This is a genomic window from Microbacterium sp. KHB019, assembly GCF_037285405.1.
GTDB lineage: Bacteria > Actinomycetota > Actinomycetes > Actinomycetales > Microbacteriaceae > Microbacterium.
Map to the genome: position 1 here is coordinate 281282 of NZ_JBBDHF010000001.1, position 55795 is coordinate 337076.

Annotated in this window: 55 protein-coding genes and 4 tRNA genes (2 of these 59 cut by a window edge); 31 read left to right on the plus strand and 28 right to left on the minus strand. The window is 67.6% G+C overall.

The features are described 5' to 3' along the window. The 3 genes in view from KHB019_RS01405 to ligA are tightly spaced (at most 41 nt apart) and all read left to right on the plus strand, a layout consistent with a single transcriptional unit that may run on beyond the window. Nucleotides 1-986, plus strand: partial view of a cysteine desulfurase family protein gene (locus KHB019_RS01405; RefSeq protein WP_337457944.1) — the 3' portion only. Its footprint begins 199 nt before the window's first position; only the last 986 of its 1185 coding nucleotides appear in the window; its start codon lies beyond the left edge, outside the window; it ends in the stop codon at nucleotides 984-986. A gap of 34 nt (nucleotides 987-1020) precedes the next feature. Further along, entirely contained in the window at nucleotides 1021-2118 is a 1098-nt protein-coding gene (mnmA, locus tag KHB019_RS01410) for a tRNA 2-thiouridine(34) synthase MnmA (protein ID WP_230102834.1), read from the plus strand. 41 nt (nucleotides 2119-2159) lie between these two features. Then, nucleotides 2160-4478, plus strand: coding sequence for an NAD-dependent DNA ligase LigA (gene ligA / locus KHB019_RS01415; protein ID WP_325472113.1), 2319 nt, complete (start codon nucleotides 2160-2162; stop codon nucleotides 4476-4478). A 54-nt stretch (nucleotides 4479-4532) separates the two neighbouring features. Here ligA and KHB019_RS01420 read toward each other — a convergent pair whose 3' ends face one another. From KHB019_RS01420 to KHB019_RS01430, 3 genes are all read right to left on the minus strand, one after another. Beyond that, nucleotides 4533-4853: an acylphosphatase gene (locus tag KHB019_RS01420; protein ID WP_337457945.1), complete on the minus strand. Its 321-nt coding sequence runs from the start codon at nucleotides 4851-4853 to the stop codon at nucleotides 4533-4535. Between the two features lie 103 nt (nucleotides 4854-4956). Next, a complete protein-coding gene (locus KHB019_RS01425; protein ID WP_230102831.1) occupies nucleotides 4957-6762 on the minus strand; it encodes a DEAD/DEAH box helicase in 1806 nt (601 codons plus the stop codon). 49 nt (nucleotides 6763-6811) lie between these two features. Next, the gene (locus KHB019_RS01430) at nucleotides 6812-8512 is read right to left on the minus strand and encodes a long-chain-fatty-acid--CoA ligase (protein WP_337457946.1); all 1701 of its coding nucleotides are present in this window, start codon (nucleotides 8510-8512) and stop codon (nucleotides 6812-6814) included. A 60-nt stretch (nucleotides 8513-8572) separates the two neighbouring features. Here KHB019_RS01430 and gatC point away from each other — a divergent pair, with 60 nt between their 5' ends. The 6 genes from gatC (at nucleotide 8573) to KHB019_RS01460 (ending at nucleotide 14162) form a co-directional block, all read left to right on the plus strand. Then, on the plus strand, nucleotides 8573-8872 hold the full coding sequence (gene gatC / locus KHB019_RS01435) for an Asp-tRNA(Asn)/Glu-tRNA(Gln) amidotransferase subunit GatC (protein ID WP_230102829.1): 300 nt from the start codon (nucleotides 8573-8575) through the stop codon (nucleotides 8870-8872). Continuing rightward, nucleotides 8869-10386, plus strand: coding sequence for an Asp-tRNA(Asn)/Glu-tRNA(Gln) amidotransferase subunit GatA (gene gatA, locus KHB019_RS01440; protein WP_337457947.1), 1518 nt, complete (start codon nucleotides 8869-8871; stop codon nucleotides 10384-10386). The genes gatC and gatA overlap by 4 nt, the downstream gene beginning before the upstream one ends. After that, nucleotides 10386-11915, plus strand: coding sequence for an Asp-tRNA(Asn)/Glu-tRNA(Gln) amidotransferase subunit GatB (gene gatB, locus KHB019_RS01445; protein ID WP_230102827.1), 1530 nt, complete (start codon nucleotides 10386-10388; stop codon nucleotides 11913-11915). The genes gatA and gatB overlap by 1 nt, the downstream gene beginning before the upstream one ends. 35 nt (nucleotides 11916-11950) lie before the next feature. Next, nucleotides 11951-13207, plus strand: coding sequence for a DNA polymerase IV (gene dinB / locus KHB019_RS01450; RefSeq protein ID WP_337457948.1), 1257 nt, complete (start codon nucleotides 11951-11953; stop codon nucleotides 13205-13207). Between the two features lie 69 nt (nucleotides 13208-13276). Next, complete coding sequence (locus KHB019_RS01455) at nucleotides 13277-13597, plus strand: hypothetical protein (protein WP_230102825.1); 321 nt, start codon at nucleotides 13277-13279, stop codon at nucleotides 13595-13597. Continuing rightward, nucleotides 13581-14162 carry a hypothetical protein gene (locus KHB019_RS01460; protein ID WP_325471955.1) on the plus strand — a complete coding sequence of 194 codons (582 nt, stop codon included), beginning with the start codon at nucleotides 13581-13583 and terminating at the stop codon, nucleotides 14160-14162. Before KHB019_RS01455 ends, KHB019_RS01460 begins: the two co-directional genes overlap by 17 nt. On the opposite strand, the gene KHB019_RS01465 is transcribed toward KHB019_RS01460, so the two are convergent. From KHB019_RS01465 to orn, 6 genes are all read right to left on the minus strand, one after another. Then, on the minus strand, nucleotides 14163-14681 hold the full coding sequence (locus KHB019_RS01465; protein WP_337457949.1) for a DUF2017 family protein: 519 nt from the start codon (nucleotides 14679-14681) through the stop codon (nucleotides 14163-14165). Continuing rightward, entirely contained in the window at nucleotides 14678-14974 is a 297-nt protein-coding gene (clpS, locus tag KHB019_RS01470; RefSeq protein ID WP_414684047.1) for an ATP-dependent Clp protease adapter ClpS, read from the minus strand. The genes KHB019_RS01465 and clpS overlap by 4 nt, the downstream gene beginning before the upstream one ends. Continuing rightward, entirely contained in the window at nucleotides 14971-15318 is a 348-nt protein-coding gene (locus KHB019_RS01475) for a metallopeptidase family protein (protein WP_230102822.1), read from the minus strand. Before KHB019_RS01475 ends, clpS begins: the two co-directional genes overlap by 4 nt. A 28-nt stretch (nucleotides 15319-15346) precedes the next feature. Continuing rightward, entirely contained in the window at nucleotides 15347-15973 is a 627-nt protein-coding gene (locus tag KHB019_RS01480) for a LysE family transporter (RefSeq protein ID WP_325471957.1), read from the minus strand. A 61-nt stretch (nucleotides 15974-16034) separates the two neighbouring features. Continuing rightward, a tRNA-His gene (locus tag KHB019_RS01485) sits at nucleotides 16035-16110 on the minus strand. Nucleotides 16111-16145: 35 nt separating this feature from the next. After that, nucleotides 16146-16772 (minus strand): oligoribonuclease, encoded by a 627-nt coding sequence (gene orn, locus KHB019_RS01490; protein WP_230102820.1) that lies wholly within the window; start codon nucleotides 16770-16772, stop codon nucleotides 16146-16148. A 54-nt stretch (nucleotides 16773-16826) separates the two neighbouring features. Between orn and KHB019_RS01495 the strand changes: the two genes are divergently transcribed. Further along, a tRNA-Arg gene (locus tag KHB019_RS01495) sits at nucleotides 16827-16898 on the plus strand. A gap of 2 nt (nucleotides 16899-16900) precedes the next feature. On the opposite strand, the gene KHB019_RS01500 is transcribed toward KHB019_RS01495, so the two are convergent. After that, a complete protein-coding gene (locus tag KHB019_RS01500) occupies nucleotides 16901-17170 on the minus strand; it encodes a hypothetical protein (RefSeq protein ID WP_230102819.1) in 270 nt (89 codons plus the stop codon). A gap of 192 nt (nucleotides 17171-17362) precedes the next feature. On the opposite strand from KHB019_RS01500, the gene KHB019_RS01505 reads away from it, so the two are divergent. From KHB019_RS01505 to KHB019_RS01520, 4 genes are all read left to right on the plus strand, one after another. Then, complete coding sequence (locus KHB019_RS01505) at nucleotides 17363-17857, plus strand: single-stranded DNA-binding protein (RefSeq protein ID WP_337457950.1); 495 nt, start codon at nucleotides 17363-17365, stop codon at nucleotides 17855-17857. A gap of 64 nt (nucleotides 17858-17921) precedes the next feature. After that, nucleotides 17922-18431, plus strand: a complete 510-nt coding sequence (locus KHB019_RS01510) for a DUF6993 domain-containing protein (protein WP_337457951.1) — start codon at nucleotides 17922-17924, stop codon at nucleotides 18429-18431. Between the two features lie 58 nt (nucleotides 18432-18489). Beyond that, the gene (gene ettA / locus KHB019_RS01515; protein WP_337457952.1) at nucleotides 18490-20169 is read left to right on the plus strand and encodes an energy-dependent translational throttle protein EttA; all 1680 of its coding nucleotides are present in this window, start codon (nucleotides 18490-18492) and stop codon (nucleotides 20167-20169) included. Further along, nucleotides 20162-20644, plus strand: a complete 483-nt coding sequence (locus KHB019_RS01520; protein WP_230102815.1) for an acyl-CoA thioesterase — start codon at nucleotides 20162-20164, stop codon at nucleotides 20642-20644. Before ettA ends, KHB019_RS01520 begins: the two co-directional genes overlap by 8 nt. A 13-nt stretch (nucleotides 20645-20657) precedes the next feature. Here KHB019_RS01520 and KHB019_RS01525 read toward each other — a convergent pair whose 3' ends face one another. Then, nucleotides 20658-21545 carry an acyl-CoA thioesterase gene (locus KHB019_RS01525; protein ID WP_230102814.1) on the minus strand — a complete coding sequence of 296 codons (888 nt, stop codon included), beginning with the start codon at nucleotides 21543-21545 and terminating at the stop codon, nucleotides 20658-20660. A gap of 36 nt (nucleotides 21546-21581) precedes the next feature. Here KHB019_RS01525 and KHB019_RS01530 point away from each other — a divergent pair, with 36 nt between their 5' ends. Then, a complete protein-coding gene (locus tag KHB019_RS01530) occupies nucleotides 21582-22247 on the plus strand; it encodes a hypothetical protein (protein WP_337457953.1) in 666 nt (221 codons plus the stop codon). 10 nt (nucleotides 22248-22257) lie between these two features. On the opposite strand, the gene KHB019_RS01535 is transcribed toward KHB019_RS01530, so the two are convergent. Genes KHB019_RS01535 through pepN form a run of 4 tightly spaced genes read right to left on the minus strand, consistent with a single transcriptional unit; the run spans nucleotide 22258 to nucleotide 28059 of the window. Continuing rightward, on the minus strand, nucleotides 22258-23916 hold the full coding sequence (locus tag KHB019_RS01535; protein ID WP_325471960.1) for an FAD-binding dehydrogenase: 1659 nt from the start codon (nucleotides 23914-23916) through the stop codon (nucleotides 22258-22260). Then, the gene (locus KHB019_RS01540) at nucleotides 23913-24359 is read right to left on the minus strand and encodes a globin (RefSeq protein ID WP_337457954.1); all 447 of its coding nucleotides are present in this window, start codon (nucleotides 24357-24359) and stop codon (nucleotides 23913-23915) included. The genes KHB019_RS01535 and KHB019_RS01540 overlap by 4 nt, the downstream gene beginning before the upstream one ends. Beyond that, entirely contained in the window at nucleotides 24359-25453 is a 1095-nt protein-coding gene (locus tag KHB019_RS01545; RefSeq protein ID WP_443193180.1) for a mechanosensitive ion channel family protein, read from the minus strand. The genes KHB019_RS01540 and KHB019_RS01545 overlap by 1 nt, the downstream gene beginning before the upstream one ends. Nucleotides 25454-25491: 38 nt before the next feature. Next, the gene (gene pepN, locus KHB019_RS01550) at nucleotides 25492-28059 is read right to left on the minus strand and encodes an aminopeptidase N (protein WP_230102810.1); all 2568 of its coding nucleotides are present in this window, start codon (nucleotides 28057-28059) and stop codon (nucleotides 25492-25494) included. Between the two features lie 105 nt (nucleotides 28060-28164). On the opposite strand from pepN, the gene KHB019_RS01555 reads away from it, so the two are divergent. The 9 genes from KHB019_RS01555 (at nucleotide 28165) to KHB019_RS01595 (ending at nucleotide 38870) form a co-directional block, all read left to right on the plus strand. Next, the gene (locus tag KHB019_RS01555; RefSeq protein WP_443193181.1) at nucleotides 28165-29394 is read left to right on the plus strand and encodes a ferrochelatase; all 1230 of its coding nucleotides are present in this window, start codon (nucleotides 28165-28167) and stop codon (nucleotides 29392-29394) included. A 31-nt stretch (nucleotides 29395-29425) separates the two neighbouring features. Continuing rightward, nucleotides 29426-29911, plus strand: a complete 486-nt coding sequence (locus tag KHB019_RS01560; protein WP_230102808.1) for a ribose-5-phosphate isomerase — start codon at nucleotides 29426-29428, stop codon at nucleotides 29909-29911. Between the two features lies 1 nt (nucleotide 29912). After that, a complete protein-coding gene (locus tag KHB019_RS01565; protein WP_230102807.1) occupies nucleotides 29913-30911 on the plus strand; it encodes an Fpg/Nei family DNA glycosylase in 999 nt (332 codons plus the stop codon). Between the two features lie 46 nt (nucleotides 30912-30957). Next, nucleotides 30958-32436: an alanine/glycine:cation symporter family protein gene (locus tag KHB019_RS01570; RefSeq protein ID WP_230102806.1), complete on the plus strand. Its 1479-nt coding sequence runs from the start codon at nucleotides 30958-30960 to the stop codon at nucleotides 32434-32436. A 28-nt stretch (nucleotides 32437-32464) separates the two neighbouring features. Next, nucleotides 32465-33121 carry an FMN-binding negative transcriptional regulator gene (locus tag KHB019_RS01575; protein ID WP_230102805.1) on the plus strand — a complete coding sequence of 219 codons (657 nt, stop codon included), beginning with the start codon at nucleotides 32465-32467 and terminating at the stop codon, nucleotides 33119-33121. A gap of 62 nt (nucleotides 33122-33183) precedes the next feature. Continuing rightward, nucleotides 33184-34590, plus strand: coding sequence for an amidohydrolase (locus tag KHB019_RS01580; RefSeq protein ID WP_337458387.1), 1407 nt, complete (start codon nucleotides 33184-33186; stop codon nucleotides 34588-34590). 75 nt (nucleotides 34591-34665) lie between these two features. Continuing rightward, complete coding sequence (locus KHB019_RS01585; protein ID WP_325471965.1) at nucleotides 34666-35991, plus strand: HNH endonuclease signature motif containing protein; 1326 nt, start codon at nucleotides 34666-34668, stop codon at nucleotides 35989-35991. A 65-nt stretch (nucleotides 35992-36056) separates the two neighbouring features. Beyond that, nucleotides 36057-36689: a hypothetical protein gene (locus tag KHB019_RS01590; RefSeq protein WP_337457955.1), complete on the plus strand. Its 633-nt coding sequence runs from the start codon at nucleotides 36057-36059 to the stop codon at nucleotides 36687-36689. 63 nt (nucleotides 36690-36752) lie between these two features. Then, complete coding sequence (locus tag KHB019_RS01595) at nucleotides 36753-38870, plus strand: acyltransferase family protein (protein WP_230102802.1); 2118 nt, start codon at nucleotides 36753-36755, stop codon at nucleotides 38868-38870. 60 nt (nucleotides 38871-38930) lie between these two features. On the opposite strand, the gene KHB019_RS01600 is transcribed toward KHB019_RS01595, so the two are convergent. Continuing rightward, nucleotides 38931-39416, minus strand: coding sequence for a Dps family protein (locus tag KHB019_RS01600; RefSeq protein WP_230102801.1), 486 nt, complete (start codon nucleotides 39414-39416; stop codon nucleotides 38931-38933). Between the two features lie 140 nt (nucleotides 39417-39556). On the opposite strand from KHB019_RS01600, the gene KHB019_RS01605 reads away from it, so the two are divergent. Further along, nucleotides 39557-40096 carry a gamma carbonic anhydrase family protein gene (locus KHB019_RS01605; RefSeq protein ID WP_230102800.1) on the plus strand — a complete coding sequence of 180 codons (540 nt, stop codon included), beginning with the start codon at nucleotides 39557-39559 and terminating at the stop codon, nucleotides 40094-40096. Nucleotides 40097-40110: 14 nt separating this feature from the next. Then, nucleotides 40111-40184: transfer RNA gene (locus KHB019_RS01610), tRNA-Ile, on the plus strand. Nucleotides 40185-40195: 11 nt separating this feature from the next. Here KHB019_RS01610 and KHB019_RS01615 read toward each other — a convergent pair. Together KHB019_RS01615 and KHB019_RS01620 are read right to left on the minus strand one after the other, a co-directional pair. Beyond that, nucleotides 40196-40438, minus strand: coding sequence for a hypothetical protein (locus tag KHB019_RS01615; RefSeq protein ID WP_230102799.1), 243 nt, complete (start codon nucleotides 40436-40438; stop codon nucleotides 40196-40198). Nucleotides 40439-40455: 17 nt separating this feature from the next. After that, nucleotides 40456-42453, minus strand: coding sequence for a DUF262 domain-containing protein (locus KHB019_RS01620; RefSeq protein WP_230102798.1), 1998 nt, complete (start codon nucleotides 42451-42453; stop codon nucleotides 40456-40458). 168 nt (nucleotides 42454-42621) lie between these two features. Here KHB019_RS01620 and KHB019_RS01625 point away from each other — a divergent pair, with 168 nt between their 5' ends. Together KHB019_RS01625 and KHB019_RS01630 are read left to right on the plus strand one after the other, a co-directional pair. Next, nucleotides 42622-43395: a hypothetical protein gene (locus KHB019_RS01625; protein ID WP_325471977.1), complete on the plus strand. Its 774-nt coding sequence runs from the start codon at nucleotides 42622-42624 to the stop codon at nucleotides 43393-43395. 161 nt (nucleotides 43396-43556) lie between these two features. Next, the gene (locus KHB019_RS01630; RefSeq protein ID WP_230102796.1) at nucleotides 43557-44060 is read left to right on the plus strand and encodes a DUF3145 domain-containing protein; all 504 of its coding nucleotides are present in this window, start codon (nucleotides 43557-43559) and stop codon (nucleotides 44058-44060) included. A 146-nt stretch (nucleotides 44061-44206) separates the two neighbouring features. Here KHB019_RS01630 and KHB019_RS01635 read toward each other — a convergent pair whose 3' ends face one another. From KHB019_RS01635 to aceE, 7 genes are all read right to left on the minus strand, one after another. Then, nucleotides 44207-44668, minus strand: coding sequence for an ASCH domain-containing protein (locus tag KHB019_RS01635; RefSeq protein ID WP_337457956.1), 462 nt, complete (start codon nucleotides 44666-44668; stop codon nucleotides 44207-44209). Continuing rightward, nucleotides 44668-45903 carry a beta-ketoacyl-[acyl-carrier-protein] synthase family protein gene (locus tag KHB019_RS01640; protein ID WP_230102794.1) on the minus strand — a complete coding sequence of 412 codons (1236 nt, stop codon included), beginning with the start codon at nucleotides 45901-45903 and terminating at the stop codon, nucleotides 44668-44670. The genes KHB019_RS01635 and KHB019_RS01640 overlap by 1 nt, the downstream gene beginning before the upstream one ends. A gap of 67 nt (nucleotides 45904-45970) precedes the next feature. Further along, nucleotides 45971-46219, minus strand: coding sequence for an acyl carrier protein (locus tag KHB019_RS01645; RefSeq protein ID WP_147038765.1), 249 nt, complete (start codon nucleotides 46217-46219; stop codon nucleotides 45971-45973). A 67-nt stretch (nucleotides 46220-46286) separates the two neighbouring features. Continuing rightward, nucleotides 46287-47288: a beta-ketoacyl-ACP synthase III gene (locus tag KHB019_RS01650; protein ID WP_230102793.1), complete on the minus strand. Its 1002-nt coding sequence runs from the start codon at nucleotides 47286-47288 to the stop codon at nucleotides 46287-46289. Beyond that, nucleotides 47285-48205 (minus strand): ACP S-malonyltransferase, encoded by a 921-nt coding sequence (locus KHB019_RS01655; protein ID WP_230102792.1) that lies wholly within the window; start codon nucleotides 48203-48205, stop codon nucleotides 47285-47287. Before KHB019_RS01655 ends, KHB019_RS01650 begins: the two co-directional genes overlap by 4 nt. Nucleotides 48206-48295: 90 nt before the next feature. Then, nucleotides 48296-49489 carry a PucR family transcriptional regulator gene (locus KHB019_RS01660; RefSeq protein WP_230103119.1) on the minus strand — a complete coding sequence of 398 codons (1194 nt, stop codon included), beginning with the start codon at nucleotides 49487-49489 and terminating at the stop codon, nucleotides 48296-48298. A gap of 31 nt (nucleotides 49490-49520) precedes the next feature. Beyond that, on the minus strand, nucleotides 49521-52247 hold the full coding sequence (gene aceE, locus KHB019_RS01665) for a pyruvate dehydrogenase (acetyl-transferring), homodimeric type (protein WP_337457957.1): 2727 nt from the start codon (nucleotides 52245-52247) through the stop codon (nucleotides 49521-49523). Between the two features lie 154 nt (nucleotides 52248-52401). On the opposite strand from aceE, the gene KHB019_RS01670 reads away from it, so the two are divergent. Continuing rightward, nucleotides 52402-52474, plus strand: a tRNA-Val gene (locus KHB019_RS01670). An 11-nt stretch (nucleotides 52475-52485) separates the two neighbouring features. Here the strand turns inward: KHB019_RS01670 and KHB019_RS01675 are convergent. Beyond that, entirely contained in the window at nucleotides 52486-53514 is a 1029-nt protein-coding gene (locus KHB019_RS01675; RefSeq protein WP_337457958.1) for an NADPH:quinone reductase, read from the minus strand. Nucleotides 53515-53542: 28 nt separating this feature from the next. Next, nucleotides 53543-54037 (minus strand): MarR family winged helix-turn-helix transcriptional regulator, encoded by a 495-nt coding sequence (locus KHB019_RS01680; protein WP_337457959.1) that lies wholly within the window; start codon nucleotides 54035-54037, stop codon nucleotides 53543-53545. Between the two features lie 77 nt (nucleotides 54038-54114). Between KHB019_RS01680 and KHB019_RS01685 the strand changes: the two genes are divergently transcribed. After that, nucleotides 54115-54882 (plus strand): SDR family NAD(P)-dependent oxidoreductase, encoded by a 768-nt coding sequence (locus KHB019_RS01685; protein ID WP_443193182.1) that lies wholly within the window; start codon nucleotides 54115-54117, stop codon nucleotides 54880-54882. Here KHB019_RS01685 and KHB019_RS01690 read toward each other — a convergent pair. After that, nucleotides 54815-55654 (minus strand): aldo/keto reductase, encoded by an 840-nt coding sequence (locus KHB019_RS01690; protein ID WP_337457960.1) that lies wholly within the window; start codon nucleotides 55652-55654, stop codon nucleotides 54815-54817. The two genes, KHB019_RS01685 and KHB019_RS01690, sit on opposite strands and share 68 nt — an antisense overlap. Nucleotides 55655-55700: 46 nt before the next feature. Here KHB019_RS01690 and KHB019_RS01695 point away from each other — a divergent pair, with 46 nt between their 5' ends. Beyond that, nucleotides 55701-55795 carry the start of a YchJ family protein gene (locus KHB019_RS01695; RefSeq protein WP_337457961.1) on the plus strand. Its footprint extends 295 nt past the window's final position, so 95 of the gene's 390 nt are visible here — the first part of the coding sequence; the start codon lies at nucleotides 55701-55703; the stop codon falls past the right edge of the window.

Here is a 55795-nt window from a genome sequence, read left to right on the forward strand (position 1 = left end):
CCGGCGGGACGGAGTCGATCAACACGGCGCTTCACGGCCTCTGGGAATCGCGTTCCCCTGATGCCGGCGCCACGGGGTCCGACACGATCGTGCTCCCGGACGGCGAACACCACGCCACCATGGACACCGTCGCGGCGCTCGCAGCGGCCGGCGCCACCGTTCGGCAGGTACCGCTGACCGAGCTCGGACGCATCGAACCGGGCGCGTTCGCCGCGCAGCTGCCAGGGGGGGCCGTCGCCACCGCGCTGGTCGCGAACAACGAGGTCGGCACCGTGAACGACGCCGCGGCGCTGGCGGCAGCAGCCGCGGACGCCCGCGTGCCGCTGCACCTGGACGCCGTCGCAGCGCTCGGGCATCTGCCCCTGTCATTCCGCAGCCTGCGGGGGGATGCCGCGGCCGGAACAGGCCTCGTCGCGCTGAGCGTCGCGGGTCATAAGATCGGCGCCCCTGTCGGGATCGGCGCGCTCGTGGTCGACCGCACCGCGAAGATCGCTCCGCTCCTGCGCGGGGGAGCCCAGCAGCGGGGGCTTCGCGCCGGGACACAGGACGTACCGGGAGCTGCCGCCTTCGCTGCGGCTCTCGTCGCGGCCGAGCGCGAGCGCGAGGGTGAGGGCGTGCGACTGCGCGGACTCCGTGACCGTCTGATCGACGGCATCCGATCGGCCGTACCTGAGGCGCGCCTGCTCGGCGATCCGATCGAGCGGCTGCCGGGCAACGCGCACTTCCTCTTCCCCGGCGCCGTCGGCGAGAGCCTGCTCTTCCTGCTCGATGTCGCAGGGGTCGCGGCATCCACCGGGTCGGCCTGTCAGGCGGGCGTCGCCGAGCCCTCGCACGTCGTCCTGGCGATGGGCGGCAGCGAGCGCGATGCGCGCAGCGTCCTACGATTCACGCTCGGCCGCACCTCCGCCGACGCCGACGTGGATGCCGTGCTGTCGGCGATCGCCGACGCGTATGCGCGTGCATCCGGGCAGCTGAACGCTCGCTGAGCCTGTCGAAGCGTGCGGATCGTAGACTGGACCCATGCGGATTCTTGCGGCCATGAGCGGTGGCGTGGATTCCGCCGTCGCGGCTGCACGTGCCGTGGAGGCGGGCCACGACGTCACCGGCGTCCACCTCGCCCTCTCCCGGGCCGGCGGAACGCTGCGCACGGGCAGCCGCGGGTGCTGCACGATCGAGGACGCCATGGACGCCCGGCGTGCCTCTGACATGCTCGGAATCCCGTTCTACGTCTGGGACTTCTCCGAGCGGTTCCGCGACGACGTGATCGACGATTTCATCGCCGAGTACCAGGCCGGTCGCACCCCGAACCCGTGCATGCGCTGCAACGAGAAGATCAAGTTCGCCGCCCTCCTGGAGCGCGCGATCGAGCTCGGTTTCGACGCCGTCTGCACCGGCCACTACGCGACGCTCGTGGACGGTGAGGGCGGTCTCGAGCTTCATCGCGCTTCGGACAACGCCAAGGACCAGTCCTACGTGCTCGGCGTCCTGACTGCCGAGCAGCTCGCGCACACGTACTTCCCGCTGGGCGAGACGCCGTCGAAGGCGCTCGTGCGTGCTGAGGCGGCCGAGCGCGGCCTCAGCGTCGCGCAGAAGCCCGACAGCCACGACATCTGCTTCATCCCCGACGGCGACACCCGCGGGTGGCTGGCCGAGAAGGTCGGTGCCGAGCAGGGCGAGATCCTCGATCGGAACGGCGACGTCGTCGGCTCGCACGACGGCGCGCATGCGTTCACCGTCGGACAGCGCCGCGGACTCAAGCTCGGCGTGCCGGCGCCCGACGGCAAACCTCGGTTCGTGCTCGAGGTGCGTCCTGTGTCCAACACGGTCGTCGTCGGCCCCAAGGAGGCACTCGCGATCGGCGAGATCTCGGGGGAGCGGCACTCGTGGGCCGGAGCTGCGCCGACCTCTGACTCATTCGACTGCGAGGTGCAGATCCGCGCGCATTCGGAGCCTGTGCCGGCGCATGCCACGGTCTCGTCCGACGGAGTGACGGTCGTCCCCGACGTGCCGCTGGACGGCGTCGCCCCTGGACAGACCGCCGTTCTCTATGTCGGCACCCGGGTGCTCGGCCAGTTCACGATCGACAAGACGGTGTCAGCGGTGCCGGTACCGGCCTGATCCCCGACTGGGATGTCCATCCCCACTCGTAGACTGTTCGGGTGCCGGAGAACATCTCGCTGGAAGACGCCCGCATCGAGGCCGAAGAGCTGACGACCCGCATCCTCGAAGCGAAGGACGCGTACTACGGGCGCGACACCTCGCTCGTCGACGATGCGACCTACGACGGGTGGATGCACCGGCTCGAAGAGCTCGAGCGCCTGCACCCCGAGCTGGCGGGGCAGGACTCGCCGACGCAGATGGTCGGGGCTGCGCAGGCCACGGGTCTTGCGACGATCGAGCACGCCGAGCGGATGCTGAGCCTCGACAACGTCTTCTCGATCGACGAACTGCGCGAGTGGGCGGCCAAGACGCAGACGTCGGCCGGCCGCGAGGTCGCCTGGCTCACGGAGCTGAAGATCGACGGCCTCGCCATCAACCTGCGCTATGAGAACGGCATCCTCACCTCGGCCGCCACGCGCGGCGACGGGCGGGTCGGCGAGATCGTCACCGAGAATGCCCTGCGGCTGCCGATGATCCCCGAGCGGCTCAGCGGCGAGGGGCATCCGGAGATCGTCGAGGTGCGCGGAGAGGTGTTCATCCCCGTCGCCGCGTTCAAGCGTCTGAACGCGGCTCAGGCCGACTTCCGCGACCGCGCCTACGCGGATGCCCTGGGACGCTGGGAGGCCCGCTCGGGCGCCAAACGGCCGTTCGACGAGGACAAGGCGCGCAGTGCGGCGGCCCGCCGATTCCCGGCGTTCGCGAACCCGCGCAACGCGGCCAGCGGCGGCCTGCGTCAGCAGATCGACAAGAAGGACGGGCTCGAGCTCGAGGCGGGCCTGCTGCGCATCGCGTCGCTCGACCTGTACGTGCACGGCATCGGCGCCTGGCCGAACCCTCCCGTGGCGGCGCAGAGCGAGGTGTACGAGCTCCTGGCCTCGTGGGGCATGCCGACGAGCCCGCACTCGAAGGTGTGCGGCTCGATCGACGAGGTCACGGAGTTCGTGGCGCACTACGGCGAGCACCGGCACGACATCGAGCACGAGCTCGACGGCATCGTCGTCAAGGTGGATGAGCTGGCGCTGCACGACGAGCTGGGCATGACCAGCCGCGCGCCGCGATGGGCGATCGCGTACAAGTACCCGCCCGAGGAGGTGCAGACCACACTGCTCGACATCGTCGTCTCGGTCGGGCGAACCGGTCGTGCCACACCCTTTGCTGTCATGGCGCCCGCCCATGTGGCGGGATCCGTCGTGCGTCAGGCGACCCTGCACAACAAGGACGTCGTCAAGGCCAAGGGCGTGCTGATCGGCGACACCGTCGTGCTGCGCAAGGCCGGCGATGTCATCCCCGAGGTGCTGGGCCCGGTGGTCGAGCGCCGTGACGGCACCGAGCGCGAGTTCGTCATGCCCGAGAACTGCCCGGAGTGCGGCACGCCGCTGCGCCCCATGAAGGAGGGCGACATCGATCTGCGGTGCCCGAATGCGCGCTCGTGTCCTGCGCAGGTGCGCGGCCGCGTCGAGCACATCGGTTCGCGCGGGGCGCTCGACGTCGAGGCGCTCGGCGAGGTGACGGCGGCGGCACTGACACAGCCGAGTTCGCCGGCGGAACCGCCGCTGGATACCGAGGCGGGACTGTTCACGCTGACGCTCGATGAGCTCGTGCCGATCGAGGTCGTCGTGCGGGATGCCGAGACTGGGCTGCCGAAGGAGGACGACGACGGCATCGTCAAGACGCGTGCGCCGTTCCGCCGCAATTCCACCGCGGCCGAGAAGAAGCAGGGCGTCGACGGGCCGCAGCCCTCGTCGCAGGCGACCAAGCTGCTCGCCGAGCTCGAGAAGGCGAAGACCAAGGAGCTGTGGCGTCTCCTGGTGTCCTTGAACATCCGGCACGTCGGGCCGGTGGCCGCGCGGGCACTCGCGCAGTGGTTCGGGTCACTGGAGGCGATCCGTGCGGCGTCGCGGGAGGAGCTCGCCGCCGTCGAGGGCGTCGGCGGCATAATCGCCGACTCGTTGCTGGACTGGTTCGAGGTCGATTGGCACGTCGACATCGTCGAGCAGTGGGCAGCTGCCGGGGTACAGTGGGCGACGCCCGGGCACCCAGGGGCCGGCGCCGCCGTCGCCGAGGGCGGCGTGCTCGAAGGACTCACCGTCGTCGCGACAGGATCCCTGGACGGTTACACCCGCGACGGCGCGCAGGAGGCGATCATCCAGGCCGGCGGCAAAGCTGCCTCGAGCGTCTCGAAGAAGACGGATTTCGTCGCTGCGGGGCCAGGGGCGGGCTCCAAGCTCGGCAAGGCCGAGGAGCTGGGCATTCGCATTCTGGACGCCGCGCAGTTCCACATCCTCGTCACGCAGGGTCCCGACGCGCTCGACTCCTGACCTCGACTGCGAGAATTCCGTTGCACGCTGACAATGACGTCGGCAGCAGCATTCTCAGTGGACAATGCAACTCTCGCGGGGCGATTCTCGCGGGGAGGGGTCAGGCAGTCGCGTGGATCTCGAACGTGTGGCAGAACCGGATGCCGTGCCCGACAGTGCGACCTCGTCGACGTGCGATCCCGCCGGGCCGTGAGCGATCGCCTCGAGGACGTCCTGGACAGCGGCATCCGGCCCGTGCAGCTCAGCCTCGACGGCGCCGTCACGCAGATTGCGCACCCACCCGGTCACGGCGTGAGCGGTCGCAGCATCCCTCACGAACCACCGGAACCCGACGCCCTGCACGCGTCCGCGCACGACGACCCGCACTGACCTCATGCGTCCCAGCATGCCAGCGGCGAAAGCACGAGACGAGGTTTACGGCACGAGACGGGCGTTCAGAACGCTTGTCTCGTGCGGCAAACCTCGTCTCGCGGCGCGTTCAGCCCTTGTGACGGGGCTTGCGGAACGGCTTGTCGTCGCGTGACGGACGGTCGCGTCGCTCGTAGCCGCCGTCGCGCGGGACTCGTGCGCCACCGCCGCGGGGGCCGCGGTCGGCCTTGATCTCGATCGCACGCCCCGAGATGCGCGTGTCGCGCAGCTTCTCGAGCACGGACGAGTCCATGTTCGCCGGCAGCTCGACGATCGAGAAGTCGGGGTTGATCTTGATCGCGCCGAAGTCGTCGCGGCCCAGCCCGCCCTCGTTCGCCAGGGCGCCGACGATCTGACGCGGCTCGACCCGGTGACGACGGCCGACCTCGATGCGGTACGGCGCGTAGTCGCCGCGGCTCCGACGCTCACGGGGGTCTCGTGCCGGCCGATCCCGATCCCGCCCCTCGCGAGGGGGACGGTTGTCGCGCTCGACGGCGGCGGTCAGGGCATCGTTGGCGGGGTCGAGCAGGAGCGGGGTCTCGCCCTGCGCGACCACTGCCAGCGCGGCTGCGACATCGGCCTCCGGCACGTCGTGGTTGCGGACGTAGTGGGCGATGATGTCACGGAACTTCTCGATGCGATCCTGCTCGCCGAGCGCCGTGGTGATGGCGTCGTCGAAGCGGGCGAGGCGCGTGGTGTTCACGTCCTCCATCGTCGGCAGCTGCATCTGCGTCGGCTGCTGACGGGTCGCCTTCTCGATGTGCTTGAGCAGATAGCGCTCACGCGGAGTGATGAAGCTGATCGCGTCGCCGGTGCGGCCGGCGCGACCGGTGCGGCCGATGCGGTGCACGTAGGACTCGGTGTCGGTGGGGATATCGAAGTTGACGACGTGGCTGATGCGCTCCACATCCAGGCCCCGGGCGGCGACGTCGGTCGCGACGAGGATGTCGAGCTTGCCGTCCTTCAGCTGGTTGACGCTGCGCTCGCGCTGCACCTGCGGAACATCGCCGTTGATCGCCGCAGCCGAGTACCCGCGGGCGCGCAGCTTCTCTGCGAGAGTCTCGGTCTCGTTCTTGGTGCGGACGAACACGATCATGCCGTCGAAGTTCTCGACCTCGAGGATCCGGGTCAGAGCGTCGACCTTCTGCTGGTACGAGACGACGAGGTACCGCTGCGTGATGTTCTGGTTCGTCGTGGTCTTCGCGGTGATCGCGACTTCTTCAGGCGTGTTCAGGTACTGCTGCGCGAGGCGGCGGATCGCCGGCGGCATCGTCGCCGAGAACAGGGCGACCTGCTTCTCGGCCGGTGTCTGGGCGAGGATCTGCTCGACATCCTCGGCGAAGCCCATCTTCAGCATCTCGTCGGCCTCATCGAGGACGAGGTACTTCAGCTCCGACAGGTCGAGAGTGCCCTTGGCCTGGTGGTCCATGATGCGACCCGGCGTGCCGACGATGATGTGCACGCCGCGCCGCAGAGCGGACAGCTGCTGCCCGTAGCCCTGCCCGCCGTAGACGGGCAGCACGTGCACGCCCTTCATCTTCGCGGCATAGGACTCGAAGGCCTCGCACACCTGGAGCGCGAGCTCGCGGGTCGGCGCGAGCACGAGCGCCTGCGGCGTCTTCTGCGTGACGTCGAGGTTCTCGAGCACCGGCAGCGCGAAGGCAGCGGTCTTGCCCGTTCCCGTCTGCGCGGTGCCGAGCACGTCGCGCCCCTGAAGCAGGAGCGGAATCGTCGCCGCCTGGATAGGGGAGGGGGTCTCGTACCCGAGGTCGCGGATCGCCTTCAGGACGGGCCCGGTGATGCCGAGCTCCTCGAAACCGGGAGCGGTGGGTGGTTCTTCGGTGGGCGCGGTCAGCGATGCGTCTTCAGGGGTCACTACCTAAAGGTAGCGCCCCGGTGGTCTCGTTGTCTGTGAAGTCGCATCCTCACTCGGAGCCGGTCAGGGCGAGAATCCGCTCCTTGACCTGGCGGCGCAGCACTTTGCCGATGAGAGACTTCGGCAGCTCATCGACGACGAACAACCGTCGGGGGACCTTGTAGGGGGTCAGGATGCCGCGGGCGAAAGCACGGATCGCCTCCTCGTCCAGCTCGGCATCGGCTGCCAGCACGATCGCGGCGACGACCTCTTCGCCCGAGTGATCGCTCGGCATGCCGACGACGGCGACGTCGTCGATCGCCGGATGCTGACGCAGCACGTTCTCGACCTCGGTCGGGGAGACGTTGAAGCCGCCGGTGATGATCAGCTCCTTGATCCGGTCGACGATCCGCACGAACCCGGTGTCGTCGATCGTGACGATGTCGCCCGTGCGGTACCAGCCGTCGACGAACGCCTCCTCCGTCGCCTCCGGCTTGCCGTAGTAGCCCGAGAAGACCTGCGGGCCCCGCACGACCAGTTCGCCGGGGGAGCCGGACTCAACGTCCTTGGTCGGCTCGTCGGGGTCGACCACGCGGCATTCCGTGCCGGGCAGCGGTAGACCGACCGTGCCCGCGACGCGGTTGTCGGCCACCGGGTTCGCCATGAGGACGGGGGAGCATTCGCTCAGTCCGTAGCCCTCGACGAGGTAGCCGCCGCTGGCGGCCTCGAACGGCACGACGAGATCGTGCGGAAGCGCCATCGCGCCCGAGATCGCGACGTCGGTGCCGGCGAGCGAGACGCCCTTCGCCTTCGCGGCAGCGAGCAGCCGGTCGGCGATCGGCGGGACGAGCGGCAGGAACGTCGGCGGATGCTTCTTGACGACGTCGAGCACGAGGTCGGGGTCGAACTTCGGGAACAGCACGAGCCGTGCACCCATCGACATCGCGAAGGTGAGGCACAGGGTCAGTCCGTAGGCGTGGAACATCGGCAGCACCGCGTAGACGACGCACCCGTGGCCGCGCTGGATCGACGGCACCCATGCCCTCGCCTGCGCGGCGTTCGCGAGGAGATTGCGATGCGTGAGCGCGGCGCCCTTCGGAGTGCCCGTCGTACCGGAGGTGTACTGGATGATGGCGAGATCGTCGGTCGCCGGCTTCGGATGCGATGCGGGCAGCGGGTCGGATGCCACCACCTTCTCCCACGGAACGGTTCCGCGCACCTTCTCGCTGAGGGCCGCACGCGACTCGCGCGCCTTCGCGACCGGAAGCGTGAGTGCGACGCGGGTCAGGAACGGCATCGCTCGCGTGACGTCGACGGAGACGAGAGCGTTCACCGCGAGATCGCGGGGGAAGTCCTGGACGGTGCCGACGACCTTGTTCCAGACGATGGCGTGCTTGGCGCCGTGATCCTCGAACTGCTTGCGCAGCTCCCTCGGCGTGTACAGCGGGTTGTGCTCGACGACGACCGCGCCCAGTCGCAGGACCGCATAGAAGGCGACGATGTGCTGCGGGCAGTTCGGCAGAACGATGGCCACAGGGTCGCCGGATCGGACGCCGAGGGCGTGAAGGCCGGCGGCGGCCCGGTCGATCGCGTCCTGCAAGTGCGCGTACGTCGTCTCGCGGCCGAAGAACTCCAGCGCAGGAGCATCCGGATAGTCACGCGCCGACGCCTCGACGATGTCGATGAGCGACCCGGTGACAGCGGCGAGATCTTCTGGAACCCCGTCGGCGTAGCTGGAGATCCAAGGACGAGGGGGAACGTACGTCGTCATGGTGTCCAGCCTATTGCGATCACGGCAGGCCGCCCGCAGAGCGCCAACTAGAATGGACGGGTGTCTGAAATCACCCCTGATCTTGTGCGCCATCTCGGCGTGCTCGCGCGCATCCAGCTGAACGACGACGAGGTGACGCTGCTCACGGGGCAGCTCGACGCCATCGTCGACAACATCGCGAAGGTCTCGCAGGTCGCGACGCCGGACGTGGTGGCCACGAGCCACCCGATCCCGCTCGCGAACGTGTTCCGCCCCGATGAGGTCGGCGAGACGCTCACGCACGAGCAGGTGCTGCAGAACGCGCCGGATGCCGCGGACGGCCGTTTCCGCGTGACTGCGATCCTCGGAGAAGAACAATGAGCGATCTCATCCGACTGACCGCCGCCGAACTCGCCGACAAGCTCTCCGCGGGCGAGATCTCCAGCCGCGAGGCCACACGGGCGCACCTCGACCGCATCGCCGCCGTCGACGGCGACGTCCACGCCTTCCTGCACGTGAACGACGGAGCCCTGGCCGCAGCCGACGCGATCGACAGCGCGCGCGCCGCGGGCGAGCAGCTCCACCCGCTCGCCGGTGTCCCGCTGGCGATCAAGGACGTCCTGGTCACCACCGATCAGCCCACCACCAGTGGCTCGAAGATCCTCGAGGGCTACATGTCGCCCTACGACGCGACCGTCGTCGCGCGCTCGCGCGCTGCCGGGCTCGTGCCGCTCGGCAAGACGAACATGGACGAGTTCGCGATGGGCTCCTCCACCGAGCACTCGGCCTACGGCCCGACCCGCAACCCGTGGGACCTCGACCGCATCCCCGGTGGCTCCGGTGGGGGCTCCGCAGCCGCCGTCGCCGCTTTCGAGGCGCCGCTCGCGCTCGGCTCCGACACCGGCGGCTCGATCCGACAGCCCGCGCACGTCACGGGAACCGTCGGAGTCAAGCCCACATACGGCGGTGTCAGCCGCTACGGCGCGATCGCCCTGGCGTCGAGTCTCGACCAGGTCGGACCCGTCACTCGCACGGTGCTCGACTCCGGGCTTCTGCACGACGTCATCGCCGGGCACGACCCCCGGGACTCGACGTCGCTGACCGACGCATGGCCATCCTTCGCGGATGCCGCCCGTGAGGGCGCCAGCGGGGACGTGCTCAAGGGACTCAGGGTGGGCGTCATCAAGGAGCTGCCCGACTCCGGGTTCCAGCCCGGCGTCGCGGCATCCTTCCGCGCCTCCCTCGAACTGCTCGAGAAGCACGGCGCCGAGGTCGTCGAGATCTCCACGCCGCACTTCGAGTACGGCGTTGCGGCGTACTACCTGATCCTTCCCGCTGAGGCGTCGAGCAACCTGGCGAAGTTCGACTCCGTCCGATTCGGGCTGCGCGTCACGCCCGAGGGCGGCGCGACCGTCGAGGACGTCATGTCGGCGACGCGCGAGGCCGGGTTCGGCGATGAGGTCAAGCGCCGCATCATCCTCGGCACGTACGCGCTGTCGGCCGGGTACTACGACGCCTACTACGGCAGCGCGCAGAAGGTGCGCACGCTGATCCAGCAGGACTTCGACCGCGCGTTCGAGCAGGTCGACGTCATGGCGACGCCGTCGGCTCCGACCACGGCGTTCAAGATCGGCGAACGGATCGATGACCCGCTGCAGATGTACTTGAACGACGTCACGACGATCCCGGCGAACCTCGCCGGCGTCCCCGGCATCTCGATCCCGTCGGGGCTGGCTGATGACGACGGCCTGCCCGTCGGCATCCAGTTCCTGGCGCCCGCGCGTGAGGATGCTCGTCTGTACCGTGTCGGCGCCGCGCTCGAGACGCTACTGGTCGACTCGTGGGGAGCCCCGCTGCTCACCCGCGCACCGCAGCTCGCAGGAGGGAACCGCTGATGGCCGCGGCAAAGCTGATGGACTTCGACAAGGCACTGGAGCTGTTCGAGCCCGTGCTCGGCTTCGAGGTGCACGTCGAACTCAACACGAACACGAAGATGTTCTCCGCGGCGCCCAACCCCGCCAACGAGAAGTACCACGCTGCCGACCCGAACACGCTCATCGCGCCGGTCGATCTCGGTCTGCCCGGTGCGATGCCGGTCGTGAACGAGACGGCGATCCGCTCGTCGATCAGCCTCGGTCTCGCGTTGAACTGCTCGATCGCAGAGTCGAGCCGGTTCGCGCGCAAGAACTACTTCTACCCTGACCTCGGCAAGAACTACCAGATCTCCCAGTACGACGAGCCGATCGCCTACGAGGGCTCCGTCGTCGTCGAGCTCGAGGACGGCACGCTCGTGACCGTGCCGATCGAGCGCGCGCACATGGAGGAGGACGCGGGCAAGCTGACCCACATGGGCGGGGCGACCGGTCGCATCCAGGGCGCGGAGTACTCGCTCGTCGACTACAACCGTGCCGGGGTGCCGCTGGTCGAGATCGTCACCAAGACGATCTTCGGCACGGATCACCGCGCTCCCGAGGTGGCGAAGGCCTACGTCTCCACGATCCGCGACATCGTGCGCAGCCTCGGCATCTCCGAGGCGCGTCTCGAACGCGGAAACCTGCGCTGCGACGCGAACGTGTCGCTGCGTCCGCGCGTCGCCGAGGGCGAGGAGCCGGCTCCGCTCGGCACCCGCACCGAGACGAAGAACGTCAACTCCATGCGATCCGTCGAGCGCGCCGTGCGGTACGAGATCCAGCGTCAGGCGCAGATCCTCCACGATGGTGGAACGATCACGCAGGAGACCCGCCACTGGCACGAGGACACCGGGACGACCTCACCGGGGCGCCCCAAGTCGGACGCCGATGACTACCGGTACTTCCCTGAGCCTGACCTTCTTCCTGTGCAGCCGGCGGCCTCGCTCGTGGAGGAGCTGCGCGCGGCGCTCCCTGAGCAGCCGGTCACCCGTCGCCGTCGCCTCAAGGCCGACTGGGGCTTCACCGACCTGGAGTTCCAGGACGTCCGCAACGGCGGGCTCATCGACGAGGTCGAGGCCACGATCGCCGCTGGTGCTACGCCGGCTGCGGCACGCAAGTGGTGGACGGGCGAGATCTCCCGCCTCGCGAACGCGCAGGACAAGGATGCCGCCGAGCTGATCAGCCCCGAGAACGTCGCCGCGCTGCAGAAGCTCGTCGACGAGGGCACGCTCACCGACAAACTCGCCCGGCAGGTCCTCGAGGGCGTCATCGCCGGTGAGGGAACGCCGCAGGAGGTCGTCGACTCGCGCGGTCTGGCTGTCGTGTCGGACGACGGCGCGCTGATCGCCGCGATCGATGATGCTCTGGCTGCTCAGCCCGACGTCATGGCCAAGATCAAGGACGGCAAGGTGCAGGCGGCCGGTGCGATCATCGGCGCTGTGATGAAGGCCATGAAGGGTCAGGCGGATGCCGCCCGAGTGCGGGAACTCGTTCTGGAGCGTGCCGCGCAGTAGTTCTCGATGTCTGACCCCCAGAGGAGAATGGTCGCATGGGGCGCGGTGACGGACGTGGCCGCATCGTCTCGCCAGACGGTGCGGACGACACGGGTACGCGCATCCTCCACGTCGACATGGACGCGTTCTACGCGGCCGTCGAGGTCATGGATGACCCGTCCCTGCGGGGCCTGCCGCTGATCATCGGTGCGCCGGACGGCCGTTCCGTCGTCTCGAGCGCGTCCTACGAGGCTCGTCGCTACGGGGTGCGGGCTGCCATGCCCGTGGGGCAGGCGATGCGTCTGTGCCCCACGGCGAGGATCGTGATGCCGCATTTCGACCGGTACCAGGCGGTGTCCAAGCAGGTCATGGCGGTGTTCGAGTCGATCACGCCCATGGTCGAACCCCTGTCGGTCGATGAGGCGTTCCTCGATGTGCAGGGCGTTCGGCGATTGTGGGGGAGCCCTGGACAGATCGCGAAGATCGTGCGCGAGCGGGTGCAGGCCGAAGTCGGCATCGCTTGCAGTGTCGGGGTCGCCGCCACCAAGCACGTCGCGAAGATGGCTTCGACCATCTCGAAACCAGACGGTCTGCTCATCGTCGCAGCCGCCGACACCTTGGACTTCCTGGCGCCGCGCTCGGTGCGGGCGATGTGGGGAGTGGGTCCCAAGGCTTCGGAGGCGCTCGAGGCACGCGGCATCCGGACCATCGGCGACATCAGGGACTCACCGCAGGAGATGCTCGATCGTGCGGTCGGCGCTGCACTCGGTGCACGCATCGCCCAGCTCGCTCGAGGCCAGGATGCCAGGGCCGTCGAGACCGAACGGGTCGAGAAGAGTGTGGGCCATGAAGAGACGTTCGAGACCGACGTCATCGACCGGGAGTTCCTGCGCGCCGAACTTCTGCGCCTCGCCGATCGCGTCGCGGTACGGCTCCGTCGCGCGGACTGGGAGTGCGCGACCGTGGCGATCAAGATCCGATTCGACGACTTCACCACTCTCAGTCGATCGCAGACGCTCGCCGAACCCACCTCGGTCGGTCAGCGCATCGGGGAGGCCGCACAGAGCCTGTACGAATCGATCGACCGGAGGGATCCGATTCGCCTCGTCGGAGTGCGCGCGGAGAAGCTCCGCCCTGCCGGCAGCTCGGCGTTCGCGCTCTGGGACGACGATGAGCACTGGCGCAAGGTCGAAGGCGCACTCGACGATGCACGCGCACGATTCGGCAGTGCCACGATCACCCGCGCCCGGCACGTCGGACGCGGAGACGGCCGAGGCGCCGTGCGTCACCCGAAGGACCACGGCGTCGATTGAGCGCGGCGTCGATTGAGCACGGCGACGATTGAGCCCCCGAAGGCGACCGCAGCCCTGTACCGTTGAATCATGCCGAACATCGCACTGGACCTCGGAAAGCAGATCGCCTCCTTCGGCGTCAAGGCCGCCTACGGCGAGCCTCAGGATGTCGACGGTGTGAGCATCACGCCTGTCGCCCTGACCTGGGCCGGTTTCGGCGGTGGCGCCGACCAGGACGAGAACGGCGGCGGGGGCGGCGGAGGCGTGTCCATTCCGCTGGGCGTATACGTTCGACGTGAGGAAGGTCTGCGATTCGAGCCGAACATCGTGGCGCTGCTCGCGGTCGCCATCCCGTTCGTCTGGGTCGCCGGGCGGGCGCTGTCGCGCGTGATCCGTGCCCTCAAGAAGTAACGACCCGCTCGCGCAGGCGCTCCAGCGCGGTGCCGGCCAGGTCATCGAGGCCATCGTCGCGGTCGAAGCATCCAACCCGGTCGTGCTCATCGACGGCAGGGCGGGCGCGGGAAAGACCACGCTGTCGCGCATGGTCGCCGCGAACTGGCCGCTGGCAGGTCGCCCGCAGTTGATCGCGCTCGACTCGCTCTACCCGGGCTGGGACGGCCTGGATGCCGGCACCGAGCGTGCGCTCCACGACATCCTGCGGCCGCACGGGCGCGGGCTGCTCACCACGTGGCGACGCTGGGACTGGGAGCTGGAGGGCGAGGCGGAGGCGTACGCCGTGAACCCGGCGCTCGGCGTCATCCTCGAAGGCTGTGGTGCGATCAATCCGGCGACTGCCCGACTGGCCGATGTGCGCGTGTGGGTGGAGTCACCGGAGGCGTCGCGCAAGCGGCGTGCTCTTGAACGCGACGGCGACGGGTTCCGTCCGCATTGGGATCGCTGGGCCGCGCAGGAGGACCGTCATCTGCGTCGGGACGATCCGAGGGAGCTCGCGTCGGTGACGGTCGCCGTTCCCTGATCAGACGTCGTCAGGGATCTCATCCAGCGCATCGGCGATAGCGATGAGGCTGTCCAACCGGTACGCCAGCCAGTCGTAGACGCCGAAGCGTGCATCGTCGGGATCATGATCGTCATCCGCAGTCGTGATGCCGAGTCGAGTCGCGATGATGAGGCGCAGCGCCGTGAGAGTGCGCAACCAGGCGTCGATCTCCGCGCGCCTGATGGTGATCTCGATCTGGTCCGGCTGGTCCTCGTTCTCGCCCTCGTCATCCTCGCCCGGGTCGACGAACATCTCGAGCGCTCGGCGCACGACGGCGGCGTCTGCCGTGCGCCGATCGAGCAGATCGTCACGGGTCGCCGTCGCGAACTCGGCCGCCGCAGCGGGGTCATCCGGGTACGGCGCCGGGGTCAGCCTGTCGATCGCCGGATCCGGGGCCTCGTCGGCTGCCGCGATCACGAGGGTGAGTTCATCCACGAGCCCCGCCAGGTGGAGGCCTTCGATGAGGGCCATGCGGAACGAGATCTCGTCGACGTTCACAGCGGCGCCTTTCGCACGGTGGCCCACAATCCGTAGTCGTGCATCGCCTGGGCATGCACCTCCATGGTCTCGCGCGGGCCACTGGCGACGATCGCGTGACCGTCGTGGTGGACGGCGAGCATGAGCGTCGTCGCGTGCTCGGCCGAGTAGCCGAAGTAGGTGCGGAACACCCGCACGACGTAGCTCATCAGGTTCACCGGGTCGTTCCAGACGACGACCTGCCACGGCTCCAACGGCGCGGCCTGCAGGTCCGTCGCCTGATCGAGGTCGGGTACGGCGATCGGGATGCTCACGCCCACCCCAGTTCGTGCAGCTGTTCGTCGTCGATTCCGAAGAAGTGCGCGATCTCGTGGACGAGGGTGGTGTGGACCTCATCGCGCAGCTCGTCCTCGTCGCGACAGCGGTCGAGGTGCGGCTCGCGGTAGACGACGATGCGGTCCGGCAGTTCGCCCATGCCGTAGTGGCCGCGCTCGGTCAGCGCGAGTCCGTCGTAGAGGCCGAGCAGATCGAGGCTGCCGTCCTCCGGGCGGTCCTCGACGACGAAGATGACGTTCTCGAGACCTTCGACCATCTCATCGGGCAGGCGATCGAGCTCGTCGACGACGAGCTCCTCGAAAGCGGCAGCATCCATCTCCATCGTCGACCAGCCTACGACCAGCGGGAAGTCAGTGGATGAACAGCAGAAGCGCAGCGACCAACAGGAACAGGCTGCCGAAGATGACGTTCAGGATCTTCACGCCGCGGCGTGTGCGGGTCAGCACCCGGAACGGTCGAGCGGCCGTCGCGAAGAATCCCCACATCACCACGACGTCCACCGCGATGACCGTTCCGATCAGGAGCGCGTACTGGGGGAGCGGCGGCTGATCGAGTCGGATGAACTGCGGCACGAATGCGAGGAAGAAGACGATCGCCTTCGGGTTGAGGACATTCACCCAGAAGCCGCGGCGGATCATCGAGAATCGGCCTTCGCGAGTCGGGGCGACGCCGTCGGATGCCGCCGGCTCCGGCACGCGTGCGAAGATCATGCGGAGTCCGAGGAACGCCAGGTAGGCGGCACCGCTGTACCGCACGATGTCGAACAGGATGGGGGAGCGCGAGACGAGAAGCCCGACACCGGCGGCCACGATGACGACGTGCACGATGAGCGCGAGCTGCTGGCCGATCACGCCCCAGACGGATCGTCGCCAGCCGTGTGCGAGAGCGTTGGACATCGTGTTGATGGCGCCGGCTCCCGGAGTGAAGCTGATGACGATGGAGGCCGTGAGCAGGGAGAGCCAGACCGTCAGTGACACAGAGTGATCCTAGTGATGGAGCTACGACGAAGGCTCGCACCGATCGATGCGAGCCTTCTGATGGGGTGGCTAACGGGGCTTGAACCCGCGACCCCCGCGACCACAACGCGGTGCTCTACCAACTGAGCTATAGCCACCATGTGCCCGCTGAGCGGACAACCACTCAAGTGTATTACACCTCTGAAGCGAACGATGACACCGTGCGATCGGCGATCGCGCGTGCCTCATCGCTGGTCGGTCCTGGTTCGGCGACGAACACGGCTTCGCGGTAATACTGGAGCTCGCGGATGGATTCGAGGATGTCGGCCAGCGCTCGGTGACCGCCGTCCTTCGCCGGTGCCTGGAAGAAGACCCGGGGGTACCAGCGTCGGGAGAGCTCCTTGATGCTCGAGACGTCGACGTTCCGGTAGTGCAGCCACTGGTCGATCTGCGGCATGTATTTGGCGAGGAACATGCGGTCGGTGCCGATCGTGTTGCCGGCCAGGGGAGCCTTGCGCTCCTGCGGCACGAATCGCTTGATGTAGGCGAGGGTCTGCGCTTCGGCTTCGGCCAGGCTCACTCCGAGCGGGATCTCTCCGATCAGTCCCGAACTCGTGTGCATGGCGGTCACGAACTCGCCCATGTTCGCGAGTGCCGCATCGCTCGGCTTGATCACGATCTGGAACCCGGGATCAACCGGACGCAGTTCGAAATCGGTGATCACGACAGCGATCTCGACGAGTTCGTCGATCGAGAGATCGAGTCCCGTCATCTCGCAATCGATCCAGACGAGGCGGTCGTTCTCGGACGCAGATACCATCCCCTCATTCTAGTGAGGGGACCGACATCGCCCCTGATACCGTAGAAGCGGCCCGCCTCCGTAGCTCAGAGGAAGAGCATCGGCTTTCTAATCCGTTGGTCGCAGGTTCGATTCCTGCCGGGGGCACTTCACCCGTTGCGTAGCGCCTGCACAGCGTCGTCGGCGCGCCAGAAGTCGCCGACGAGCCGGAAGGTGCCGGTCGCGAGGTGCAGTCGTTCTGCGCGGTAGCGGAGTCCCAGCGGGTCGGCCAGGATGCGTAGGTGACCGAGGACACGCCCTGTGGCATCCTGCACCCGCCAGAGGTGGTCGGATGCGCGCACCAGATGCTCACGTGCGGATGTCAGGTGCGGTGCGGCGTAGGGGATCTCGGGGACGGGAAGCTTCTGGGTGGTGGACATCGGTCTCTCCTTTCGATTCGAACATATGAGCGACCACCGACATTCGGGGCGTCGGCGACGACGCACTCGAACTGCACAGGCCGGGCGCGGCGCGGGTTCTCCACCGCCCCTGGGATCCGGCTCATCGCGCGTCGGTGTCCGGGGGCACTCTGAGGGGACCCGGGCTTGCTCCGGACCACCAAGGAGAAAGACATGAATGACACTGTGACGATCCTCGGCCGCGTCGGCGGCGACCCCAACCGCAGCGAGACGACCACTGGAATCCCGGTGGTGAACTTTCGCGTCGCGAGTCCGCAGGGCTGGTACGACGCGAAGAGTCAGACGTTCATCGAAACCGGGACGAACTGGTACAACGTCTCGGCGTTCCGCCGGCTCGCCGAGCACGCGAAGGTGTCGCTGCGCTCGGGCGACGCGGTGATCGTGACCGGACGGCTCAAGCTGCGCGAGTGGGAAAGCGGAGGGAAGAAGGGGATGAGCGCCGACATCGACGCGGATGCACTGGGACACGATCTGCGCTGGGGCACGGCTGCCTTCGCGAAGGCGCCCACGGCGAACTCGTCGACTTCGACGCCGACGACTCCGGATGCTGCGTCCTCCACGCAGGATCAGGACACCGATGGGCTCGAGGACGACTTCGTCGAACCGTCGGCCGAAGATCGCGCCGAGGTGTGGAACGTGACGGTCTGAGCGCGGGCGCCGCACGAACGTGCGGCCGGGCTCGGTCGACCGGACGCGTACGTAGGATCGGAGTGTGTTTCGTCGACTCGCCGCCTCTCGTTCGCGCATCGCCCTGGCCGCACTGCTCGTGGCGGGATGCGGGGGGCTGGCCGCGTGCACGCCCGCCGTCGACGCGGGCCCGACGCCGGCCCCCACGCCGATAGCAACGGACACCGCTTCATCTGCTGCGACGCCAACGCCTAATGGCCCCGCACTGCATCCCAACGACTCCGCCGAGGCGAACCTGCCGCTGTTCGCGCAGGTGACGGGCGCGGTCTGGGCGAGCAGTGGCAGCTCGTCCGGCCGGGCGTATATCGATGCGCTCGTCGAGGCCGGCTTCGAGAAGTCGGCCATGCAGGTCACGCAGGACGCGACGACGGTCGGAAACGCCGTGGAGAGCCTGCAGTTCTCCGTCCGCTGGGGCGAGAGCGAATGCCTGGTCGGACAGGTGGGCCCGTCGACGGGGAATCCGGTGACGAAGGTCATGGACCAACTGGCTGAGGGACGATGCCTGATCGGAGATACTCGCTCGATCGACTGGTGACCTACAGCCGGTAGGCTGGAGAGTCGATCCTCGACGCCTACACAAGGAGCGTTTTTCTGTGGCTGAGTACATCTACTCGATGGTTCGTGCGCGCAAGGCGGTGGGCGAGAAGCTCATCCTCGACGACGTGACGATGTCGTTCCTCCCCGGAGCGAAGATCGGCATGGTCGGCCCGAACGGTGCCGGAAAGTCGACGATCCTCAAGATCATGGCCGGTCTCGACACGCCCTCGAACGGCGAGGCGAAGCTGACACCGGGTTTCACCGTCGGCATCCTCATGCAGGAGCCGGAGCTCGACGAGTCGAAGACCGTGCTGGAGAACATTCAGGAGGGCGTCGCGATCAAGGCGAAGCTCGATCGCTTCAATGAGATCTCCACGCAGATGGCCGACCCGGATGCCGACTTCGACACCCTGCTCGCCGAGATGGGCGTGCTGCAGGAGGAGATCGACGCCGCAGACGGCTGGGACCTCGACTCGCAGCTCGACCAGGCCATGGATGCGTTGCGCACCCCTCCGGGGGACGCTGCGATCGCACCCCTTTCCGGTGGTGAGAAGCGCCGCGTGGCACTCGCGAAGCTCCTGCTGCAGAAGCCCGACCTGCTGCTCCTCGACGAGCCCACCAACCACCTCGACGCCGAGAGCGTGCTCTGGCTCGAGCAGCACCTGCAGGCTTACAAGGGCGCCGTCATCGCCATCACCCACGACCGGTACTTCCTCGACAATGTCGCGGAGTGGATCGCCGAGGTCGACCGTGGCCGGCTCATCGGCTACGAGGGCAACTACTCGACCTACCTCGAGAAGAAAGCCGAGCGTCTGGACATTCAGGGCAAGAAGGATCAGAAGCTCGCCAAGCGTCTGAAGGACGAGCTCGAGTGGGTGCGCTCCAGTGCCAAGGGGCGCCAGACCAAGTCGAAGGCTCGCCTCGCACGCTACGAGGAGATGGCCGCAGAGGCGGAGCGCACGAGGAAACTCGACTTCGAGGAGATCCAGATCCCCGCTGGCCCGCGCCTGGGCAACGTCGTCATCGAGGCGAAGAAGCTCAAGAAGGGCTTCGGCGACCGCGTTCTCATCGACGGGCTGAGCTTCAGCCTGCCGCCGAACGGCATCGTCGGCATCATCGGCGCGAACGGCGTCGGCAAGACCACGCTGTTCAAGACGATCGTCGGTCTCGAGCCCCTCGACGGCGGAGATCTGAAGATCGGCGAGACCGTCAAGATCAGTTACGTCGACCAGTCGCGCGCGAACATCGACCCGAACAAGAACCTCTGGGAGGTCGTCTCCGACGGACTCGACTTCATCACCGTCGGCAAGACCGAGATCCCGTCTCGCGCCTACGTCTCGAAGTTCGGGTTCAAGGGGCCGGACCAGCAGAAGAAGGCCGGCGTCCTCTCCGGTGGAGAGCGCAACCGTCTGAACCTCGCGCTCACGCTCAAGGAGGGCGGCAACCTGCTGCTGCTCGACGAGCCGACCAACGATCTCGACATCGAGACGCTGAGTTCTCTTGAGAACGCACTGCTCGAGTTCCCCGGCTGCGCTGTGGTCATCACCCACGACCGGTGGTTCCTCGACCGCATCGCGACGCACATCCTCGCCTACGAGGGCACAGACGAGAACCCGGCGCAGTGGCACTGGTTCGAGGGCAACTTCGAGGCGTACGAGAAGAACAAGATCGAGCGCCTCGGTCCCGACGCGGCGAACCCGCACCGTTCGACGCACCGCAAGCTGACCCGTGACTGACGGAAAGCGCCTCCATCTCCCCATCCACCTGCGGTGGGGAGATCTGGACGCGTTCAATCACGTCAACAACACCTCGATGCTCAAGCTGCTCGAGGAGGCGCGCGTGCGCGCCTTCTGGAAGCCGGGGCCGGGGGAGGACGCGCCGGAGACGGCGGTGCTGGCATCCGGCATCGACCAGGGCGTCCTGACCCTCATCGCCAGGCAGGAGATCGAGTACTTCGCACCCGTGCCCTACCAGCGGCATCCGCTCGAAGTCCAGATGTGGTTCGGCAAGATCGGCGGTTCGAGCGTCGAGGTCTGCTACGAGGTGTACAACGACCCCTCGCACGATGAGCGCGTCCTGTACGCGCGTTCGACGGCCGTGCTCGTGCTCGTCGATGCGAGGACAGTGCGGCCGACCCGCGTGAGCGACGACATGCGCGAGGTCTGGGAGCCGTACGTCGGCGAACCGATCACGTACGCGCACCGCAGATAGAGCCGCGTTCGTCTCAGCCGACCTCGGGGACGCGGATCATGATCTCCTGGTTCACGTTGGCGACCAGCACGCCGTCGCGGGTGTAGATCCGCCCGGTTGCAAGACCGCGACCGCCGCGGGCGTTCGGCGACTTCTGCACGAACAGCATCCATTCGTCGACCCGCGCCGGACGGTGCCACCACATGGCGTGATCCAGGCTCGCCACCTTCAGACCGGGCGTCGTCCAGGCGACGCCGTGGGCTCTGAGGATCGATTCCTGGATGGTCATGTCGCTGAGATACGCCAGCGCCGCGCGGTGCAGGGTCTGGTCGTCCGGCATCTGGGCGCGCATGCGCATCCACACGGCCTGGTGGGCGGAGCGCTCACCGTCCGCTTCCACGTAGATCGGCGTCTGCACATGCCTGGTGTCGACGGGGCGTTCGGTGAGCAGGCGCAGGGCCGTCGTGCCTGCTCCGTCGACGAGGAGCTCGTCCGGGAGGAGATCCTCGGGCCGGGGGACGTCGGTCGGCATCGGCGCCGCATGCTCGAGACCGGGCGCCTCGTCCTGGAACGAGGCGATCATCGAGAAGATCGGCACACCGTTCTGATACGCCTGCGCGCGGCGGGTCGAGAACGAACGCCCGTCGTGGATGCGATCGACGGAGATCGTCACGCCCTGGGTGGAATCGCCGGGGCGCAGGAAGTACCCGTGCATCGAGTGCGCCGCTCGACCGTCCGGCAGCGTCCGCTCAGCCGCGAGCAGCGACTGGCCGAGCACCTGACCGCCGTAGATGCGCCCCGTCGGCATGCTGTGCGAGCGTCCGGTGAAGATGTCCTCGGTCGTTCGCGCCTGGCTCGCATCGAGATCGAGCACTTCGAGAAGTCGGTCGACGGATGCCTGAGCCTGTTCCTCTGCGGTCATCACCCCAGCTTAGGGAACCCGGGTAGTTTAGAACGTGTGCAGCCCCGCCTCGTCCTCGCCGATTCCGACACCGCGAGCGATGTGCTCACCTTTCTCGGACGGGCGAACCAGATCGCCGACGATGGCGTGCGTCTGCAGGCCTCCCGCGGCGTTCTCGCGCTGACCGCCGCTGCCCTCGCACCGCAGGGACTGTTCGATCAGACGCCGACGATTCTCGCGATGCGCGTCGTGCACGCCGACCCCGAGTTGGAGTGCGACATCGTCGTCGACGAACTCGCCCGCGATGACGATGAGCGGATGCTGCAGCTCCCCGACACCGCACGCTCTCCCGCCTGGGCGGGCATCGCTCCGCCCAGGACCGGTTGGGCCCGCAGCGGTGAACTGGATGCCGCGACTGTCGCACAGCGGGCGCAGTGGGGCATCTCGGCCGTCGCACGGGGCGCGACCCCCGGTGCGGGCGAGGAAGCCGTTCGGGCGCTGCGCGCAGCGATCTGGGGTGAGCCGGACGAGGATCTCGGCGGCCTGCCGCGCGGTATCGCCTTCGCCGCGCACGCGTTCGGCTTCATCTCGGGCGAGGAGCAGGTTCCGGTCACCGTGTCAGGGCGGTGGACCCGACTCGCGTTCCGCCGTGGGCATGTGCTGTCGCGTGGTCCTGTCGCCAGCGGACTCACCGCAGTGCGGTCGACCGGCAGCGTCCCGTAGCGGGGACGCATCAGCGCGCTGCGGCGCGCCCGGCCTGACGTCCGGAGAACAGGCACCCGCCGAGGAACGTGCCCTCGAGCGCGCGGTACCCGTGCACGCCTCCGCCGCCGAAGCCGCTCGCCTCTCCGGCGGCGAACAGGCCGGGGATGACGGCCCCGTCGAGACCGAGTGCCCGGCCGTCGAGGTCGGTCTTGATGCCACCCAGCGACTTCCTGGTCAGCACGTGCAGCTTCACCGCGATCATCGGACCGGATGAAGCGTCCTGCAAGCGGTGCGGGGCCGCGGTTCGGATCAGCTTGTCGCCGCGGTAGCCGCGCATGGATCTGAGCATCCCGATCTGAGCATCCTTCGTGAAGTCGTTCTCCATCTCCCGGTCGCGGGCGATGACCTCGCGACGAACCAGATCGATGTCGAGCAGGTCGCCGCCATCGTGCCGGCGCATCTGCTCGAGGAGGGACTCGAGGTCGTTCTCGACGATGAAGTCAGCGCCCTCGTCGAGGAACGACTGCACGGGCCCGGTCGGCCCCTTCGCCAGGCGCGACTTCAGGAGAAGCTTCACGTCCTTGCCCGTGAGGTCCGGGTTCTGCTCGCTGCCCGAGAGTGCGAACTCCTTCTCGACGATCTGCCGTGAGGTGACGAACCACGAATGGTCGTGGCCGGTCGTGCGCAGATGCTCGAGCGTCCCCAGTGTGTCGAACCCGGGGAAGAGCGGCACGGGGAGCCGCTTGCCCGTGGCGTCCAGCCAGAGCGATGACGGGCCGGGCAGGATGCGGATGCCGTGGATCGGCCAGACCGGATCCCAGTTCTGGATGCCCTCGACGTAGTGCCACATGCGGTCGCCGTTGATCAGGTGCGCACCAGCGGCCTCCGAGATCGCGTGCATGGAGCCGTCGACGTACGCCGGGACGCCGGACAGCATGTGCCTGGGTGGCGTGCCCAGGCGCTGCGGCCAGGCGGCGCGGACGAGATCGTGGTTCCCGCCGATGCCGCCGGAGGAGACGATCGTGGCTCCGGCCGAGATCTCGAACTCGCCGACGACGTCGCGCGATGAAGCGATTCCGCGCGCGGTCGGACTGTCCGCGAGCACGTCGCCTCGTGCACCGACGACGGCGCCGTCCGCGACCACGAGCTCGGTCACACGGTGACGGGGAAGGATCGTCAGCGTGCCGGCATCCTCTGCACGGTGCACGGCCTCGTCGAACGGCGCGACGATGCCGGGTCCGGTGCCCCAGGTGATGTGGAAGCGTGGAACCGAGTTGCCCGGTCCGATCGCCCCGTAACCGCCGCGCTCTGCCCAGCCGACCACCGGGAAGAAACCGACTCCTCGTTCACGCAGCCACGCGCGCTTCTCGCCCGCTGCGAATTCCAGGTACGCCTGCGCCCACCGCCTCGGCCATTCGTCCTCGTCGCGGTCGAATCCGGCGTTGCCGAACCAGTCCTGGGCGGCGAGTTCGAGTGAATCCTTGATCCCCATCCGGCGCTGCTCTGGCGAGTCCACGAAGAAGAGTCCGCCGAACGACCACCAGGCCTGACCGCCGAGGTTCGACCGCGGCTCCTGGTCGATGAGGATCACATGTCGACCGGCGGCAGCCGCCTCAGAGGCGGCGACGAGACCAGCCAGCCCCCATCCGATCACCAGGACATCTGCGGACAGGGGTGTGGTCGTCATGCGCTCTCCGTCGAATCCTGACTGGTGCTGCGGGTGTCGAGCGTCGGACGCGCACCAGGCGAGGCGGCTTCAGACGGCAGCGTATTCACCATGGCATACGCCGCACGCTCGAGGTAGTCCCAGAGAGTCGCGTCGTGCAGAGGCGACAGCTCCGCCTCGTCCAGAGCGGTGCGCATGCACCGCAGCCAGCGCTCCCGTGCGTCCGGATCGACGCGAAACGGAATGTGACGCATGCGCAGCCGAGGATGCCCTCGCCGTTCGCTGTACGTCCCGGGGCCGCCCCAGTACTGAACGAGGAACATCGTCAGGCGTTCGGCCGCGGGGCCGAGATCCTCCTCGGGATACATGGGCTTCAGGACGGGGTCCAGAGCCACCTCGCGGTAGAACTCGTCCACGATCCGCTGGAACGTGGCGTAGCCGCCGACCTCGTCGTAGAACGTCATCACGTCGTCTCCGGGGACTCAGGGTGCTCCGGAGAGGCCTTCGGACTCTTCTTGCGCCAGATGCCGCGGGCGACAGGGGGCACGCCGGTCACGGCGTTCGGCCGCGTCTTCGGCGGGTTGGCCCCGCGAACGCGACGCGCACCGGCGATCCCATCGGGGACGACGGATTCGAGCGAGGGCACGGCGAGATCGAGCTGCTGAACCGCGTCCTTCAGCCGCACTCGCAACTCGCGCGCCACGTCGTCCATGGCGTTCGCACGGGTCTTCATCACGACGCGGATGACAAGCGCCTCGCCGCTCATCGACTCCAGCCCCCAGACCTCCGGCCTCTCGATGATGCGCGTGCGCCACTTGGCGTCCTTCGCGAGCCCCTGGGCCGCCTCGAGCAGCGCCTCCTCGACGGCCGGTACATCCGCGTCCACCGGCACGCCGATGTCGACGATGGCCCGCGCCCACCCCTGTGACATGTTGCCGATGCGAGTGACCTCGCCGTTGCGGATGTACCAGAGCGTGCCGTTGACGTCGCGCACCTGTGTGATGCGCACTGCGACGTACTCGACGACCCCGGAGGCGAGACCCATGTCGACCATGTCGCCGATGCCGATCTGATCCTCGGCGACGATGAACAGGCCGTTGAGGACATCCTTGACGATGTTCTGAGCGCCGAAGCCGAGCCCTGCGCCGATGGCGGCGGTCAGGAGCGTCAGCGAGCCGACGAGGTCGGGGGCCAGCGTGTTGGTGATCAGCACGACGGCGACGATGCCGACCGTGACGTTGACGATGTTCTGCAGAATCGTCCCGAGCGTGCGGGTGCGCTGCACGAGCCGCATGTCCGACAGCGGCGAGCGTTCGAGCGCCTGCGTGTCCTGCACGTTCGCCTTGGACTTCGCACTGTCGACGATCCGGTGCACGATGCGGCGGATCACGAACCGCAGGGCGAAGGCGATGGCGACGCTGATCGCGATGATCAGTGCGACGCTGATGGCGTTGTTCCCCGCCGCGACCAACCAGGCGAGCGTGCTCTCCCAGAAATCCACCAGCCACGACGGCAGCTGCGGTGGAGCAGGAGAGGTCTCAAGAGGCGCGTTCAACACCCCTCAACTCTACTGATCGGGCTTCGCAGAACCCTGAATCACTCGGCGGCTTCGGCTCCTTCGGCGTCCCGTGCCTGTGCGGTCAGTGCGCGCTCCACGTCGGCGAGACCCTCGCCGACCAGGCGGCGCAGCGCCGGGGCGGCATCGGCGTTCGCCGACAACCACGAGCGCGTCGCATCGCGGAGCTCCGTGCTTGCGAGAGCGGTGGGGTAGAGGCCGACGATCAGATAGTTCGCGATCTGGTACGTGCGCGACTCCCACACCGGGACGAGCATGTCGAAGTAGTCCTGGACGAATCCGTCCAGAACTCCGGCGCTGTTCGGGTGCACGAATCCGAGCGCCGCCGAGCGGACGATCGTGTTGGGCAGATCGGCGTTGTCGACGAGCGACGCCCACGCGGTCCGCTTGTCGTCGACGTTCGGGAGGGCGGCGCGCGCCTGCGCCGCGAACTCGGCGCCCTTCGACGTGTTGTCCGCTGCCAGGGCGGCATCGATGGCCGCGGCATCCGTCGCACCGATCGAGGCCAATCCGACGAGCAGCTGCCACGACAGGTCGGTGTCGATCTCGAGACCGGGCAGGGTCTCCTCGCCGGAGCGGAGGCGGCCGATGACGCCGGCGTGCTCCGTGTTCACGAGCGAGGACGCGAACGCGGTGACGAACTGCAGCTGGCTGTCGCTGCCGGCCTGGGCGCCCTGCGCGAGCTCCCAGAGCCCGTCGGCGATCTTCAGACGGGCGGCATCCCGGGAGGCGGGAGCGACGTAGAGGGTCGCCGCCGTGCGCAGTTGGGCGAGCGTGGTGCGGACGGTCGTCGACTCGGTCTCGCGGGCGATGTTGCCGAGCACGAGGTCGATGTAGTCGGAGGCCGTGCTCTCGGCGTCGCGCGTCTGATCCCAGGCCGCACCCCAGATGAGGGAGCGGGCCAGCGGATCCGACACGTCGGCGAGATGGGCGATCGCCGTCTCCAGCGAGCGCTCGTCGAGACGGATCTTCGCATAGGCGAGGTCGTTGTCGTTGAGCAGCACGAGATCGGGGCGCTTCCGGCCCTGCAGCTCCGGCACCTCGGTCCGGTCGCCGTCCACGTCGATCTCGACGTAGTGGGTTCGGGCGAGCGCGCCGCCGTCGAGGCTGTAGAACCCGATGCCGAGGCGGTGGGGGCGGATCGTCGGGTAATCGGCCGGGGCGGTCTGCGTGATGGCGAACCGCGAGATCAGGCCGTCCGCGTCTTCCGCGATGACCGGCGAGAGCGTGTTGACGCCGGCGGTCTCGAGCCACTTCTTCGACCAGGTGGTCAGCTCGCGACCACTGGTCGCCTCGAGCTCGGTCAGCAGATCGCTGAGTTCGGTGTTGCCCCAGGCGTGCTTCTGGAAGTACTGGCCGACGCCGGCGAAGAACGCGTCGATGCCCACCCAGGCTGCGAGCTGCTTGAGCACCGAACCGCCCTTGGCGTACGTGATGCCGTCGAAGTTCACCTGCACGTCTTCGAGGTCGTTGATCTCAGCCGTGATGGGATGCGTCGAGGGGAGCTGGTCCTGGCGGTAGGCCCAGGTCTTCTCCATGGCGTTGAACGTGGTCCACGCCTCGGTCCATTCGGTGGCTTCCGCGGTGGCGATCGTCGACGCCCACTCGGCGAACGACTCGTTCAGCCACAGGTCGTTCCACCACTTCATGGTGACGAGGTCGCCGAACCACATGTGCGCGAGCTCGTGCAGGATCGTGACGACGCGACGCTCCTTGACGGCATCCGTCACCTTGCTTCGGAAGACGTACGTCTCGGTGAAGGTGACCGCACCGGCGTTCTCCATGGCGCCGGCGTTGAACTCCGGCACGAAGAGCTGGTCGTACTTCGCGAACGGGTACGGGACGCTGAACTTCTCCTCGTAGTAGGCGAAGCCCTCGCGGGTCTTGTCGAAGATGTAGTCCGCATCGAGGTGCGCCCACAGGCTCTTGCGGCCGTAGACGCCCAAGGGGATGACGCGGCCGTCGGCGCTGGTCAGCTCCGAGAACGTGGACTCGTACGGCCCGGCGATCAGCGCCGTGATGTACGAGGAGATCCGAGGAGTCGGCTCGAAGCCCCACGTCGCGGTGCTGCTCTCGTCGTGGTTGATCGGCTCGGGCGTCGGAGAGTTCGAGATGACCTTCCACGTGTCAGGAGCCGTGATCGTGAACTGGAAAGTCGCCTTGAGGTCGGGCTGCTCGAACACCGCGAAGACGCGGCGGGAATCCGGCACCTCGAACTGCGAGTACAAATACACCTCGCCGTCCACGGGATCGACGAAGCGGTGCAGACCCTCACCGGTGTTCGTGTACTGGCAGTCGGCGTCGACGACGAGGACGTTCTCATCCTGCAGGTCCGTCAGCGCGATGCGGGAGTCGGCGTAGACCTCGGCTGGGTCGAGCAGCTCGCCGTTGAGGGAGATCTCGCGCACATCGCGGGCGATGAGGTCGATGAAGGTGTAGCTTCCGGGCTTCGCGGTGAAGCGCACCACGCTGCGGGAGCCGAAGACCTCGGCGCCCTTCGTCAGGTCGAGTGAGATCTCGTAGGACTGAGTGTCGACGAGCTCGCGGCGCTCCTGCGCTTCGATACGGGTGAGGTTCTCTCCAGGCACAGCTGTTTCTCCCAGGGGTTCGGGGGGTGTCGCCACATGCCGACGCTGCTGGCGCCGACGGCAACCATGACAGCCTACGCCAGGTAGACAAGGATGCCGACGAGGATGCCGACGCACGGAAGATGGGAAGATGGAGGGGTGAGTGTGCCCGTTCAGAGTTCTGTCCTGTTCGCTTCCCCCGCCGCTTCGAGCGGTCCCGAATTCGTCGAGACTCCGGTGGCGTACGACGCGCTGGTGCTCGCGAGCTTCGGCGGCCCTGAGGGCCAGGACGACGTCATCCCGTTCCTGCGCAACGTGACCAGGGGACGTGGCATCCCGGACGAGCGTCTGGAAGAGGTCGCGCATCACTACCGCCACTTCGGAGGCGTGAGTCCGATCAACCAGCAGAACCGGGAATTGAAGGCTGCGCTGGAGGCGGAACTCGCGACGCGCGGCATCGACCTGCCCGTGTACTGGGGCAACCGCAACTGGGAGCCGTACCTCGAGGACGCTTTCACCGCCGCCGCGAACGACGGACACAAGACGCTCCTCGTAGTCGCCACGAGCGCGTACAGCTCCTACTCGAGCGATCGTCAGTACCGCGAGGACATCGCGCGCGCCATCACCGAGGCAGGTCTGCAGGATCGCGTCACGGCCGACAAGGTGCGGCTGTTCTTCGATCACCCTGGATTCGTCGCCCCCTTCCAGGAGGGCGTGGATGCCGCCGTGCAGACGTTCCTCGAGCAGGGGATCGCACCGGCTGACATCCACGTGCTGTTCTCGACGCACTCAATCCCGACAGCGGATGCGGAGCGCTCCGGCCCGCGCGACGTCGATTGGGGCGAGGGCGGCGCCTATGTCGCCCAGCACAAGGCCGTCGCCGCGAACATCATCGAGAACATCGCTGCAGTCGCCGGGCGAGCGCCCGTCGGAGGTGGCACCGTGCCCTGGCAGCTGGTGTTCCAGTCCCGCTCCGGCCCGCCGAGCCAACCCTGGCTCGAGCCCGACATCAACGACGTGATCGCTGAGCTGCCCGCCGCAGGTGCGAAGGCGATCGTCATCGTCCCGCTCGGCTTCGTCAGCGACCACATGGAGGTTCTGTGGGATCTCGACACCGAGGCCATGGAATCGGCCGATGAGGTGGGCATCCCCGCCGTGCGGACCGCGACGCCCGGCATCCACCCGGCTTTCGTCTCGGGGCTGATCGACCTCGTGCTCGAACGCGTCGATGGAACGCCGGCGGCTCAGCGTCCCCACCTCACCGCCCTCGGGCCGTGGTACGACGTGGCGCGTCCAGGGGACTGCGAGAACGTGCGTCTCGGGTTCAAGCCCGCAGCCGCGGGAATCGCGCCCTGACGGCGGCCCCGCCGCTTCTAGGATGGTGTCCATGCGCATCCACATCGCCACAGATCATGCTGGCCTCGACTTCTCCACGCAGCTGCAGGAGCACCTGAGTTCACTCGGTCACGACGTGATCGACCACGGCCCCGTCGAGTACGACGCTCTCGACGACTACCCGGCGTTCTGCATTCGCGCGGCGCAGGCCGTCGTCGTCGATCAGAGCGCCGGCGTGGCTGCGCTCGGCGTGGTCTTCGGCGGATCGGGAAACGGCGAGCAGATCGCCGCGAACAAGGTTCAGGGCATCAGGGCGGCACTGGTCTGGAACCTCTCGACCGCCGAGCTCGCCCGCGAGCACAACGATGCGAACGTCATCTCCATCGGCGCCAGGCAGCACAGCTTCGAGGAGGTCGTCTCCTTCATCGAGCGATTCATCGCGACGCCGTTCTCCGACGAGGAGCGACACGTCCGTCGCATCGGCCAGATCGCAGACTTCGAGCGCGACGGTTCGCTGCTGCCAGACCCGCGCGGCTGACATGCCTGAGGGACACTCCGTACACAGGATCGCGCGGCAGTTCGATCGGAACTTCATCGGCAAGACTCTGCTGGCCTCGAGCCCGCAGGGGCGCTTCGCCGAAGGAGCCGCGGTGCTCGACGGACGTCAAGCGGTGAGCGTCAAGGCCGTCGGCAAGCAGATGTTCCTCGAGACCGAGGGCGATGTCTGGCTGCGCGTGCACCTCGGCCTCTACGGTGCATGGGACTTCGCCGGCGAGATCCTGCTCGATCCGACGATCGCCTCGGCGAACGGACGGATGGGCCAGACGAATCAGCGCGGCACCGACCTGGACGCTGTCGTCTTCGACGACGCAGGCGAGAACTCCCTCGCATCGATCGGCGCGCCGCGCCGCACCCGCGTGCACGTGCGCATGTCCGAGCAGACGAAGGGCCTCGAGGACGAGGGCATGCAATGGCCTCCGCCCATCGTCGGTCAGGTGCGGCTGCGTCTGATGACGGACATCACCGCCGCCGACCTCCGCGGGCCGACGGCGTGCGAGCTGCAGACGCCGGACGAGATGCTGGCGAGCGTCGCGAAGCTCGGACCTGATCCGCTCGTCGGCGATCCGGCCGAGAACGAGGAGCGCTTCGTGCGCGCCGTGCGCAAGAAGGGCACGCCGATCGCTCTTCTGCTGATGGACCAGTCTGTAGCCGCCGGCATCGGCAACGTCTACCGCGCCGAAATGCTGTACCGAGCGCGCCTGAACCCGCACACGCCCGGCAAGCAGGTGCCGGAGGAGCTCGTGCGTGAACTCTGGCGGGACTGGGCAAGGCTGCTGCCGATCGGCGTCGAGACAGGTCAGATGATGACCATGGACGACCTGTCATCGGACGAGTACCGCGCGGCGATGGCCAGCCGGGACGACCGGCACTGGGTGTATCACCGTGCGGGTCTGCCGTGCCGCACCTGCGGAACGGAGATCGTGCTGGAAGAGCTCGGCGCGCGCAAGCTCTACTGGTGTCCGCGCTGCCAGGCGTGATTAGGTGGACTCCGTCCTCTGCACCGCAGCAATGACAGGAGCACCCATGGATCTCACCGGCCTTCAGACCGCTCTGGAAACCCTCTCGGGATGGATCTGGGGGCCGTGGCTCCTCATCCCGCTGCTGCTGGGCACGGGGCTTTATCTCACGATCAGGCTCGGCGGGCTGCAGTTCATCCGCCTCGGATCGGCGCTCCGGCTCGGCCTGTTCACCCGGAAGGATCCTGGCTCGGATGGCGACATCTCGCAGTTCCAGGCGCTGACGACCGCTCTCGCCGCCACCGTCGGCACCGGTAACATCGTGGGCGTCGCCACAGCCATCGGGATCGGCGGTCCCGGTGCCCTGTTCTGGATGTGGATCACAGGTCTCCTCGGCATGGCGTCGAAGTACTCCGAAGCCTTCCTCGGCGTGCGGTACCGCAAGACCGACGACGCAGGCGAGAAGTCGGGCGGCCCGCAGTACTACCTCGAGCGCGGCATCCCGAACCGCTTCGGCAAGTTCCTCGCGCTGTTCTTCGCCATCGCCGCGGTGTTCGCCTGCTTCGGGATCGGCAACATGACGCAGGGCAACTCCATCGCGACCAACATGGAGAACAGCTTCAGCGTGCCCACCTGGGTGACCGGCCTCGTGCTCACGGCGTTCGCCCTCGCCGTCCTGGTCGGCGGGATCAAGTCGATTGGTCGCGTGACCGCGGGTCTCGTCCCCGTCATGATCATCTTCTACGTGCTGGGCGCCCTCTACATCCTCATCGCGAACATCGGCGACGTGCCGGCGGCGTTCGGCCTGATCTTCACCGACGCGTTCACCGGGACGGCTCCGATCGGGGGCTTCGCCGGATCCGCGATCATCATCGCCGTGCAGTTCGGCGTCGCCCGCGGCATCTTCTCCAACGAGTCCGGCATGGGATCCGCTGCGATCGCAGCGGCGGCCGCCAAGACGAGCCATCCGGTCCGTCAGGGGCTGGTTTCGATGACGCAGACGTTCATCGACACGATCATCGTCGTGACGTGCACCGGCCTGGTCATCGTCACGACCGGGGTGTGGAACATGACCGATCCCGAGACCGGTGAGCAGATCAGTGCCGCCCTGATGACCGGCGAAGCGTTCTCCCACGGGCTTCCGGGGGAGTGGGGGCACTACATCGTCACGATCGGTCTGGTCCTGTTCGCAGGCTCGACGATCCTCGGATGGTCGTACTACGGCGAGCGCAACATCGAGCGCCTTCTCGGACGCCGAGCCGTCATGCCGTTCCGCGTCCTGTTCTCGCTCGTGGTGTTCATCGGCTGCACGGTGCAACTGGGTGTCGTGTGGGCATTCTCCGACGTCATGAACGGTCTGATGGCGTTGCCGAACCTCATCGGTCTGCTGGTGCTCTCGGGGCTCGTCGCCCGCGAGACGAAGAAGTATCTCGACAACGATCCGAAGCTGCGGGCGACGACCGACGAGGTGAACGCGTTCATGGCCGGGGACAAGGATTTCGAGGCCTGGAAGACGCAGGCGATCATTCTTCCCAAGAGGAACTGACCGGCCGCCGCGGATCTAGGCTTGGTGCATGCGCCAGAACCCCAGTTTCGCCATGACCGACGTCGCCGAGCTGCGGCGCGTCATCGCCGGGAATCCGTGGGCGACGCTCGTGGGGCGGGATGCCGACGGCGCGACCGCTTCGCACTACGCGATCCTGCTCGACCCCCACCGCGACGACCTCACGATCGTGGGGCACGTCGGCCGACCGGACGACCTCGTGCTGGGCCTCGGGCAGCCGGATCAGGAGCTCCTCGTCGTCTTCCAGGGACCGCACGGCTACATCTCTCCGGGCTGGTACGGCGACGTTCCGGCGGTGCCGACGTGGAACTACGTCGCCGTGCACCTGTCCGGTGTGCCGGAGATCCTGGATGCCGACGAGAATCTGAAGGTGCTGGAGCATCTCGTCGAGCATTTCGAGAACCGCTTTCCCTCGCCGCGCGGCATGTGGACGCCTCCCAACGACGAGACGTTCGTGCGTCGGCTCGAGTCGGGCACGATCGGATTCCGGCTCACGCCGACCCGCGTCGTCGCCAAGCGCAAGCTCAGCCAGAACAAACCCGATGACGTGGTCGAGAACGTGATCCTCGAGCTGTCGCGCGATGAGAAGTTCCCGAATCCGGCGCTCGTCGCCGAGATGCAGCGCGCGCACGACGCCCGGGTCGCAGCACGGGCGCAGAACGCGTGATCGGCGCGACGATCGCGGCGATCCGCAACGCCCGGATCGCGGGCCCCGGCCGTGAGTACCTGATGGATGACGTGCCGGTGGACATCCACGTCGCGCGAGGTCTGATCGTCGACATCGCTCCCGCCGGCGCGCTGCCGGTCGCCGGAGAGTCGATCGACGCGCAGGGAGCGTGGGTCGTGCCCGGACTGTGGGACAGTCACGTGCACACGCTGCAATGGGCGCTGATGTCCGAACGGGTCAGGCTTCACGAGACGACGTCGGCTGCAGAGGCTGCGGCGCGCATGGCGTCGGCTGAACCGCTTGCCGATGGCCGACGGGTCGGGACGGGGTTCCGCGACGCCCTGTGGCCGGACGCGCCCTCGCTCGAGGTTCTGGATGCCGCGACCGGCGCCGCGCCGACTTATCTGATCAACGCGGACGTGCACAGCGTCTGGCTGAACTCGGCGGCGCTGCGGCGGGAGGGCTTCACTTCTCCCGACGGGATGCTGCGCGAGGACGACGCCTTCGAGATCTCGAAGCGGGTCAACGCGGTCGAGCCGTCTCACGGGGACCGTGCTGTCACCGCCGCCGGCGCTGCCGCAGCGGCACGCGGGGTCACCGGGATCGTGGACTTCGACATGGCGTGGAATGCCGAGGCGTGGGCACGACGGGTCGAGGCCGGCTTCTCGTCGCAGCGGGTCGAGTTCGCGGTGTACCCGGCCGAACTCGAGCGCGCGATAGCCGCTGGGTTGCGCTCGGGCGATGCACTGGACGGCGGTTCCGGGCTGGTGCGCGTCGGGCCGCTGAAGGTCATCACCGACGGCTCGTTGGGCACCCGCACCGCTGCGTGCACGCACCCGTACCCTGGCGACGATGCGGATCACGGGGTCCTGAACGTCTCTCCGCCTGAGCTCGTCGAGCTGCTCACGCGGGCGACCGGAGCCGGACTGTCGGCCGCGGTCCACGCGATCGGCGACCGTGCCGTGTCCTCAGCGCTGGACGCCGTGACGGCGACAGGGGCGACCGGCACCATCGAGCACGCACAGCTCGTCCGGCATGCGGACATCGCCCGGATCGCGCGGCTGGGGCTGGCAGCGAGCATCCAGCCGCAGCATGCGCTGGACGATCGCGACCTCGTCGACGGGTTCTGGGCGAACCAGACCGCCGTGGGGTATCCGATGGCCTCCCTTCTGCGCGCCGGCGTCGAACTGAGGCTCGGGTCGGATGCGCCGGTGGCACCGCTCGACCCGTGGCAGGCCATCGCCGCCGCCGTTCACCGCACCGACGACGGACGCGACGCCTGGCATGCCGAGGAGAGGCTGACTCTCGACGAGGCGTTCGCGGCGAGCGTGCGCAGTGCCGTGCGGCCGGGGGACCGTGCCGACTTGGTCGTGTGCGGCGCCGATCCGAGCGCAGCGGCGGAGAGCACGCTGCGCCGGATGCCGGTACTCGCGACGCTGCTCGGAGGGCGCGTGACGCACACCGCTTGATCGACCTCAACCTGAAGTTGAAGGTTTGAGTCCTGGCGTCGTCGGAATGTCCGTGGCCCTCGGTTGAATGGACTCATGACCACCTCAGTGATGACGTCACCAGAGCTGAACGCTCTGCTGAGTGATCTCGTCGGCACGGTGGCATCCGTCGACCAGACGATCAATCAGCTGCAGGCGGTGAAGTCGGCGATGCTCGCGACCGCCGCCCGTATCGCCGACGATGAGCCGTTCGATTCTGTCGACTCGCGGGAGATGGCGCATCGTGCCGTCGCAACCGAGCTCGCTGCCGTGTTGCGGGTGAGCGACCGCGTCGTCGAATCGCAGATGGGGGATGCCGCCCGTCTGGTCCAGGACTTCCCCGAAACGGCCGCGTCGTTCGGGGCCGGGCGCATCTCTCCGTCCCACGTGCGCATCATTCTTGAATCGGGGACGCCGATCGAGGCTGCCGAGGCGCGGGCTCGGTTCGAAGCGGCGGTCGTGCCGCGTGCCGAGGCCGAGTCACCGAATCGGCTGCGGCCCTTCGTGAGGCAGCTGGCCGAGCGATTCCGTGAGCGCTCCTTCACCGAGCGGCACCGTGAGGCGCGAGAGCAACGAGGGGTGTGGACGCGCGAACGCGAAGAGGGCATGGCGGAGCTCGTGCAGTACGGTCCCAGCGCGATCATTCACGCAGAGCGCGATCGGCTGACGCAGATGGCTTCATCCGTGAAGACCGACAACGCGAGGATCGCCGGCGAGGGTCCGGTGGACGACTTCGCCGACCAGCGCACCACCGCTCAGCTCCGCTTCGATCTGCTCGCCGATCTCGTCCTCACAGGCACGCCGGCAGGACACAGCACAGAGGACGGACTTCTCGGGGAGATCGCGGCGCACATCGACGTGACCGTGCCTGTGCTGACACTGACGGACGACGATGACCACGCGGCACCGGGCCATCTCGAAGGCGTCGGACCTGTCGATCCGGCCACAGCGCGGATCCTGACGGGCAACGCGCCGGGCTTCGATCGCGTGCTGACCGACCCGGTGACGGGAACTGTTCTCGCGGTCGACCGGTATCGGCCGTCCGCCGAGATGCGGCGCTACCTGCGAGCGCGGGATCGCCGGTGCCGCTTCCCCGGATGCCGGATGCTGGCGCGGTTGTGCGACGACGATCACACCGTTGACCACGCCTACGGAGGACCGACCGACCTCGGCAACCTCGCCGACCTCTGTCGTCGACACCACACGACCAAGCACCATACGCCCTGGCGAGTGCGACAACTCGGCGGTGGGGATCTGGAGTGGACCAGCCCCACCGGCAGGATCTATGTCGATCGCCCACCGGGTGTCGCGACCCACGTCGCATTCGAGGACGTCGCATTCGAGGAGGTCGACGAACACATCGTCGAGCCCGCACCGTTCTGAGGGCTTCGGCGCCCGTACCGTGCTGACCTGAGCACGTTTCCGGCGACCGCACGTAGCCTGGAGCGATGTTGAGCGATTCCGAGTTCGAGGCGGTCTACGGCCGCTGGGCGCCACGGACGCCTGCGGATGCTGCTCGCCTCTTCGACGGCTACCGCGGTGCCTGGTGGATCGCCGGTGGCTGGGCGCTGCAAACGTTCACCGGTGTCGAGCGGCATCACGAGGATCTCGATCCCAGCGTCCTGAGCGTTGAGCTGCCTGCGCTGCGCAGTCATCTCACCGGGCGGCTGCATGTGTGGACGGCCGCGTCCGGCGCGCTCAAGCCGCTGCTCCCGCACGAACGGCCGGAGGGCACCGCGCAGGAGCTGCTCCCTGACGGGACGCACCAGCTCTGGACGCGTCGCAGTGCTGCGCACCCGTGGGAGTACGACATCCTTCTCTCCACGGGGACAGCACAGGAATGGATCTACCGGCGAGACACGAGCATCCGCATGCCGCTGAGCGATGCGCTCTGGGAACTCGACGGCATCCGCTATCTCCAGCCCGAGATCCAGCTCCTGTACAAGGCGAGGGGCCAGCGGCCGAAGGACGAGGCCGATTTCACGGCCACCGTGCCATACCTGGACGAGCGTCGACGCTCGTGGCTGCGCGATGCGCTCGAACACACGATTCCGGGCCACGATTGGACGCGCAGGCTCTGACTTCGGAGCCATCGGGGCGGGGCGGTTTCACGGGTTACGTGATGCACCAGGTACCGTCGTAAGGTGACATCCGCTCCGCAGACTTCCTCATCCTCTCGTGCACAGCGTCGCCGCGACCGGTCTCCGGAGCACGCAGCGTCCAGCCGCTTCATCCCGCATGTCCAGGGTCTGCGTGCGATCGCCGTCCTGTTCGTCGTGCTCTACCACTTCTGGCCAGGTCGCCTCAGCGGCGGATACGTCGGCGTCGATATCTTCTTCGTGATCTCCGGCTTCCTGATCACCGCACACCTCGCGCGCGAGCTCACCTCGACCGGTACGGTCAACCTCGGCCAGTTCTGGGCACGCCGTGCCCGACGTCTGCTGCCGGCTTCGCTGCTCGTCCTGCTGTTCTGCGCGATCGCCGCCGCCTCGCCGCTGCTGACGCCGACGTCCGCCATGCCCGCCGAGGTGCGAGAGATCCTCGCCTCGACGTTCTACATCGAGAACTGGTACCTCGCCTTCAACTCCGCGGACTACCTGGCGTTGTCCGGCGACCCCACGACGGTGCAGCACTACTGGTCGCTGTCCCTGGAGGAGCAGTTCTACGTCCTCTGGCCGCTGATCATGCTGCTCGCGGCATGGATCGCAGTCAAGTTCTTCCGCGGATCGCGATTGCGCGCGGCCATCGTCGCCATCAGCGTCGTCTCCGTCGTCTCGTTCGTCTTCTGCGTCGTGTACACCATCACCGACCCCGCTCCCGCATACTTCGTGACGTTCGGACGCATGTGGCAGTTCGGTGTCGGCGCGCTCATCGCGCTCGTCCCGCGCCTGCGCGTGAGCAACGCCGTTATCAGCTTCGTCCTCGGATGGGCCGGCATCCTCGTCCTGCTCTACACGGCCTTCACCTTCGACGGTCAGACCATGTTCCCCGGATACATGGCGCTGCTGCCGACCCTGGGCGCGGCGGCGATCATCGCGGCATCCAACACCGAACGCTGGTGGTACCCGACGCGGCTGCTCTCGATCCGCCCTATGCGGTTCACCGGCGACATCTCTTACAGCCTCTACCTCTGGCACTGGCCGCTCATCATCATCGCGCCGTCCGTGCCGTTCTGGGGCCTGACGATCTACCACCGCGTCGCATTGCTTTGCATCTGCTTCGTGCTCGCCTGGCTTACCAAGCGCTTCGTGGAGGACCCGGTTCGATCCTGGAAGCCCCTGACCTCACGGCGTCCGCGCGCGACTCTCTGGGCGTCGCTGGGAGCGATGGTGCTCGTCGGTGCCGTTGCGGCCGGCGGCTGGGCCGTGAACGCGCCGACCTACCAGCAGGGCGTTCAAGCGATCCAGGACGTCCGGGAGGATCCGCCTGCCTGCTTCGGCGCGGCGAGTGTGCTGGACGACTCCTGCGTAGACGCTGCGCCGGAGACGATCCTGCCGGCGCCGGGATTCGCCGGCGCAGACAACCCGGACGAACCCCAGTGCTTCATCCAGCTCAACGACTCGCGTCCGGTGTCGTGCGAGTTCGGCTCCGAGGCCCCTGACGCGCCGCGCGTGGCACTGGTCGGCGACAGCCACGCCTATCAGCTGCTCACGACGTTCCAGGGCATCGCGGAGCGCGAGGGCTGGCACCTGACCACGTACTTCAAGGGCGCGTGCCCGTGGAACACCACACCACTGGCCACCGGCGGCTCTTTCGGCGCCGCGTGCGCGGACTGGCGCGCAGGCGTCGACAAGAAGCTCGCGGACAGCGACTTCGACGCGGTCTTCACCGCTGCGATCTCAAACACCCCGTACTCGGCGGCAGGTCACGACTCGTCGTTCGACGCCGCAGTGGCCGGATATCGCGAGGCCTGGTCGACCATGACCGATCGCGGCATCCCTGTCGTCACGGTCGTCGACAACCCCGGTTGGGAGACCGACCCGAACAAGTGCCTCCGCACGCGCGATCAGGCCGAGTGCGCCGGCGCTCGTTCCGACGTCCTCGTCGAGAACGACCCGCTGCGTGACGCCGCAGACGGGGCAGCAGGAGTCACGCTTCTCGACTTCACCGACGTGTTCTGCGACGACGACTCGTGCTTCCCCGTCGTGGGCGGCGCGAACGTGTATCGCGACCAGGACCACCTCACCGTGACGTTCACCGACTCGCTGGCACCCCAGTACACCGCGGCGCTGAAGGCTGCGATGGAGAACGGCGTGGGATGAGAAGTGGAAAGGGGAAGGGCACCAGGACGAATCCCGGTGCCCTTCCCCTTTGAGGCGCTGTTACTCGGCGATGTGTGCGAGCAGGAACCAGCGGTCCTTCTCGAGGCCCCGCATGATCTCGATCGCGACGTCCTGGCTGGTCAGGTCGACCTCGTCGAGGCCGTCGATGGCCGCCTTGGTGTCGACGAGGATCGCATCGATGTCCGCGATGACGTTGCGGATCAATTCTGCTGACTGCGTGAAGCCGGCGGGAACAGCGGACGATGCGCCCTTCTCGGCGACGGCCTTGACGCGGGCGTCGATCGGGAGACCGAGGGCGACGATGCGCTCCGCGGCCGTGTCGGCGAAGCCGCCGGCGTTCGCGACGACCGAGTCGAGGAGTTCATGGACGCCGATGAAGTTCGCGCCGCGGACGTGCCAGTGGGCCTGCTTTCCGCTGATCGTCAGCGCCTGCAGCCCGAGGACGACGGGGGAGAGGAACTGGGCCGCCGCTGCGGCAACGGTCGGGTCGCTGGCTGTGGTGGAAACGGTCTGCGCCTTGCTCATTTTTCTTCCTCCAGTACGGCTTTCGGATGCCTGATGGATATAACGGTACTCAGCCTCAGACATTCCGCAAGCAAGCTGAGGCTCGGCTTATCGCCCCGAAAATCCCCGGAATCACGCGGAAGTCAGGGTAGTCTCACCTCATGAGCATCTCGTCGTCGGCATCCGTACTCGCACTGTCCGGCAGGACTCCGAAGGTCGCGGATGACGCGTTCGTCGCGGACGGAGCGCGCATCGTCGGCGAGGTCGCGCTCGAGGCCGGTTCCAGCGTCTGGTACAACGCCGTCCTCCGTGGCGATTCGGCGGGCATCGTCGTCGGGCGGGGGAGCAACGTCCAGGACAATGTCTCGGTGCACGTCGACAGCGGCCACGGCGTTGTGATCGGCGAGAACGTCTCGATCGGGCACAACGCGGTCGTTCACGGCTGCACGATCGGAGACGGGTCCCTCATCGGAATGGGGTCGGTCATCCTCAGCGGCGCGGTCATCGGCAGCGGATGCCTGATCGCCGGCGGGGCCGTCGTCCTGGGTGGCACCGAGATCCCGGACGGCTCGCTCGTCGCCGGCGTGCCGGCGAAGGTCAGGCGGGAGCTGAGCGAGGATGAGCGGGCTGATCTCTTCCGCAACGCCGAGATCTACCATGAGCACCTGCGGACGCACGAGCAGGCGGTACCGCTCCGTTAGAGTGGAATCGCTAGGGGGCGGTGGCCAAGCTGGTCAAGGCAGCGGGCTCATAACCCGACGATCGTGGGTTCAAGTCCCACCCGCCCTACGGAACGTCCGCTACAGCGGACGTGCGGTGATGGCCTCGTTCCCGAGGTCCTTCCGCGCGGTGCGCAGACACTTCGTGCACAGCAGTTCGACCGTTCGCGGGTGATTCTCGCCGCACGTGCAGTCGATCGTCACGCGCCACTTCGCCCGGCGCCCGCAGGGCGCGTAGGCCTCCTCATCGCCGTGATCGCACTCGCACTCCACGGGCACGTCCTCGTCCCAGCCCAGAGCGAGGTCGGCGAACTCCAGGTCCATAGGAGCATTTTGCCGCATCACATCACGTTCCCGATATAGGAGTACTTCACGAACACCTCGGCGGCGATCCCGGATTCCTCGAGCACGCCCTGCAGCGCGTTCATCATGTAGTTCGAGTCCCACCCCATGTAGAGGAAGTTCTCCTCGTCGAGAGCATCCCACTGGCCCTTCCAGGCCCTCTCCGAGTAGATCGGTCCTCCGTGCGCAGCGCTGTACGCCAGGGCTGACGCCCGATCGTCCGTCCACGCCCGGCGGAACACGCGGTTGAACAGCGCGCGGACGTCCTTGATCTCCCAGTGCTCGCCGCGGTACTCGACATAGTCGAATTCGCGGTCCCAGCCGGCCGGCCACCCGCGGCGGCGAACGGCATCCAGCACCGGTGTCAGGCCGTCGTCGTCGATCTCGGGCAGCGCAGGTCGCGCCCAGATCCGGAGGAGGGATGCTGCGAGTCGCACCGTGCGCTCCGTGATCGCCGCCGTGCCCCACGCCGGGATGTCGACGAGTGCGCGGGTCTCATCGACCGCACTGCGTGCGTACGCGTCGGTCTGCTTGTCGGGGAACGAAGCTCCGAACACGCGCTCGGTCAGGTTCTGCTCGAGGAGCGTGAGGTTGCCGAGGGTCGGTGTCAGAGCACGGTGGCTGTTCTGCGCGTCCTCGGTGTACTCACTCCATCGGCGCGATCCGTCGCCGGACCATGCCTCAGAAGGCATGAGCGGCACGATGTGCTCGATGTCGAATCCGGAGGTGTCGTTCACGTTCTCGAGGCGTCCCAGCACGTAGGCGGCATGGGGGAGCTCGACGTACTTGAGCACGGCGCTCACGCGCTCGTCCGAGGGCGTGATGCGGGCGAACGCGCGCATGAGCGCCTCGCGCCCTTCCGCACGAGCGCGGCACAGACGCGCGATCATCCGCTCCGGCGGCAGGCCGACCAGCGCACGGCGCAGATAGAGCGCCTGCGTCCATTCGAGCGTTTCGATGAACTCATCGCGCGAGATCAGCCCGCGCGCGTGGTCGCTGTAGGCGCTCATCACGAGCGGGTAGGCCGCGCGACCGAACGTGTTGATGTATCCCAGTTGGGTGCGGATCTCCGCGTCCGTCTCGAGAGAAGGATCGAGCAGGATGCCGTAGATCTCGGCGTAGTGGCGCCAGACCTCGGCATCCGCCTGCAGATGCGCGACGTCGACGCTCGGGAACGAACGCCGGAATGCGGCGTAGACGCCGTGCTCGCCGTCCGCCGACACCTCCCTGCCGGTTGTCATGACGAGGTAGTGCCGCCAGAAGGCGCCGATCATCTCACCGGTGTGCTGTTCGATCGGCAACCAGAACCGCTCCTCCACATCGAGCTGCTCCGAGTGCGTGAGTCCCATGAGGATGTAGTTGTGGATCAGTTCGTGATCGCGCAGCGGCTCACCGGTGGAGTTCAGGCTCTCGAAGATCTGCTGGGCGTTCGCCTGTGCGCCGAGGGTGATCGAGACGTGCTCGAGCCGCTGCAGGCCGCGCCAGATGGCCGGCGCCTCGTCCGCGTGCACCTGGCTGCGGAAGAACGCGTAGTTGTCGTCGAAACGGGACTCTCGCTCGGCGTCATCCCGCCGGTCGAGGACGACGGACTCGTAGAGGTGCGCCCAGGCGTCGTGCGGCCGCAGCTTGGTTCGGGAAGGGTCATCGGCGCGGACGAGCACGCGTTCGAGGTCGGCGGCCATGTTCGGATCCATGTCGCGCACGGCGTGGTGGAGAGCCGCTACCAGCAGCATGATCGTCGTGATGCGCTGCTGGCCGTCGATGAGGATCAAGTCCGTCTCGGACGAGTCCTGAGCCGAGAGGATGGAGCCGATGAAGTGACGCTGACCGTCGTCTTCACCCGCGACCGCGCGCACGTCGGCGAGGAGCCGTTCGCACCCGCCGATATCCCAGCGGTACTGCCGCTGATAGACCGGGACGACGATCGCGGTGTCCGGGGCAGAGAGCCACTCGATGGTGCCTACGGCGTCAGCTTCGACATTGGTGGCGCTTGCCATGGTCTTCGGTTCAGCTCCTCACATCGACGGGGATCCGCCAATCCGATTCTAGTCCGGAGCAATTTTCCCGGCCGCGTCCCGGGAGAGAGGAACACTGCGCTGTTAGGCTTGCCTTATCAGGGCCTGTTAAAACGTGCTGGCCCCCGATGAAAGGACATGACTCAGATCATGGGATACATCAAGTCCGCAGCGCTCGAGGAAAAGGGCTTCGTCGTCCTCGACAGCTACAACCAGGAGCTCGACCCCCAGGAGTGGCTCGACATCGAGTACAACGACTGGAAGTCCTCCGGTGACACCCGATTCGCGCCGCTGGCCAGTGCCAAGGGCGAGATCGAGTGCAACGGCTTCTGGAACCACAAGCCGCCGCGCACCGACAAGGACGGCGTCTGGATCCCGGAGCAGACCGAGAAGGCGCCGAACCTCACCCGCCGCGCGCAGGAGCCGGGCGCCAACGTCGGCCGCTGCCGCGTCATCGAACTGCAGCCGACCCCCTACGGCGAGTGCCTCTACAACCTCCACCAGGACGACAACAACCGTCTGAACCCCGACGGCACCGGGTGGGTCGTCCGCGGATTCTTCAATCTCACCGACGACAAGGACAGCTTCTTCGTCCTCCGTGAGAACCGCACGGACCCGAGCATCGAGTACCGCATCGCTCTGCCTGCCGGCGCTCAGCTGATCGTCGACACGCAGCGTCTGTGGCACGCCGCCACGCACGTCGGCACGGAGCCGCGCTACTGCCTCATCACCTCGTGGACCTCCGGCCCGGAGCTCGACGCCTACATCGAGAAGTACAACGGCACCGACGACGTTCCCAATGTCGAGGTTCCGCAGGACGTTCTCGAGGCCGGCTATGCCGAGCAGGCCCGCAAGGATGCCGCCCGCGCCGCGTACTACGCGGCCAAGGGGCAGCAGGCGAAGCTCGCCATGAGCGAGGCCTGACCCGTACGGATGAGCCCCGGCTGCGGCCGGGGCTTTTCTGTGCGAATGACACGCTTGTGATTTCGCTCCGAGTGGGCGATAATCGCCGTATAACCGCATAGAAACGCCACTCTCGTTGACCAGGTCGTTGGGGAAGACGCACCTGATGAAACGGAGAGATCATGGCGACGGCTTACGCACGCGGAGTGGTGTACATCCACTCCGCACCTCGCGCGCTCTGCCCGCACCTCGAATGGGCGGTGGGACGCGCTATCGGTCGTGCGGTCAACTTCGACTGGGCTGAACAGCCCGTGCTCGAGGGCGCCCGCCGCGCCGAGTTCTACTGGGACGGCCCGGTGGGCACCGGTGCTGCTCTCGCGACGGCGATCCGCGGCTGGGAGCACCTCCGCTTCGAGGTCACCGAGGATCCGACGCCCCGCAGCGACGGCGGCCGCTGGCTGCATACTCCTGACCTCGGCATCCACTACGCACAGACCGACGCGGCCGGCAACATCGTCGTCGGTGAGGATCGCATCCGCTACGCGATGGAGATCGCCGCCGGCAGCGCCCTCGAGCTGCAGCGCGAACTCGACGTCGCCCTCGGCTCGGCCTGGGATGAAGAGCTCGAGCCGTTCCGCCACGCGAGCGACGACGCCAGCGTCGTTTGGCTGCACAAGGTGGGGTAGCTGGCGACCACAGACTCGGGGCGCGGAGAGGCGTCGGTATCGGAATCCGGTGATCACCCCGGAAGCTGAGAAAGCGAATCCCTCGCCCCGCACGATGAAGGCCTCGCCCCGCATATCGGGGACGAGGCCTTCATCGTTTCGCCGGTTCAGAGCGAGTGGATCACTCGGAACCGCTCGCAGAGCACTGGCATGTCCGGCGCGAATCCGCGCGGGTTCTCCGAGTGCTCCCGCCAGAACCGTTCGTGCGCCTCGCGCCAGTGCGCCAGCGTCCGGTCGCCTTCGCCCTCCGCATGAGCGTGCTCCGTCGACACCTCATCGAAGGGGACTGTCTCGAGGGACAGAGTCTCGATCACAGCGCGCGGCGCGCCCGAACCATCGAGGATGATGCTGAGCTCGCCTTCCTCCGGCAACGGGTCACCGGTGGCCTCGTAATCCCACAATGAGGATGCGGTGCCCGTCTTCGTTCCCGCGAGCACCAGAGCCAGCAGGCTGTCGGCATGCGCGGGTGTCGCCCCGAAGGCCCAGGCGAGAGGAGTGTGCTCCGGCAGGTCGGGATGAACCGCGCGCACCTGAGCCCAGTAGTCGGCGACGGCCGCGGAAACCGTCATCAGCCTTCGTAGTCGGCGAACGCCGCGACGGCGTTGTGGCCGCCGAAACCGAAGGAGTTGCTGATCGCGAGCTGCGGACCGTCACCCAGTGACTGCGGTTCGCCCGAGACCTTCAGCGGGATGGCCGGATCCTGGGTCGTGATGTTGATCGTCGGCGGAGCGATGCGGTCGCGGATCGCGAGCACGGTGAAGATCGCCTCCAGCGCGCCCGTGCCGCCGAGCAGGTGACCGGTGGATGCCTTGGTCGCCGACACGGGGACGTCGTGGACGCGGTCGCCCATGACATCATGCAGCGCGGTGTACTCGTTGGGGTCGCCGACCGGCGTCGACGTCGCGTGTGCGTTCACGTGCGTGATCTCGTCCGCCGTGCGCCCGGCCGACTCGAGCGCCAGCTTGACGGCGCGCACCGCGCCCTCGGGCGCGTTCGCGGTGATGTGGAAGGCGTCGGCCGTGACGCCGCCGCCGACGAGCTCGGCGTAGATCTTGGCGCCGCGGGCCTTGGCGTGCTCCTCGGTCTCGAGGATGAGCACTGCGGCTCCCTCGCCCATCACGAAGCCGTCGCGGTCCTCGGAGTAGGGGCGTGACGCGGTGGACGGGTCGTCATTGCGGCGGGAGAGCGCCTGCATCGACGCGAACGAGGCGATCGTGATCGGGTGGATCGCGGACTCGGTGCCGCCGGCGATCACGACGTCGGCGAGGCCCGCCTTCAGGTGCTCGTAGGCGTTGACGAGCGATTCAGTGCTGGAGGCGCATGCCGAGGCGACAGTGCGCGCGAAGGCTCTGGCCTGGAAGTGGAGGGAGAGGTTGCCGGCGGCCGAATTCGGCATCAGCATCGGCACGGTCATGGGCATGACCCGTCGCGGGCCCTTCTCGCGGAGCGTGTCCCAGGCATCCAGCAGGGTCCACACACCGCCGATGCCGGTGGCGAAGTCCACGCCGAGACGGTCGGGGTCGACGTCAGGGGCACCCGCATCCTCCCAGGCCTCCATGGCCGCGATCATCGCGAACTGCGAAGACGGGTCCAGACGCTTGGCCACAGGCCGAGCCAGCACGGACTCCGGGCGGACGATGGCTTCAGCGGCGAAGGTGACGGGTAGGTCGTACTCGGCGACCCATTCGTGTTCGAGCGAGCGACCACCGGACATTCCCGCGAGCAGGTTGGTCCAGTTCTCGGGAGCCGTTCCGCCGATGGCGGACGTGGCGCCGATGCCGGTGACGACGATGCGCTTGGTCATGGGGTGTGGTTCCTTAGGTGAGGGGCAGGAGGATGCCACCCCATCGCGGGGTGGCATCCCTCAGGTGTTACTCCTGGCCGGCGACGATGAAGTTGACGGCATCCGCGACGGTCTTGAGGTTCTTGACCTCGTCGTCGGGGATGGTGACGCCGAACTTCTCCTCGGCGTTGACGACGATCGTCATCATCGAGATCGAGTCGATGTCGAGGTCGTCCGTGAAGGACTTCTCGAGAGCGACCTCGGAGCTGTCGATGCCGGTCTCGTCGGTGACGAGCTCGGCGAGGCCGGCGAGGACCTCATCGTTGGTGAAAGCCATGTGGATTTCCTCTTTCTTGCGGTTGTGTTCGGAACCGATGCCCAGTCTAGGGAACGGCATGCGGAGTTCAGGGGAGGACGACGACCTGTGCGGCGAAGACGAGGCCAGCGCCGAAGCCGATCTGCAGCGCGAGACCCCCGGAGAGCTCGGGGTGCTCCTGCAGCAGCCGGTGCGTCGCCAGCGGGATCGACGCCGCCGAGGTGTTGCCCGTGGTCTCGATGTCGCGCGCGATGATCGTGGACTCCGGCAGCTTCAGCTGCTTGGCAAACTCATCGATGATGCGCATGTTCGCCTGGTGGGGGATGAAGGCGGCGAGATCTGCGGCTTCGACACCGGCGACCTCGAGGGCTTCTCTGGCGACCTTCGCCATCTCCCACACCGCCCAGCGGAAGACGGAGGGGCCGTCCTGGCGCAGCGTCGGCCAGGGCACTTCTCCGTCACGGAACTGCGTCAGGTCACCGTTCATGGTGACGGCATCCGCTCGGGAGCCATCTGAACCCCAGACCACCGGCGCGATCGCCGGCGTGTCGCTCGGCCCGATCACGACGGCGCCTGCGCCGTCGCCGAGCAGGAAGGAGATGCTGCGGTCGGTGGGGTCCACGACGTCCGAGAGCTTCTCGGTGCCGATCACCAGGGCGTAGTGCGCGGCACCGGCGCGGATGAGCGCGTCGGCCTGCGCGATGCCGTAGGCGTAGCCGGCGCAGGCAGCATTGGAGTCGTAGGCGGCTGCCGGGTTCGCCCCGACCCGGTCGGCGACGATCGCCGCGGCCGACGGAGTCTGCTTCGGGTTGCTGATCGTCGCGACGATCACGAGATCGATGTCGGATGCCGCGACGCCGGACTTCTCGATCGCCTCTGCGCCGGCGATCGCGGCGAGGTCGATCGCAGACGTGCCCTTGTCGGCACGGACGCGGGTGACGATGCCGGTGCGCTGACGGATCCACTCATCGCTGGAGTCGATGGGACCGACCAGATCGTCGTTCGGCACGAAGTTCTCGCCGCGTGCGGCGCCGTACGAGAGGATGCGGGTGAACTGCGGGCCGGTGGCCTGCTTCAGCGTTGCGGTCATGCTGCTGCTCCGTTCAGCAGCTCGGCTGCTGCATCGAGGTCATCGGGTGTCTTCACGGCGACGACGGGTGTGCCGCGCAGTCCGCGCTTCGCGAGGCCCGTCAGGGCGCCGGCGGGTGCGAGCTCGATCATGCCGGTGATGCCGGCATCCGCGAACGATGCCATGCACAGGTCCCACCGAACAGGCGATGACACCTGGTTCACGATCAGCTCGAGTGCCCTGGTTCCGGAGGAGACGACGGAGCCGTCGCGATTCGTCCAGAGGGTCAGATCCGGTTCGCTCGGCGTGACGTCGGCGACAGCGGTGCGCAGCGCGTCGACGGCCGAGGCCATGTACGTGGTGTGGAAAGCACCCGCGACCTGCAGGGGGATCACCCTGGTGCCCTTCAGCGGCTCCTCGGCGAGGGAGGCGAGGGCCGGCAGGGCGCCCGCGGCCACGATCTGCCCGCCGCCGTTATGGTTGGCCGGGGTCAGCTCCAACTCGGCGAGTCGATCGAGCACGGCCTGCTCGTCGCCGCCCAGCACGGCGCTCATGCCGGTCGGGGTCTGCGCTGCGGCATCCGCCATCGCTCGCCCGCGGATGCCGACCAGCCGCATGGTCTCCTCTGCGGAGATCACTCCGGCCCCGACGATGGCCGCGAGCTCGCCGACCGAGTGCCCGGCGATCCCGTCGGAGCAGCGTCCGGCGCGCTCGACGAGAGCCTGCCAGGCGATCAGCGACGCCGCGACGATGAGCGGCTGCGCGATACGGGTGTCCCGGATCGTGTCGGCGTCCGATTCGGTGCCGTGCGAGATCAGATCGATCTCAGCGGCTTCGGAGTACCTGGCGAGGCTGTCGGCCACGCCATCGAGTTCGAGCCAGGGGGCCAGGAAGCCGGGAGTCTGAGAGCCCTGTCCGGGGCATGCGGCGACAATCACCTACCCAGTCTGCCAACGATCACGTCGAAACGGTGGATGTACCCTCACAAGATTCGCGGAATCGTTTGTGCGTGGCGTGCACCGTGGACGTCAGCGCGTGCGGCGAGCAGGAGTGCGACGCCGCACCGTCTCGGCTGTGCCGATGGATCCGAGGATAAGCGCCGTCTGCAGGATCAGCGCCTCGCGCGGGCCTGTGGCGTCCCAGCCGATGACCTCGCTCACGCGCTTGAGCCGGTAGCGGACCGTGTTCGGGTGGACGAACAGCTCGCGCGCTGTCGCCTCGAGAGAGCGGCCGTTGTCGAGGTAGCTCCACAGCGTCGTCACCAGGTCCGTTGAGTGCGCTTGAAGCGGACGGTAGATCCGGTCGATCAGCGTCTGCTTGGCGAGCGGGTCGCCGGCGAGAGCGCGCTCCGGCAGCAGATCGTCCGCCTCCACGGGGCGAGGAGCCGTGCGCCAGGCGCGGGCCACGGCGAAGCCCGCGAGCGCCGCGCGAGCGCTCTGCCCTGCGTCGACAAGAGCGGCGACAGGCGGGCCGAGCACGACGTAGCCCGGCCCGAACGAGGACTCGAGGCGCGTGGCGATCTCATTGAACGCCAGTTCGTCCTGCTCGTCCTCCTTGCCCGGCACGTGGGCGCGTCCGAGCACCAGCACGAGGCGGGAGCCCTGGACGCCGATCAGCACGTCGACCGCGAGCTTGCGCGCGGTGCGCCGGACGTGATCCACATCGAACTGCGGGGGAGTCGTGCCGACGAGCACGCACACCTCGCCGTGGCCGTGCCAGCCGAGCGCCGCGATGCGACTGGGCAGCTCCTCATCGGCCTCACCCGTGAGGATCGAGTCGACGACGAGGGCCTCGAGCCTGGCGTCCCACAGACCGCGCGCCTCGGCGGCACGCGCGTAGACGTCGGCCGCCGCGAATGCGACATCGCGCGAGTAGAGCAGGATCGCCTCGCGCAGGTACTCGCCCTTCCCTGCGACGCGCTCCTCGGTCACCTCGACCGTGACGCGGATGAGCTGGAGGGTCTGGGTGAGGCTGACGCTGCGCAGCAGTTCGCGGGGCGCCGCGGCGAAGATGTCGGCGGCGATCCACGGCGTCGAGGTGGGGTCGTCGTACCACTGGATGAAGGACGTGATGCCGGCCTGCGCCACCAGCCCGACCGCTGAGCGGCGGGCCGGTGGCATGTCGGCGTACCAGGGGAGCGTGTCCTCGAGGCGCTGTATCGTCGCCGTCGCAAGATCACCCGAGATGCGGCGCAGCCAGGCGAGCGTCGCCGCCTTGTCCATCGACGCCTGAGACGATGCGGTCACACGCGACTCAGCTCTCGCCGCCGGCGTTTCCGCTCGTACCGGCGTTCACGTTGTGCAGGTCGTACTTCGCGATCGCCTGAGCGATGACCGAGCGGTCGAGCTTGCCCTGATCGGCGAGACCCTGCAGGGCCCGGACGACCATCGACGGCCCGTCGATCTTGAAGAATCGACGAGCGGCCGCGCGCGTGTCGGCGAAGCCGAACCCGTCGGCACCGAGCGTGTAGAAGTCGCCTGGCACCCACTGGCGGATCTGGTCCTGCACGGCGTGCATGTAGTCGCTGGTGGCGATGAACGGGCCCTCCGCCGACTGCAGCTTCTGCGTCAGGTAGGCGACCTGGGGCTCCTCTTCGGGGTGCAGGAAGTTGTACTCGTCGGCGGCGAGGCCGTCGCGGCGCAGCTCGTTCCAGCTGGTCACCGACCAGACATCGGCGACGACGCCCCAGTCCTTCGCGAGGAGCTCCTGGGCCTCGATCGCCCACGGCACGCCGACGCCGGAGGCGAGCAGCTGCACGCGGGGCCCGTCGCCGGTGCCCTCAGCAACGCGGTGGATGCCCTTGAGGATGCCTTCGGCATCGACGTCCTCGGGCTCTGCGGGCTGCTTCAGCGGCTCGTTGTACACGGTCAGGTAGTACATGACGTCGGGGTCGGGGTGCGATCCGCCGTACATGCGCTCGATACCGGCCTGCACGATGTGCGAGACCTCGTAGCCGTAGGCAGGGTCGTAGCTGATGGTCGCGGGGTTGGTCGAAGCGAGCAGCGGCGAGTGGCCGTCCGCGTGCTGTGTTCCCTCACCCGTGAGCGTCGTGCGTCCGGCGGTGGCGCCGATCACGAAGCCGCGGGCCATCTGGTCGGCAGCGGCCCAGAACGCGTCGCCGGTGCGCTGGTAGCCGAACATCGAGTAGAAGATGTAGATCGGGATCAGCGGCTCGCCGTGCGTCGAGTAGGACGTCGCCGTGGCGGTGAAGGCTGCTGTGGCGCCGGCCTCGTTGATGCCGACGTGCATGATCTGACCCTGCGGGCTCTCCTTGTACGCCAGGAGCAGCTCGCGGTCGACGGCCGTGTAGTTCTGGCCGTTCGGGTTGTAGATCTTCGCCGACGGGAAGTACGAGTCCATGCCGAAGGTGCGGGCCTCGTCCGGGATGATCGGAACGATCCGTTCGCCGAAGCCCTTGACCCGCAGCAGGTCTTTGAGCATGCGGACGAACGCCATCGTGGTGGCGACCTCCTGGCTGCCCGAGCCCTTCTTCGGGAAGGCGTAGTCCTTCTCCTCGGGGAGGGCGAGGTCGACGTGCTTCGTGCGGCGCTCGGGGAGGAACCCTCCGAGCTCACGACGGCGCTCGAGCATGTACTGGATCGTCTCGTCCTGCGCGCCGGGGTGGAAGTACGGCGGCTGGTACGGGTTCTCCTCGAGCTGCGCGTCCGTGATCGGGATCTGCATGGTGTCGCGGAACAGCTTGAGGTCGTCCAGCGTCATCTTCTTCATCTGGTGCGTGGCGTTGCGTCCCTCGAAGTGCGGACCCAGGCCGTAGCCCTTGACGGTCTTCGCGAGGATGACGGTCGGCTGGCCCTTGTGCTCCATCGCGGCCTTGTACGCCGCGTACACCTTGCGGTAGTCATGACCACCGCGGCGCAGCTTCCAGATCTGGTCGTCGGTGTAGTCCTTGACCAGGGCTGCGGTGCGCTCATCGCGGCCGAAGAAGTTCTCGCGCACGAACGCGCCGTTCTCGGCCTTGTACGTCTGGTAGTCGCCATCGGGGGTGACGTTCATCAGGTTGAGGAGCGCGCCCTCGGTGTCGCGAGCGAGCAGGTCGTCCCACTCGCGTCCCCAGACGACCTTGATGACGTTCCAGCCTGCGCCGCGGAAGTACGACTCGAGTTCCTGGATGATCTTGCCGTTGCCTCGCACAGGGCCGTCGAGGCGCTGCAGGTTGGCGTTGATCACGAAGGTGAGGTTGTCCAGACCCTCGTTGGCGGCGACCTGGAGCTGACCGCGCGACTCGACCTCGTCCATCTCGCCGTCGCCGAGGAAGGCCCAGACGTGCGAGTCCGCGACGTCCTTGATGCCGCGGTTGGCGAGGTACTTGTTGGTCATCGCCTGGTAGATCGCGTTGATCGGGCCGAGGCCCATCGACACGGTCGGGAACTGCCAGAACTCGCGCATCATGCGCGGGTGCGGGTAGGAGGGGAGGCCGTTCGGGGCGCCGGACTTCTCCTGGCGGAACGCGTCGAGCTGTGCCTCGGTCAGGCGGCCCTCGAGGAATGCGCGGGCGTACATGCCGGGGGAGGCGTGGCCCTGGTAGAAGATCTGGTCGCCGCCGGAGGGGTGGTCCTGCCCGCGGAAGAAGTGGTTGTGACCGACCTCGTACAGCGACGCAGCCGAGGCGTAGGTCGAGATGTGGCCGCCGACTCCGATGCCGGGGCGCTGCGCGCGGTGCACGGTGATCGCTGCGTTCCAGCGGATCCAGTGGCGGTAGCGGCGCTCGAGCTCTTCGTCACCGGGGAACTCGGGCTCGTTCTCCGACGCGATGGTGTTGATGTAGTCCGTGGTCGGAACCATGGGCACATTCAGGTGCAGCTCCTTGGAGCGCTTGAGCATGCTGAGCATGATCTCGCGCCCGCGGCCGTGACCCTTGGCGTCGACGAGCTCGTCGAGCGACTGCTGCCATTCGCCGGTCTCGTCCGGATCGCTGTCGAGGGGGCCCTGGGAGTACGGATCCTGATCGTGGACGGTCACGTGGAGCCTTTCGTCAAGCTGGCAGGTCTTGCCAATGAAACGGGAAGCGACGCGGGGGAGTCTTGTCGTCTCGGCACAACGCGCGCTGTATTCAGCCTAGCCGTCTTCGGAGGATGCGTCGCGCATCGGCCACCCGCCTACAATGGAGAGGTCAGGGCCTTTAGCTCAGCTGGTAGAGCGCCACGTTTACACCGTGGATGTCGTCGGTTCGATCCCGGCAGGGCCCACTCGCACTCGATCATGCATCGTCGGACGCCACTCTGATGAGCACCTTGCCGATCACGCCGCTCTCCACGGCATCGTGCGCTGCCGCCGTCTCGTCGAGCGAGAACCAGGTCAACGGCAGCCCGGCGTCCGCGCCGACGGGAAGCGCGCCGTCCGCGAGCGCCGCGGTGATGTCATCGGCGGCGGCAGCCATCGCCTCGTCGCCCACCGTGTACAACAGGAGTCCCTGCCAGCGGGCGTTCTTCGCGAAACTCGCCATGATGGGTGCCGTGAACGACTCGCCCTTGTCGTTCGCGTAGAACGCGATCGAGCCGTGGTTGGCCAGAACCGTGACGTCGAGCTCGGCATTCATCGCGGGGGAGACCTCCACGATCTGATCGACGCCGTCGGGGGCCGCCGACAGGATGCGCTCGGCCAGACGGTCGTCTGGATATCGGAAGACGTGATGAGCGCCTGCTGCACGCGCCAGACGCTCTTTGTCATCGCTGCTGACCGTGGTGAGCACCGTGGCTCCCGCCCACACCGCGAGCTGGATGGCGGCGTGCCCGACGGCGCCGGCGCCGCCGTGGACGAGCACGGTCCGACCCGTCAGGCTTCCGGACGACAGGCGTGACGGGCCGAACTCGTGGACGGTCAGGGCACGGTGCGCGGTCATCGCTGGGACGCCGAGGCTCGCAGCGACGTCGAACTCGATCCCCTCGGGGAGGCGGACCGCTCTGGCGGCGGGGACCACCGTGAACTCTTGAGCGGTGCCGGTCGGACGCTGATGCGCTGCGAGGAACAGCCAGACGCGGTCTCCGACCTTGAACCCCGTGACCCCGTCGCCGACGGCATCCACGATTCCCGCACCGTCCTGGTTGGGAACGACCTCGTCGAACGGCATCGGCGCTCCGGATGAAGCACGGGCCTTCCAGTCCGTGGGGTTGACGCCGGAGACGAGGATCCGCACCCGGACCTCGTCCGCGCCCGGCTCTGCCTTTTCGCGCTCGGTCAGCGTGAGCGTCGCGGAGTCGCCCTTGCTCGCGTAGACGATTGCTCTCATACGTGATGCAAGCCGCGTCGCCGGGGGACTATTCCGTCGCTGCCGGAGTCCACCCTGACGAACCGCGGATCGCGTGCTGTACGCGTCTGCTGATCTCGAGCAGTTGCTTCCTCTGTGCCGATGTCAGCGGATCGAGGACGAGGCGACGCACCGTGCGCACATGCCCGGGCGTGGCCCGCTCGACCTGGGCCAGACCCGGCTCTGTGAGGATCGCGAGCGTGTACCTGCCGTCGGTCGGGTCCGGCATCCGCTGCATCCAGCCGCGTTTCTCCAGGCGTGCGGCCGCGCGCGACAGACGTGACAACGAGCTGTTCGCGTAGCCCGCGAGCACGCTCATCCGAAGCCGGTGCTCCGGAGCATCGCCCAGGGCGTACAGGATCCCGTACTCGAAGTGAGTCACATCCGAGTCCACCTGCAGCTGAGCGTCGAGTGCGGCTGGCAGCCATTCCAGGACAGTCGCCAGCGACGACCAGGTCTCCAGGTCATCGCCTGTGAGGGTCGCGCGAGAAGTCTGATCCGTCATGCCAGCAGACTACGTTACTTTCCCAGTCAAGTGATATTGATAGAGTGACACTTGACTGGGAAAGTGAATGGAGTATCATGGAATTGCAACTGAACGGCCGGCGAGCGTTCGTGAGCGGGTCGACGCAGGGGATCGGATTCACGATCGCGCGGGGTCTCCTCGCGGAAGGAGCATCCGTCGTCATCAACGGGCGGGACCGCGACAGGGTCGACCGCGCGCTCCGCGACCTGAAGGCAGGCGATCCTGATGCGCCGGTCTCGGGGATCGTCGCCGACGTCGCGGACCCACGGCAGGTACAGCGGATGCTCGACGAACTCGGCGAGGTCGACATCCTGGTGAACAATGTCGGCCTCTTCGAACTGTCGGCGTTCGGCGATATCGATGATGAGGACTGGCAGCGGTACTTCGATGTCAACGTCATGAGCGGCGTGCGGCTGTCTCGCGGTCTGCTGCCGCGCATGCTCGATCGCGGGTGGGGGCGCATCGTATTCATCGGCACAGAGTCCGGCGTGAACGTCCCAGCGGACATGGTGCACTACGGGGTGACGAAGGCCGCGGCACTGGCCCTCAGCAATGGCCTCGCCAAGCTCACCCGCGGCACGGGGGTCACAGTGAACACGATCCTGGGCGGTCCGACCTACTCCGGAGGAGATCGCCGCGCTCGCGCTCTACCTGGCGAGTCCGCTCTCATCCGCCACGAACGGCGCCGCTCTGCGCGCCGATGGCGGGGTCCTCACCTCGGTGATCTGAGCGCACCGCGCTCAGGAGCGTCTTGGCTCAGGACTCCTCGTGGGTGCGGGGGTCTCCGTCGAACATGCGCCCGTCCGCACGGCCGAGAGCGCTGATCGCCTCGACCTCCGCGTCGTCGAGGACGACGGACGCCGCGTCGAGGTTCGCCGTCTGGTGCTCGATCGACGACGCCTTCGGGATCGCCACCACCTCGCGAGCCACGTGCCAGGCGAGCACGGCCTGAGCCGGGCTGATGCCGTGTGAGTCAGCGACCTCGACGATCGCCGGCTCGGCGAGGAGCGCCTTCGCCCTGGCGATCGGGCTCCAGGCCTCTGTGATGATGCCCTGCTCGCGGTGGTACGCGATCTGCTCGGCCTGCGGGTAGTACGGGTGGACCTCGATCTGGTTCACGACCGGCCGCACACCGGTCTCGCGCTCGATGCGCTCCAGGTGTTCGGGGAGGAAGTTCGATACGCCGATCTGGCGGACGATGCCGCGCTCCTGCGCGTCGACGAGCGCAGCCCAGGCCTGCACGTACTCGTCCTGACTCGGGTTCGGCCAGTGGATGAGGTGCAGATCGGTCGCGTCGACCCCGAGGCGGAAGCGGCTCTCCTCGATGCTCGTCCTGGCCTTGTCGGTCGGGTGGTGCCGACCAGGGAGCTTCGTGGTCACGATCACCGCTGAGCGATCGGTCGCGGCGTCCGCGACGCCACGGCCGACGGCACCCTCGTTCTCATAGTTGAACGCCGAATCGACCAGGCGGTAGCCGGCGTCGATTCCTGCGGCGATCGCGGCGGCACCCGCCTCGCCGTTGAGGCGGTACGTGCCGAGTCCGATCGCGGGGAGGGTGAAACCGTTGTGCGCAGTGCGGACGGGAAGAGCTGTCATCCTTCCAGCGTACGGGCTCTGCAACTGGTGCAGGCATGATTGACGCATGCGCTGCCCCTGCACCTCCGGAGACACCTACGAAGCGTGCTGCGGCCCGATTCTGGACGGCACGATCGCCGCGCCGACGGCCCAGCGACTCAT

Coding starts and splice junctions, on each gene's coding strand:
- mnmA (WP_230102834.1), top strand. CDS start 1,021: ATGCGGATTCTTGCGGCCATGAGCGGTGGCGTGGATTCCGCCGTCGCG.
- KHB019_RS01420 (WP_337457945.1), bottom strand. CDS start 4,853: ATGAGGTCAGTGCGGGTCGTCGTGCGCGGACGCGTGCAGGGCGTCGGG.
- KHB019_RS01430 (WP_337457946.1), bottom strand. CDS start 8,512: ATGACGACGTACGTTCCCCCTCGTCCTTGGATCTCCAGCTACGCCGAC.
- gatA (WP_337457947.1), top strand. CDS start 8,869: ATGAGCGATCTCATCCGACTGACCGCCGCCGAACTCGCCGACAAGCTC.
- gatB (WP_230102827.1), top strand. CDS start 10,386: ATGGCCGCGGCAAAGCTGATGGACTTCGACAAGGCACTGGAGCTGTTC.
- dinB (WP_337457948.1), top strand. CDS start 11,951: ATGGGGCGCGGTGACGGACGTGGCCGCATCGTCTCGCCAGACGGTGCG.
- KHB019_RS01455 (WP_230102825.1), top strand. CDS start 13,277: ATGCCGAACATCGCACTGGACCTCGGAAAGCAGATCGCCTCCTTCGGC.
- KHB019_RS01475 (WP_230102822.1), bottom strand. CDS start 15,318: ATGGAGATGGATGCTGCCGCTTTCGAGGAGCTCGTCGTCGACGAGCTC.
- orn (WP_230102820.1), bottom strand. CDS start 16,772: ATGGTATCTGCGTCCGAGAACGACCGCCTCGTCTGGATCGATTGCGAG.
- KHB019_RS01500 (WP_230102819.1), bottom strand. CDS start 17,170: ATGTCCACCACCCAGAAGCTTCCCGTCCCCGAGATCCCCTACGCCGCA.
- KHB019_RS01505 (WP_337457950.1), top strand. CDS start 17,363: ATGAATGACACTGTGACGATCCTCGGCCGCGTCGGCGGCGACCCCAAC.
- KHB019_RS01525 (WP_230102814.1), bottom strand. CDS start 21,545: ATGACCGCAGAGGAACAGGCTCAGGCATCCGTCGACCGACTTCTCGAA.
- KHB019_RS01535 (WP_325471960.1), bottom strand. CDS start 23,916: ATGACGACCACACCCCTGTCCGCAGATGTCCTGGTGATCGGATGGGGG.
- KHB019_RS01540 (WP_337457954.1), bottom strand. CDS start 24,359: ATGACGTTCTACGACGAGGTCGGCGGCTACGCCACGTTCCAGCGGATC.
- KHB019_RS01555 (WP_443193181.1), top strand. CDS start 28,165: ATGCCGACGCACGGAAGATGGGAAGATGGAGGGGTGAGTGTGCCCGTT.
- KHB019_RS01560 (WP_230102808.1), top strand. CDS start 29,426: ATGCGCATCCACATCGCCACAGATCATGCTGGCCTCGACTTCTCCACG.
- KHB019_RS01565 (WP_230102807.1), top strand. CDS start 29,913: ATGCCTGAGGGACACTCCGTACACAGGATCGCGCGGCAGTTCGATCGG.
- KHB019_RS01570 (WP_230102806.1), top strand. CDS start 30,958: ATGGATCTCACCGGCCTTCAGACCGCTCTGGAAACCCTCTCGGGATGG.
- KHB019_RS01575 (WP_230102805.1), top strand. CDS start 32,465: ATGCGCCAGAACCCCAGTTTCGCCATGACCGACGTCGCCGAGCTGCGG.
- KHB019_RS01580 (WP_337458387.1), top strand. CDS start 33,184: ATGGATGACGTGCCGGTGGACATCCACGTCGCGCGAGGTCTGATCGTC.
- KHB019_RS01585 (WP_325471965.1), top strand. CDS start 34,666: ATGACCACCTCAGTGATGACGTCACCAGAGCTGAACGCTCTGCTGAGT.
- KHB019_RS01590 (WP_337457955.1), top strand. CDS start 36,057: ATGTTGAGCGATTCCGAGTTCGAGGCGGTCTACGGCCGCTGGGCGCCA.
- KHB019_RS01600 (WP_230102801.1), bottom strand. CDS start 39,416: ATGAGCAAGGCGCAGACCGTTTCCACCACAGCCAGCGACCCGACCGTT.
- KHB019_RS01605 (WP_230102800.1), top strand. CDS start 39,557: ATGAGCATCTCGTCGTCGGCATCCGTACTCGCACTGTCCGGCAGGACT.
- KHB019_RS01615 (WP_230102799.1), bottom strand. CDS start 40,438: ATGGACCTGGAGTTCGCCGACCTCGCTCTGGGCTGGGACGAGGACGTG.
- KHB019_RS01620 (WP_230102798.1), bottom strand. CDS start 42,453: ATGGCAAGCGCCACCAATGTCGAAGCTGACGCCGTAGGCACCATCGAG.
- KHB019_RS01625 (WP_325471977.1), top strand. CDS start 42,622: ATGGGATACATCAAGTCCGCAGCGCTCGAGGAAAAGGGCTTCGTCGTC.
- KHB019_RS01630 (WP_230102796.1), top strand. CDS start 43,557: ATGGCGACGGCTTACGCACGCGGAGTGGTGTACATCCACTCCGCACCT.
- KHB019_RS01635 (WP_337457956.1), bottom strand. CDS start 44,668: ATGACGGTTTCCGCGGCCGTCGCCGACTACTGGGCTCAGGTGCGCGCG.
- KHB019_RS01640 (WP_230102794.1), bottom strand. CDS start 45,903: ATGACCAAGCGCATCGTCGTCACCGGCATCGGCGCCACGTCCGCCATC.
- KHB019_RS01645 (WP_147038765.1), bottom strand. CDS start 46,219: ATGGCTTTCACCAACGATGAGGTCCTCGCCGGCCTCGCCGAGCTCGTC.
- KHB019_RS01650 (WP_230102793.1), bottom strand. CDS start 47,288: ATGACCGCAACGCTGAAGCAGGCCACCGGCCCGCAGTTCACCCGCATC.
- KHB019_RS01660 (WP_230103119.1), bottom strand. CDS start 49,489: ATGGACAAGGCGGCGACGCTCGCCTGGCTGCGCCGCATCTCGGGTGAT.
- KHB019_RS01675 (WP_337457958.1), bottom strand. CDS start 53,514: ATGAGAGCAATCGTCTACGCGAGCAAGGGCGACTCCGCGACGCTCACG.
- KHB019_RS01680 (WP_337457959.1), bottom strand. CDS start 54,037: ATGACGGATCAGACTTCTCGCGCGACCCTCACAGGCGATGACCTGGAG.
- KHB019_RS01685 (WP_443193182.1), top strand. CDS start 54,115: ATGGAATTGCAACTGAACGGCCGGCGAGCGTTCGTGAGCGGGTCGACG.
- KHB019_RS01690 (WP_337457960.1), bottom strand. CDS start 55,654: ATGACAGCTCTTCCCGTCCGCACTGCGCACAACGGTTTCACCCTCCCC.